At 68.4% G+C, this 54,149-nt stretch carries 55 protein-coding genes and 2 tRNA genes (1 of these 57 running past the window's edge); 28 read left to right on the top strand and 29 right to left on the bottom strand.

Annotated elements, in window-relative coordinates:
* Positions 1-2,265: the 3' portion of a DNA topoisomerase (ATP-hydrolyzing) subunit B gene (gene gyrB, locus I7S92_RS08695; protein WP_197643109.1), read on the top strand. 186 nt of this gene lie to the left of the window's left edge; the window shows 2,265 of its 2,451 coding nt (coding positions 187-2,451); its start codon lies beyond the left edge, outside the window; its stop codon occupies positions 2,263-2,265.
* A 69-nt stretch (positions 2,266-2,334) separates the two neighbouring features.
* Here the strand turns inward: gyrB and I7S92_RS08690 are convergent, their stop codons facing one another.
* The gene (locus I7S92_RS08690) at positions 2,335-2,907 is read right to left on the bottom strand and encodes a dimethylsulfonioproprionate lyase family protein (protein WP_197643108.1); all 573 of its coding nucleotides are present in this window, start codon (positions 2,905-2,907) and stop codon (positions 2,335-2,337) included.
* An 11-nt stretch (positions 2,908-2,918) separates the two neighbouring features.
* Positions 2,919-2,994: transfer RNA gene (locus I7S92_RS08685), tRNA-Arg, on the bottom strand.
* A gap of 239 nt (positions 2,995-3,233) precedes the next feature.
* Here I7S92_RS08685 and I7S92_RS08680 point away from each other — a divergent pair.
* A complete protein-coding gene (locus I7S92_RS08680; RefSeq protein ID WP_287863643.1) occupies positions 3,234-4,256 on the top strand; it encodes a LacI family DNA-binding transcriptional regulator in 1,023 nt (340 codons plus the stop codon).
* 30 nt (positions 4,257-4,286) lie between these two features.
* Here I7S92_RS08680 and I7S92_RS08675 read toward each other — a convergent pair whose 3' ends face one another.
* Both I7S92_RS08675 and I7S92_RS08670 read right to left on the bottom strand, forming a co-directional pair.
* Positions 4,287-4,568, bottom strand: coding sequence for an NfeD family protein (locus I7S92_RS08675; RefSeq protein ID WP_197643107.1), 282 nt, complete (start codon positions 4,566-4,568; stop codon positions 4,287-4,289).
* A gap of 1 nt (position 4,569) precedes the next feature.
* Complete coding sequence (locus I7S92_RS08670) at positions 4,570-5,448, bottom strand: SPFH domain-containing protein (RefSeq protein WP_197643106.1); 879 nt, start codon at positions 5,446-5,448, stop codon at positions 4,570-4,572.
* A 158-nt stretch (positions 5,449-5,606) separates the two neighbouring features.
* Between I7S92_RS08670 and I7S92_RS08665 the strand changes: the two genes are divergently transcribed.
* From I7S92_RS08665 to lpxK, 3 genes are read left to right on the top strand one after another with little or no spacing between them, the layout of a single operon-like run.
* A complete protein-coding gene (locus I7S92_RS08665) occupies positions 5,607-5,852 on the top strand; it encodes a DUF4170 domain-containing protein (protein ID WP_197643105.1) in 246 nt (81 codons plus the stop codon).
* A gap of 3 nt (positions 5,853-5,855) precedes the next feature.
* The gene (locus I7S92_RS08660; protein WP_197643104.1) at positions 5,856-7,049 is read left to right on the top strand and encodes a 3-deoxy-D-manno-octulosonic acid transferase; all 1,194 of its coding nucleotides are present in this window, start codon (positions 5,856-5,858) and stop codon (positions 7,047-7,049) included.
* Positions 7,049-8,035 carry a tetraacyldisaccharide 4'-kinase gene (gene lpxK / locus I7S92_RS08655; protein ID WP_197643103.1) on the top strand — a complete coding sequence of 329 codons (987 nt, stop codon included), beginning with the start codon at positions 7,049-7,051 and terminating at the stop codon, positions 8,033-8,035. Before I7S92_RS08660 ends, lpxK begins: the two co-directional genes overlap by 1 nt.
* A 25-nt stretch (positions 8,036-8,060) precedes the next feature.
* Here the strand turns inward: lpxK and I7S92_RS08650 are convergent, their stop codons facing one another.
* The 3 genes from I7S92_RS08650 to I7S92_RS08640 are packed head-to-tail and all read right to left on the bottom strand — an operon-like array spanning position 8,061 to position 10,362.
* A complete protein-coding gene (locus I7S92_RS08650) occupies positions 8,061-9,200 on the bottom strand; it encodes a CaiB/BaiF CoA transferase family protein (protein WP_197643102.1) in 1,140 nt (379 codons plus the stop codon).
* Positions 9,200-9,799, bottom strand: a complete 600-nt coding sequence (locus I7S92_RS08645; protein ID WP_242070134.1) for a DsbA family protein — start codon at positions 9,797-9,799, stop codon at positions 9,200-9,202. Before I7S92_RS08645 ends, I7S92_RS08650 begins: the two co-directional genes overlap by 1 nt.
* A 26-nt stretch (positions 9,800-9,825) precedes the next feature.
* Entirely contained in the window at positions 9,826-10,362 is a 537-nt protein-coding gene (locus I7S92_RS08640) for a DUF721 domain-containing protein (RefSeq protein WP_197643100.1), read from the bottom strand.
* Positions 10,363-10,483: 121 nt separating this feature from the next.
* Between I7S92_RS08640 and I7S92_RS08635 the strand changes: the two genes are divergently transcribed.
* Positions 10,484-11,521: an A/G-specific adenine glycosylase gene (locus tag I7S92_RS08635; RefSeq protein WP_197643099.1), complete on the top strand. Its 1,038-nt coding sequence runs from the start codon at positions 10,484-10,486 to the stop codon at positions 11,519-11,521.
* 90 nt (positions 11,522-11,611) lie between these two features.
* Positions 11,612-12,724, top strand: coding sequence for an alkane 1-monooxygenase (locus I7S92_RS08630; protein ID WP_197643098.1), 1,113 nt, complete (start codon positions 11,612-11,614; stop codon positions 12,722-12,724).
* A 313-nt stretch (positions 12,725-13,037) separates the two neighbouring features.
* On the opposite strand, the gene I7S92_RS08625 is transcribed toward I7S92_RS08630, so the two are convergent.
* Entirely contained in the window at positions 13,038-14,582 is a 1,545-nt protein-coding gene (locus I7S92_RS08625; protein ID WP_197643097.1) for an acetolactate synthase large subunit, read from the bottom strand.
* A 165-nt stretch (positions 14,583-14,747) separates the two neighbouring features.
* Between I7S92_RS08625 and I7S92_RS08620 the strand changes: the two genes are divergently transcribed.
* Genes I7S92_RS08620 through I7S92_RS08610 form a run of 3 tightly spaced genes read left to right on the top strand, consistent with a single transcriptional unit; the run spans position 14,748 to position 18,351 of the window.
* On the top strand, positions 14,748-15,752 hold the full coding sequence (locus I7S92_RS08620) for a glycosyltransferase family 2 protein (protein WP_197643096.1): 1,005 nt from the start codon (positions 14,748-14,750) through the stop codon (positions 15,750-15,752).
* Positions 15,753-16,478, top strand: a complete 726-nt coding sequence (locus I7S92_RS08615; protein ID WP_197643095.1) for a class I SAM-dependent methyltransferase — start codon at positions 15,753-15,755, stop codon at positions 16,476-16,478.
* 7 nt (positions 16,479-16,485) lie between these two features.
* On the top strand, positions 16,486-18,351 hold the full coding sequence (locus I7S92_RS08610; RefSeq protein WP_197643094.1) for a GtrA family protein: 1,866 nt from the start codon (positions 16,486-16,488) through the stop codon (positions 18,349-18,351).
* 61 nt (positions 18,352-18,412) lie between these two features.
* On the opposite strand, the gene I7S92_RS08605 is transcribed toward I7S92_RS08610, so the two are convergent.
* The 3 genes from I7S92_RS08605 to I7S92_RS08595 form a co-directional block, all read right to left on the bottom strand.
* Positions 18,413-19,531 (bottom strand): site-specific DNA-methyltransferase, encoded by a 1,119-nt coding sequence (locus I7S92_RS08605; protein ID WP_197643093.1) that lies wholly within the window; start codon positions 19,529-19,531, stop codon positions 18,413-18,415.
* A gap of 88 nt (positions 19,532-19,619) precedes the next feature.
* On the bottom strand, positions 19,620-20,252 hold the full coding sequence (gene rnhB, locus I7S92_RS08600) for a ribonuclease HII (RefSeq protein WP_197643092.1): 633 nt from the start codon (positions 20,250-20,252) through the stop codon (positions 19,620-19,622).
* A gap of 106 nt (positions 20,253-20,358) precedes the next feature.
* Complete coding sequence (locus I7S92_RS08595) at positions 20,359-20,826, bottom strand: hypothetical protein (protein ID WP_197643091.1); 468 nt, start codon at positions 20,824-20,826, stop codon at positions 20,359-20,361.
* 221 nt (positions 20,827-21,047) lie between these two features.
* Here I7S92_RS08595 and I7S92_RS08590 point away from each other — a divergent pair, with 221 nt between their 5' ends.
* Both I7S92_RS08590 and I7S92_RS08585 read left to right on the top strand, forming a co-directional pair.
* Complete coding sequence (locus I7S92_RS08590) at positions 21,048-21,332, top strand: hypothetical protein (protein WP_197643090.1); 285 nt, start codon at positions 21,048-21,050, stop codon at positions 21,330-21,332.
* The gene (locus I7S92_RS08585) at positions 21,304-22,008 is read left to right on the top strand and encodes a winged helix-turn-helix domain-containing protein (protein ID WP_197643089.1); all 705 of its coding nucleotides are present in this window, start codon (positions 21,304-21,306) and stop codon (positions 22,006-22,008) included. Before I7S92_RS08590 ends, I7S92_RS08585 begins: the two co-directional genes overlap by 29 nt.
* A gap of 53 nt (positions 22,009-22,061) precedes the next feature.
* Here I7S92_RS08585 and I7S92_RS08580 read toward each other — a convergent pair.
* A tRNA-Lys gene (locus I7S92_RS08580) sits at positions 22,062-22,137 on the bottom strand.
* Between the two features lie 95 nt (positions 22,138-22,232).
* Here I7S92_RS08580 and dapF point away from each other — a divergent pair.
* Positions 22,233-23,072, top strand: a complete 840-nt coding sequence (gene dapF / locus I7S92_RS08575; protein WP_197643088.1) for a diaminopimelate epimerase — start codon at positions 22,233-22,235, stop codon at positions 23,070-23,072.
* Complete coding sequence (mtaB, locus tag I7S92_RS08570; RefSeq protein WP_197643087.1) at positions 23,069-24,331, top strand: tRNA (N(6)-L-threonylcarbamoyladenosine(37)-C(2))-methylthiotransferase MtaB; 1,263 nt, start codon at positions 23,069-23,071, stop codon at positions 24,329-24,331. Before dapF ends, mtaB begins: the two co-directional genes overlap by 4 nt.
* Before the next feature lie 329 nt (positions 24,332-24,660).
* Here the strand turns inward: mtaB and I7S92_RS08565 are convergent, their stop codons facing one another.
* From I7S92_RS08565 to pyrF, 7 genes are all read right to left on the bottom strand, one after another.
* Positions 24,661-25,710, bottom strand: a complete 1,050-nt coding sequence (locus I7S92_RS08565; protein WP_197643293.1) for a DUF1513 domain-containing protein — start codon at positions 25,708-25,710, stop codon at positions 24,661-24,663.
* Positions 25,707-26,735: an imelysin family protein gene (locus I7S92_RS08560; RefSeq protein ID WP_197643086.1), complete on the bottom strand. Its 1,029-nt coding sequence runs from the start codon at positions 26,733-26,735 to the stop codon at positions 25,707-25,709. The genes I7S92_RS08565 and I7S92_RS08560 overlap by 4 nt, the downstream gene beginning before the upstream one ends.
* Positions 26,735-28,240: a di-heme oxidoreductase family protein gene (locus I7S92_RS08555; RefSeq protein WP_197643085.1), complete on the bottom strand. Its 1,506-nt coding sequence runs from the start codon at positions 28,238-28,240 to the stop codon at positions 26,735-26,737. Before I7S92_RS08555 ends, I7S92_RS08560 begins: the two co-directional genes overlap by 1 nt.
* 245 nt (positions 28,241-28,485) lie before the next feature.
* Complete coding sequence (bfr, locus tag I7S92_RS08550; protein WP_197643084.1) at positions 28,486-28,971, bottom strand: bacterioferritin; 486 nt, start codon at positions 28,969-28,971, stop codon at positions 28,486-28,488.
* Positions 28,972-29,119: 148 nt separating this feature from the next.
* The gene (locus I7S92_RS08545) at positions 29,120-29,371 is read right to left on the bottom strand and encodes a (2Fe-2S)-binding protein (RefSeq protein ID WP_197643083.1); all 252 of its coding nucleotides are present in this window, start codon (positions 29,369-29,371) and stop codon (positions 29,120-29,122) included.
* Positions 29,368-30,615: an imelysin family protein gene (locus tag I7S92_RS08540; protein WP_197643082.1), complete on the bottom strand. Its 1,248-nt coding sequence runs from the start codon at positions 30,613-30,615 to the stop codon at positions 29,368-29,370. The genes I7S92_RS08545 and I7S92_RS08540 overlap by 4 nt, the downstream gene beginning before the upstream one ends.
* 66 nt (positions 30,616-30,681) lie before the next feature.
* The gene (gene pyrF / locus I7S92_RS08535) at positions 30,682-31,434 is read right to left on the bottom strand and encodes an orotidine-5'-phosphate decarboxylase (protein WP_197643081.1); all 753 of its coding nucleotides are present in this window, start codon (positions 31,432-31,434) and stop codon (positions 30,682-30,684) included.
* 74 nt (positions 31,435-31,508) lie between these two features.
* On the opposite strand from pyrF, the gene I7S92_RS08530 reads away from it, so the two are divergent.
* The 3 genes from I7S92_RS08530 to I7S92_RS08520 are packed head-to-tail and all read left to right on the top strand — an operon-like array spanning position 31,509 to position 34,014.
* Positions 31,509-32,369, top strand: coding sequence for an ROK family protein (locus tag I7S92_RS08530; protein ID WP_197643080.1), 861 nt, complete (start codon positions 31,509-31,511; stop codon positions 32,367-32,369).
* On the top strand, positions 32,360-33,163 hold the full coding sequence (locus I7S92_RS08525) for a copper homeostasis protein CutC (RefSeq protein ID WP_197643079.1): 804 nt from the start codon (positions 32,360-32,362) through the stop codon (positions 33,161-33,163). The genes I7S92_RS08530 and I7S92_RS08525 overlap by 10 nt, the downstream gene beginning before the upstream one ends.
* Positions 33,164-33,189: 26 nt before the next feature.
* Complete coding sequence (locus tag I7S92_RS08520; RefSeq protein ID WP_354001317.1) at positions 33,190-34,014, top strand: TolB family protein; 825 nt, start codon at positions 33,190-33,192, stop codon at positions 34,012-34,014.
* On the opposite strand, the gene I7S92_RS08515 is transcribed toward I7S92_RS08520, so the two are convergent.
* Positions 34,011-34,442 (bottom strand): hypothetical protein, encoded by a 432-nt coding sequence (locus I7S92_RS08515; protein ID WP_197643078.1) that lies wholly within the window; start codon positions 34,440-34,442, stop codon positions 34,011-34,013. The genes I7S92_RS08520 and I7S92_RS08515 overlap by 4 nt on opposite strands.
* A gap of 291 nt (positions 34,443-34,733) precedes the next feature.
* On the opposite strand from I7S92_RS08515, the gene clpB reads away from it, so the two are divergent.
* Both clpB and I7S92_RS08505 read left to right on the top strand, forming a co-directional pair.
* Positions 34,734-37,349 carry an ATP-dependent chaperone ClpB gene (clpB, locus tag I7S92_RS08510; RefSeq protein WP_197643077.1) on the top strand — a complete coding sequence of 872 codons (2,616 nt, stop codon included), beginning with the start codon at positions 34,734-34,736 and terminating at the stop codon, positions 37,347-37,349.
* Positions 37,350-37,496: 147 nt separating this feature from the next.
* Positions 37,497-38,006 (top strand): pyridoxamine 5'-phosphate oxidase family protein, encoded by a 510-nt coding sequence (locus I7S92_RS08505; RefSeq protein WP_197643076.1) that lies wholly within the window; start codon positions 37,497-37,499, stop codon positions 38,004-38,006.
* A gap of 42 nt (positions 38,007-38,048) precedes the next feature.
* Here I7S92_RS08505 and I7S92_RS08500 read toward each other — a convergent pair whose 3' ends face one another.
* Positions 38,049-39,917 (bottom strand): AI-2E family transporter, encoded by a 1,869-nt coding sequence (locus I7S92_RS08500; protein ID WP_197643075.1) that lies wholly within the window; start codon positions 39,915-39,917, stop codon positions 38,049-38,051.
* A gap of 139 nt (positions 39,918-40,056) precedes the next feature.
* On the opposite strand from I7S92_RS08500, the gene I7S92_RS08495 reads away from it, so the two are divergent.
* Positions 40,057-40,533 (top strand): hypothetical protein, encoded by a 477-nt coding sequence (locus I7S92_RS08495; protein WP_197643074.1) that lies wholly within the window; start codon positions 40,057-40,059, stop codon positions 40,531-40,533.
* A 135-nt stretch (positions 40,534-40,668) separates the two neighbouring features.
* Here the strand turns inward: I7S92_RS08495 and I7S92_RS08490 are convergent, their stop codons facing one another.
* A complete protein-coding gene (locus tag I7S92_RS08490; protein WP_103257696.1) occupies positions 40,669-40,830 on the bottom strand; it encodes a DUF1328 domain-containing protein in 162 nt (53 codons plus the stop codon).
* A gap of 255 nt (positions 40,831-41,085) precedes the next feature.
* Between I7S92_RS08490 and I7S92_RS08485 the strand changes: the two genes are divergently transcribed.
* The 3 genes from I7S92_RS08485 to I7S92_RS08475 are packed head-to-tail and all read left to right on the top strand — an operon-like array spanning position 41,086 to position 42,987.
* Positions 41,086-41,685 (top strand): hypothetical protein, encoded by a 600-nt coding sequence (locus tag I7S92_RS08485; RefSeq protein ID WP_197643073.1) that lies wholly within the window; start codon positions 41,086-41,088, stop codon positions 41,683-41,685.
* Positions 41,685-42,104, top strand: coding sequence for a phage holin family protein (locus I7S92_RS08480; RefSeq protein ID WP_197643072.1), 420 nt, complete (start codon positions 41,685-41,687; stop codon positions 42,102-42,104). The genes I7S92_RS08485 and I7S92_RS08480 overlap by 1 nt, the downstream gene beginning before the upstream one ends.
* Positions 42,097-42,987, top strand: coding sequence for a DUF3618 domain-containing protein (locus I7S92_RS08475; protein ID WP_197643071.1), 891 nt, complete (start codon positions 42,097-42,099; stop codon positions 42,985-42,987). Before I7S92_RS08480 ends, I7S92_RS08475 begins: the two co-directional genes overlap by 8 nt.
* A 57-nt stretch (positions 42,988-43,044) precedes the next feature.
* On the opposite strand, the gene I7S92_RS08470 is transcribed toward I7S92_RS08475, so the two are convergent.
* The 3 genes from I7S92_RS08470 to I7S92_RS08460 are packed head-to-tail and all read right to left on the bottom strand — an operon-like array spanning position 43,045 to position 45,499.
* Entirely contained in the window at positions 43,045-44,703 is a 1,659-nt protein-coding gene (locus I7S92_RS08470; protein WP_197643070.1) for a sensor histidine kinase, read from the bottom strand.
* 35 nt (positions 44,704-44,738) lie between these two features.
* On the bottom strand, positions 44,739-45,314 hold the full coding sequence (locus I7S92_RS08465) for an RNA polymerase sigma factor (protein ID WP_197643069.1): 576 nt from the start codon (positions 45,312-45,314) through the stop codon (positions 44,739-44,741).
* On the bottom strand, positions 45,311-45,499 hold the full coding sequence (locus I7S92_RS08460; RefSeq protein ID WP_197643068.1) for a NepR family anti-sigma factor: 189 nt from the start codon (positions 45,497-45,499) through the stop codon (positions 45,311-45,313). The genes I7S92_RS08465 and I7S92_RS08460 overlap by 4 nt, the downstream gene beginning before the upstream one ends.
* 165 nt (positions 45,500-45,664) lie before the next feature.
* On the opposite strand from I7S92_RS08460, the gene I7S92_RS08455 reads away from it, so the two are divergent.
* From I7S92_RS08455 to I7S92_RS08445, 3 genes are all read left to right on the top strand, one after another.
* Positions 45,665-46,474 carry a response regulator gene (locus I7S92_RS08455; protein ID WP_206761038.1) on the top strand — a complete coding sequence of 270 codons (810 nt, stop codon included), beginning with the start codon at positions 45,665-45,667 and terminating at the stop codon, positions 46,472-46,474.
* A 9-nt stretch (positions 46,475-46,483) separates the two neighbouring features.
* Positions 46,484-48,064, top strand: a complete 1,581-nt coding sequence (locus I7S92_RS08450; RefSeq protein WP_197643067.1) for a phospholipase D family protein — start codon at positions 46,484-46,486, stop codon at positions 48,062-48,064.
* A 129-nt stretch (positions 48,065-48,193) separates the two neighbouring features.
* Positions 48,194-49,135, top strand: a complete 942-nt coding sequence (locus I7S92_RS08445; protein ID WP_197643066.1) for a PRC-barrel domain-containing protein — start codon at positions 48,194-48,196, stop codon at positions 49,133-49,135.
* A 51-nt stretch (positions 49,136-49,186) separates the two neighbouring features.
* Here I7S92_RS08445 and I7S92_RS08440 read toward each other — a convergent pair whose 3' ends face one another.
* The 3 genes from I7S92_RS08440 to I7S92_RS08430 form a co-directional block, all read right to left on the bottom strand.
* The gene (locus I7S92_RS08440; RefSeq protein ID WP_197643065.1) at positions 49,187-50,827 is read right to left on the bottom strand and encodes a CHASE domain-containing protein; all 1,641 of its coding nucleotides are present in this window, start codon (positions 50,825-50,827) and stop codon (positions 49,187-49,189) included.
* Positions 50,828-50,994: 167 nt separating this feature from the next.
* Positions 50,995-51,480 carry a hypothetical protein gene (locus tag I7S92_RS08435; protein WP_197643064.1) on the bottom strand — a complete coding sequence of 162 codons (486 nt, stop codon included), beginning with the start codon at positions 51,478-51,480 and terminating at the stop codon, positions 50,995-50,997.
* A gap of 88 nt (positions 51,481-51,568) precedes the next feature.
* A complete protein-coding gene (locus I7S92_RS08430) occupies positions 51,569-52,051 on the bottom strand; it encodes a fasciclin domain-containing protein (RefSeq protein ID WP_197643063.1) in 483 nt (160 codons plus the stop codon).
* Between the two features lie 261 nt (positions 52,052-52,312).
* Between I7S92_RS08430 and msrP the strand changes: the two genes are divergently transcribed.
* Both msrP and msrQ read left to right on the top strand, forming a co-directional pair.
* The gene (gene msrP, locus I7S92_RS08425; protein ID WP_197643062.1) at positions 52,313-53,218 is read left to right on the top strand and encodes a protein-methionine-sulfoxide reductase catalytic subunit MsrP; all 906 of its coding nucleotides are present in this window, start codon (positions 52,313-52,315) and stop codon (positions 53,216-53,218) included.
* Positions 53,218-53,826 (top strand): protein-methionine-sulfoxide reductase heme-binding subunit MsrQ, encoded by a 609-nt coding sequence (gene msrQ / locus I7S92_RS08420; RefSeq protein WP_197643061.1) that lies wholly within the window; start codon positions 53,218-53,220, stop codon positions 53,824-53,826. The genes msrP and msrQ overlap by 1 nt, the downstream gene beginning before the upstream one ends.
* A gap of 20 nt (positions 53,827-53,846) precedes the next feature.
* Here msrQ and I7S92_RS23040 read toward each other — a convergent pair.
* A partial coding sequence (locus I7S92_RS23040) for a hypothetical protein (protein WP_206761037.1) occupies positions 53,847-54,149 on the bottom strand: 303 nt, incomplete at its 5' end.

Raw genomic sequence — 54,149 nt, 5'->3', positions numbered from 1 at the left:
ACCGAGGTGGTGGTGAAGATCCATGCCGACGACAGCGTTTCGGTGCGTGACAACGGTCGCGGCATCCCGGTGGACCTGCACCCCGAGGAGGGCGTCAGCGCGGCCGAAGTCATCATGACCCAGCTGCACGCCGGCGGAAAGTTCAACAACACCGATGACGGCGGCAACGCCTACAAGGTCTCGGGCGGGTTGCACGGCGTCGGTGTCTCGGTCGTCAACGCCCTGTCGGAATGGCTGGAGCTGACGGTCTGGCGCAACGACACCGAATACCGGGCGCGCTTCGAGGATGGCGAATGCGTGGTCCATGTGCATGAGGCCGGTCCTGCCCCCGGCCAGCGCGGGACCCAGGTCCGCTTCCTCGCCAGTTCCAAGCAGAACCGGCCGGACGGGACGTTCTCGAACCTCGATTACAGCTTCAAGACGCTGGAGACGCGGTTGCGCGAATTGGCCTTCCTGAACTCCGGTGTGCGGATCCTCCTGGAGGACGAACGCCACGCCGAACCGCAGAACGTCGAGCTGTTCTATGAGGGCGGCGTGCGGGAATTCGTGAAATACATCGACCGCTCCAAGACCTCGGTGATGCCCGAACCGATCTATATCGTCGGCGAGAAGAACGGCATCGGGGTCGAAGTGGCGATGTGGTGGAACGACAGCTACCACGAAACCGTATTACCGTTCACAAACAACATCCCGCAGCGCGACGGCGGCACTCACCTTGCCGGATTCCGTGGCGCCCTGACGCGGACGATCACCGGCTACGCGCAATCCTCCGGCATCGCCAAGCGCGAGAAGGTGGATTTCACTGGCGACGACGCGCGCGAAGGGCTGACCTGTGTCCTTTCGGTCAAGGTGCCGGATCCGAAGTTCTCCAGCCAGACCAAGGACAAGCTGGTGTCCTCGGAGGTCCGCCCGGCGGTCGAGAATCTGGTGAATGAAAAGCTCGCGGAATGGTTCGAGGAGAACCCCGGCCCCGCGAAGATCATCGTCGGCAAGATCGTCGAGGCCGCGCTGGCACGCGAGGCTGCCCGCAAGGCGCGCGAGCTGACCCGCCGCAAGACCGCGCTGGATGTGGCCTCGCTGCCCGGGAAGCTCGCCGATTGCCAGGAACGCGACCCCGCCAAGTCCGAGCTTTTCCTCGTCGAGGGTGACTCTGCCGGCGGCTCGGCAAAGCAGGGCCGCAGCCGCGCCAACCAGGCCGTCCTTCCCCTCCGCGGCAAGATCCTGAACGTCGAACGCGCCCGCTTCGACCGGATGCTCTCCAGCCAGGAAATCGGGACGCTGATCACCGCCCTCGGCACCGGCATCGGCCGCGACGAATTCGACATCGGCAAGCTGCGCTACCACAAGGTGGTGATCATGACCGACGCCGATGTGGACGGCGCCCACATCCGCACCCTGCTCCTGACCTTCTTCTTCCGCCAGATGCCGCAACTGATCGAGGGCGGCTATCTCTACATCGCCCAGCCGCCGCTCTATAAGGTCTCGCGCGGCAAGTCCGAGGTCTACCTGAAGGACCAGGCCGCCCTTGACGACTACCTGGTCGAGATGGGCACCGAGGGCGCGGTCCTGCGTCTCACCGACGGGCAGGAGATCGCGGGCAACGACCTCTCCCGCGTCGTCGAAGGCGCGCGCCAGTTCCGCCGGGTGCTCGACGCCTTCCCGACCCACTATCCGCGCCCGATCCTGGAGCAGGCCGCCCTTGCCGGTGCCTTCGACCCTGGCCGCGCCGACGACGACCTGCAACTCGTCGCCGATACGGTGGCCCGCCGGCTGAACCTGATCGCACCCGAGTTCGAGCGTGGCTGGCACGGCCGCATCACCCAGGACCACGGCATCCGCCTGAGCCGCATCCTGCGCGGGGTGGAGGAGCTGCGGACGCTGGACGGCGCCGTCCTCCGCTCGGGCGAGGCGCGGAAACTTTCCCAGATCGCCGGGCAATACCGCGACGTCTACCGCGACCCCGCCCGCCTCGTCCGCAAGGACCGGGAACAGGCGATCCACGGTCCGATCGACCTGCTGAAATCCATCCTGGCCGAGGGCGAGAAGGGCCTGACCCTGCAACGCTACAAGGGCCTGGGCGAGATGAACCCCGACCAGCTTTGGGAAACCACCCTCGATCCCGAGGCGCGGACGCTCCTTCAGGTCAAGGTCGACGACCTGGCCGAGGCCGACGATATCTTCTCGAAGCTGATGGGCGATGTGGTGGAACCCCGGCGCGAGTTCATCCAGCAGAACGCCTTGTCGGTCGAAAACCTCGACTTCTGATCCGGGCGCAGCCGATTTCCGCAGGAAATCGTCACGGAAATCATCGATTTCCGGCGCCCGGCATCGGCGTCACAGCGGCAGGTACCAGATCGCCATGAACGGCCCCTCGCCCGAGCGCATCGCATGGGCGATGCCCGGCGGGTTGTAGATGCAGCCTGTCGGGCCGGGATCGGTCCAGTCCATCCGGGCATTCCACCATTCGCCGGGACTGAGCGACAGATAGACCTCTTCCGGCGGATGGTTGTGCGTGGCGTAATCCACCCCCGGCGCCATGACCGTGACCCCGATCCACAGATCCTCGCGCTCCTCAAGGCCTCCCGGCCCCAGGATCATCGCATTGGCATGGCCGCTCCAGAACTGCGGGTCGCTCTCTCTGGCCGAAGCGCGGCGCTTCCACTCCAGCTGTCCCTCCAGGGCCGCGAAGGTCCGTCCCAGCGCCGCCCGCTCGGGGGCCACGGCCGCCAGGGCGGGGACGATCCAGTCGCAGACCGGCAGCCGCGCCGCGTTCCCTCCGGCCGGGCCGACCGTGTTGAAGCGGCCGATCACCGTCTCCGCCGCCCGCAGCGCCTCGCCAGTGCAGGACATGCGCAGCGCCTTGGCGGAAACGGCAAGAAAGTCGCTGATTTCGGGGGATCGGGTCATGGCACCTCCGCTGGCGACCCCGGCAGGACTTGAACCTGCAACCTTCCCCTTAGGAGGGGGACGCTCTATCCGTTGAGCTACGGGGCCTTCCTGCCGTCATGCGATGAAATCGCCGCCATTTCAACCGTTGGAAAAGAAAAGGGGAGGCAAGTTTTGGCCCACTACCCCCCCTCCGTCCGTCGGGTTCCTGGTGAGAGCTTGCAGAACCCGGCGGATATGGCCAGCGCTGGCGGCTGTTAGCGCAAACAATAGCAGGCGAAAGCGGCTTGGACAAGCCTGGGTTTTGGCGCTAACAAAGAGTTATTCCACACGCTTGGACCCATGCCGTGATCAAACCCACGCCCGACCCACGCCATACGCTGACCCTGCGCGACGTCTCCGAAGCCTCGGGCGTTTCCGAGATGACGGTCAGCCGGGTCCTGCGCAACCGGGGCGACGTTTCGGCCGCGACCCGGGAAAAAGTGCTCGAGGCCGCGCGCACCCTTGGCTATGTCCCGAACAAGATCGCGGGGGCCCTCGCCTCGCAGCGGGTGAACCTGGTCGGGGTGGTGATTCCCTCGCTGTCGAACATGGTCTTCCCCGAGGTGATGACCGGCATCTCCGAAGTGCTGGAAGGCACCGGCCTGCAGCCTGTGGTAGGCGTCACCAACTATCTGCCCGATCGCGAGGAATCGGTGATCTACGAGATGCTCAGCTGGCGCCCCTCGGGCATGATCATCGCGGGGCTCGAACATTCCACCGCGTCGCACGCCATGCTTTCCCGCGCCGGGATTCCGATCGTCGAGATCATGGACATCGACGGCGCACCGATCAACCACGCCGTCGGTATCTCGCACCGCCGCGCCGGGCGGCAGATGGCCGAGGCGATCATCGCCGCCGGTTATCGCCGCATTGCCTTCCTGGGCACGCGGATGCCGAACGACTTCCGCGCCAAGAAGCGGCTGGAAGGGTTCGAGGAGGCGCTTTCCAAGGCGGGACTGACGCTCGTGGACCGCGAATTCTATTCGGGCGGATCGGCGCTGCTGAAGGGGCGCGAGATGACAGAGGCGGTACTGTCACGGTCGCCGGACGTTGATTTCCTTTATTTCTCCAACGACATGATCGGGGCGGGGGGGCTGCTCTGGTGCCTTGCCCAAGGCCTGGACGTCCCCGGCCGCATCGGGCTGGCCGGGTTCAACGGGGTCGAGCTTCTGGACGGCCTGCCGCGCAAGCTGGCGACGATGGACGCTTGCCGGCTGGAAATCGGCCGCAGGGCGGCAAGGATCATCGCCGATGTCCCGGGCGCGCCGCAGATCGAAGAACTGTTCCCCACACTGCAGCGCGGTGACACGATACGGTCAATCTCGTAGGGGGCGCTGTAGCGCACCCCACGGCATGCCTCAGGGATTGTCGTTGATATCCCGGTCCCAGATCTTCACCTGACCTTGCCGGACCCCCATGGTCCGGCGCAGGATCAGCCAGGCCGCGACCGAGGCCACCGCGAAGATCAGGATCAGCGCGGGCAACCCGGCCGGGATGCCGATGCCAACAAGAATCCCGGTGAGGACCGCCCCGATCGCGAAGCCCAGGAAGATATAGCCCGGCGCCAGGATCTCCAGTACGCCGAGGGCGAAGCCAAGGACGACCCAAGCCCACCAGGTTCCCGCCAGATCGTGCAGCATCCTACCGTCCTTTCAGCATCTTGAACGCATCCCCGAAGGCCTCCAGCAGGTTGGCCGGCACCAGGATAGTCTGCTTGCCCTGACCCGAGGCGATGGCCTGCATCGCCTCGACCTGCTTCAGCGCGACCTGGTATTGCGCCGCTTCCAGCCCGCTTTCCTTGATCGTCTCGGCGATCACGCCCGTCGCATAGGCCTCGGCGTCCGCCGTCACCCGCTTGGCCTTCGCCTGCTGCTCGGCGGCGTAAAGCTCGGCGTCGGCGGCCAGCTCCACCGCGCGCTTGCGGCCCTCGGCCTCCATGACCTGCGCCCGCCGCGCGCGTTCGGCGTTCAGCTGCTGCAACATCGCGGCCCGCGTCGCCTCATCGAGGTTGACGTCCAGGATCTCGGCCCGCGTCACCTCCACTCCCCAGTCGTCGACCATCACCGTCACCTGTTCGCGCACCCGCTCGATCAGCTGGGCGCGGTTCGACTGGACCTGGTCCAGCTCCAGCTTGCCGATCTCGCTCCGCACGATCCCCGCGACCGTGGTCGCAATCGCGCCATCCACGTCCCGGATGCGGTAAACGGTCTTTTCCGGCTCGGTCACGCGGTAGAAGACGCTGGTCTCGACCTTCACCAGCACGTTGTCGGCGGTGATCGCATCCTGGCTGGCATTCGGCAGCTGCCGTTCCAGGACCGAGACCTTGTGCGCCACCCGGTCCAGGAAGGGCACGACGAAGTTGATCCCCGGCCCCAGCACCGACCGCAGCCGGCCGAAGCGTTCCACGACGTGCTTTTCCGATTGCGGCACGATGCGGACCCCCAGGAAAATGCTGAGGATGATGAACAGGGCGATAAAGATATAGACCAGCGGCCAGCCGACCAGATCCTGGTAATCCATGAAAACCCCCTTCTTGAAATATCTGCGCGTCCTGCGCCTGCCTCAATCTCGCGCGACATCCCCATCAGCGCAAGTCCCGAGCGCCTTGTCTGCCCGGCATCTTCCCCCTGACCGGCGAAGCGGATAGGTTCGCCGCGATCCCTTGAACGGAGCCCGAAATGACCCAGCGCCTGCACCTTGTCTTCGGGGGCGAGCTTGTCGACCCGCAAGTCAATGTCTTCCGGGACGTGTCGAAGATCCATATCGTCGGCATGTTCCCGAACTACGAGACCGCCTTCAGCGCCTGGAAGGCCGAGGCGCAGCGCACCGTGGACAATGCCCACATGCGCTATTTCATCGCCCATATCCACCGCCTGCGGGATGAGGCCAGGTCGGGCTCCCCGACCGAGGAGCTGGGCGCCTGATCCATGCCCGCCTCGCTGGGTCTGACGCTGTACAACCTCGGCCAGCGCCGGGAACCGGGTGCCGAGGCCGCCCGGCCCAGGCGTCCGGCCGGGCGCCTGGTCTGGCTGCACGCGCCGGGCGAGGCGGCGGCTCCGGCGATGCTCGCGCTGGCCGGGCGGCTGGTCGAAGAGGACGGGGTTGCCGTGCTTCTGACCTGTCCGGCGGCGCTGCCGCAGCGCGCCGGGGTGATCCTGCAACCCCCGCCGCCCGACACGCCGTCCGAGGCGCGGGCCTTTCTTGACCACTGGCGACCCGAAGCCGCCGTCTTTTCGGAAGGCGAGTTGCGCCCCGCAATCCTGCACGAGGCCGCCGAGCGCGCCATTCCCATGCTTCTGGTCAATGCCCGCGCCCCCACCTTCCTGCGCGAACGGGACGGCTGGTATCCGGGGCTGATGCGCTCGGCCCTGTCGCGTTTCCAGCATGTCGCGGCGGTGGACGAAGCCGCGGCGCGCGCCTTCCGCAAGGCCGGGGCGGCGCTGTCCGCAGTGGCGGTGACGGGGCGGATGATGGAGGACAATCCCGTCCTGCCCTGCCTCGAGGCCGAACGCGCGGCGCTGGCGAAGATGGTCGCATCGCGCCCGGTCTGGTTCGCGGCGGGCATCCCCGAGGCCGAGGAGGCGGCGGTGATCCAGGCGCATCGCATGGCGCTGCAGCATTCGCACCGGCTGCTGATGATCCTGATGCCGGCCGACCCCTCGCGTTCCGCCACGCTGGCCGTGCAGATGGAGGCAGCCGAAGGTTGGGTGGTCGCCCAGCGGTCGCTGGACGAGGAGCCGGAGCCGGAAGTCGAGGTGTTCATCGTCGACAATGCGGCGGAGTACGGGTTGTGGTATCGGCTTGCCCCGGTCTGCTATCTGGGTGGCAGCCTCACGAGCAAAGGCCCGCTGCGCTCGCCGATGGAGCCGGCCGCGCTGGGATCGGCGATCCTGCACGGGCCGCGGATGGGGGGCTATGGGCCGCTCTTCGGCCGGCTGGGCGCGGTGCGGGGAACCCGGGCCGTGGCCTCGGCCAATGATCTGGGCGACGCGCTGGGCGATCTCCTGGCCCCCGACCGGGCGGCGCGGCTGGCGCATGCCGCCTGGGCCCTGGCCAGCGACGGCGCGGAAGTGACCGAGGGCGTGCTGAACCGCCTGCGCAACATCCTGGACGGCGGCTGATGCGCGCGCCCGGCTTCTGGTGGCGCAGGCCCGACCGGCCGGGGCTGCTGCCCCGCCTGCTGTCCCCTCTGGGCTGGCTATATGCGGCCGCGACGGCGCGGCGGCTGAAACAGTCGGGCTACCGGCCTGCGGTTCCGGTGCTCTGCGTCGGCAATCTGGTCGCGGGCGGCGCGGGCAAGACGCCCACGGTGATCGCCCTGGTCGAGCGGCTGGCGGCGCGCGGCCATGCGGCGCATGTGGTCAGCCGGGGCCATGGCGGGCGGCTGGAGGGGCCGGTGCAGGTCACGGCGACGCACCGGGCCGAGGAGGTAGGGGACGAGCCGTTGCTCCTTTCGGCCTTTGCGCCGGTCTGGGTTGCCAAGGACCGGGCGGCAGGTGTGCGGGCGGCCGAGGCGGCGGGGGCGCGGGTGATCCTGCTGGACGACGGGTTCCAGAACCCCTCGGTGGTGCCCTCGCTGGGGCTGGTGGTGGTGGATGCCGCCAAGGGCTTCGGCAACGACCGCTGCATTCCGGCCGGTCCGCTGCGCGAGCCGGTCGGGGTCGGGCTGGCCCGGGCGGATCTGGTGCTGACGATCGGGGACGAGGCGGCGCAGGCCCGTTTCGGCGCGATCTGGAGCGGGGCGGTCGCTGTGCCTCGGCTGGCCGGACGGCTGGAGCCTTTGCCGATGGGGATGGACTGGCAGGGGCAACGGGTGCTGGCCTTCGCCGGGATCGCCGATCCGTCGCGATTCTTCGCCACTCTGCGCGGCGAGGGGGCCGAACTGGTCCGTGGCGAGGCCCTGGCGGATCACGAGATGCTGTCGGAAACCCTGCTGCGCCGCCTGGAGGCCGAGGCGGTGGCGGCGGGCGCGCAACTGGTCACGACCGAGAAGGACGCGGCCCGACTGCCCCCGGCCTGGCGGCCGAAGGTGCTGACGCTGGTGGTGCGGCTGCGGGTCGCCGACTGGTCGGCGCTGGACGCCGCATTCGACCGGCTGGGATTGTAAGCCTAAAATTTTTCGACGAAAAATTTTAGGCTTGGAGCTTCCCCAACACCTCGTCCCGATGCTGGCCCAGCCGGGGCGCCGGGCGGTCCAGCGCCAGCTCCGCCCCCGAGAAGGACATCGGGCTGCGGACGCCGGGCAGCCCTTCCGGCGCGATCTGCATCCCCCGTGCCACGACCTGCGGATCGGCGAAGACCTCGGCCATGTCGTTGATCGGCCCGGCAGGAACGCCCTCGGCCTCGCAGGCGGCCAGGAGATCGGCCTTCGCCCAGGTCCGGGTCGCAGCGGTGATCCTTTCGGTCATCTCCTCCCGGTGGGCAATGCGGTCGGCGTTGGTCAGGAACCTGGCATCCGTCGCCATGTCCTGCAGCCCCAGGATACCGCACAGGCGCTGATACTGGCCGTCGTTCCCGGTCGCCAGGATCAGCCAGCCGTCCTTGCAGTCGAAGACCGCATAGGGGGCCAGGTTCGGATGCGCATTCCCCATCAAGCCGGGGGCCTTGCCCGAGGCGAGGTAGTTCATCGCCTGGTTCGCCATGATGCCGGTGGCCACGTCCAGCAGCGCCATGTCGATCTGCTGGCCCTCTCCGGTCGTGCCGCGCTGGACGAGTGCGGCCAGGATCGCGGTGGCGGCATAGACCCCGGTGAACACATCCGTCACCGCGACGCCCACCTTCTGCGGCTGGCCGTCGGCGGGGCCGGTGACGCTCATCAGCCCGGACATGCCCTGGATGATGAAATCATAGCCGGCGCGGTGGGCATAGGGGCCGGTCTGGCCGAAGCCGGTGATCGAGCAGTAGATCAGCCGGGGGTTCACCCGGCGCAGGCTCTCCCAGTCGAGACCGTATTTCGCCAACCCGCCGACCTTGAAGTTCTCGATCACCACATCCGCGTCGGCGACCAGCCGCCGGACGACCTCCTGCCCCTCGGGGGTGCGGAAATCGCAGGTGATCGACCGCTTGCCCCGGTTCGCGGCGTGGAAATAGGCGGCGGTCCTCTCGCCTTCCGCCTCGATGAAGGGGGGACCCCAGCGGCGGGTGTCGTCGCCCTCGGGCGCCTCGACCTTGATCACGTCCGCGCCCAGGTCGGCCAGCGTCTGCCCGGCCCAGGGTCCGGCCAGGATGCGCGCCAGTTCGATGACGCGGATCCCCTCCAGCGGCGCGGCCATTATTTCGCCAGCTCGGCGTCGATCAGCGCCTTCAGATCGGCATAGGCCATGTTCGAGTGCTTGGTGCCATTGACAAAGATCGTCGGCGTACCCGAGACCCCGTCGGCGGCCATGTTGGCCTCGAACTGCTTGATCAGCGCCTCGGCCTTGGCCTGGTCGTTCAGGCAGGCGTCCAGCGTCGCCTGGTCCAGCCCGGCCGAAAGTCCGATGGTCTTGAGCTTGTTCACCACCGCGGTCGGATCCGGCGCGGCCGCCCAGTCCTGCTGCTGGTCGAACAGCATGTCGTGGATGCCGAAATAGCGCATCTCCCCGCCACAGCGGGCGACCATGGCCGCCCACAGGCCGTAGCGGTCGAAATAGACCTCGCGCAGGGTGAAGTGGACCTTGCCGGTGTCGATGTACTCCGACTTCAGGTTCTTGAAGGCCGCCTTGTGGAAGTCGGCGCAATGCGGGCAGGTGTAGCTGGCATATTCGACGATCTTCACCGGCGCGTCGGGCGAGCCCAGCGAGAAGTCTCCGGGCGCCTCGGTCGCGGGGGCGGCCTCCTGCGCCAGCGCGGGCGTGAGGGCGGCCGTGGCGGCCGCAGCAAGGGCGATCATCGCGCGGCGGTTCAGTTTCAGCATCGTCAGGCGTCCTTCTTCATGCGCGGGCGAGTTAAGATGTTTTGCGCCAGCTGTTCAAGTGCGCCGCGCAATCCGGGATCGGCGATTCCCTCGGCCGTGCTGCGGGCGAGGGCTTGCGTGGCGGGGTCGGGTGTGGCCACCGCCTTCGGGGCGGGCGTGAACTCGGCCCGGCCCTCGGCAAAGCCGGTGGCGGCGGTTTGCGTCAGGTGGATATGGCTGATCGCGGCATAGCCGTAGACGGCGTTCACCCGCTCCTTCAGCACCGGCAGGGCCATCTGCACCATCGGCGCCTCGGCCGCCCGGACCAGGAGTGTCAGCGTGGCGCCCATGCCGCCCTTGCCGTAGCCGATCTTCACCGGCCGGGTCTTGCCGGCCATGTCCTCGCCCGCGACCTCGGTCCAGTGGGTGAGAAGGCGCGCGACGGCGAAGCCTCGCGATTCCCCGGCGGCGCGGACGGTGTCCCTCATCAGCCCGAAAGCAGGCTCGAACCCGCGCATGCGGTGTTCACTGGACGGAGAGGGGAGTGGTTTGCGCGCCATTTCCGACATTCTATCGCAGCCCGCGTCTCCCGCCAGAGAGCATTGCGTTTCAGCCCATAAAGATCGCGTGACGCCCGGAGGGGGCTGGTCGCGGGCCGGGGGATGGCTATGTTCAGGCGCGATGCAGACCGATCCCGACCTTACCACGCAGCTTCTGGCCTGGTACGACCGCCACGCAAGGGTGATGCCCTGGCGCGTGTCGCCTGCGGACCGGGCCGCGGGGCTGCGGCCGGACCCCTATCGCGTCTGGCTGTCCGAAGTGATGCTGCAACAGACCACGGTGGCGGCGGTGAAGGACTATTTCCACCGCTTCACCGCGCGCTGGCCGACGGTTACGGAGCTCGCGGCGGCCGAGGATGCGGCGGTGATGGGGGAATGGGCGGGTCTTGGCTATTATGCCCGCGCCCGGAACCTCTTGAAATGCGCCCGTGCCGTGGTCGCGGATCATGGCGGCCTCTTCCCGGACAGCCGCGCCGGGTTGCTGACCCTGCCGGGCATCGGCCCCTACACCGCCAGCGCCATCGCCGCGATCGCCTTCGACGAAGCGGCGACCGTGGTCGACGGCAATGTCGAGCGGGTGATGTCCCGCATGTTCCTGGTCGAAACGCCGCTGCCCGCCGCCAAGCCCGGACTGGTTGCGCTGGCCGGGCGGCTGACATCGCTCGACCGGCCGGGCGATCACGCGCAGGCGGTGATGGATCTTGGCGCGACGATCTGCACGCCGCGCAACCCGGCCTGCGGGATCTGCCCCTGGACCCACGCCTGCGCCGCCCGCGCGGCCGGGATGCAGGCCGAACTGCCGCGCAAGACGCCCAAAGCGGACAAGCCCCTGCGGCGGGGCAGGGTCTGGCTCGGACATCGCGACGGCGCCGTGCTGCTGGAACGGCGGGCCGAGCGCGGGCTGCTGGGCGGGATGCTGGGCCTGCCGGGCGATGGCTGGGATGGGTCCGGGGGCGAGGCGCCTGCCGCGGCCGACTGGCAGGAGGTGGGCGAGGTGCGCCATACCTTCACCCATTTCCACCTGATCCTTCGGGTCCTCGTGGGGCGGGTGGATGGGGCCGCGCAAAGGGGCGACTGGATCAGCCGCGCCGATTTTCGCCCGGCCGACCTGCCCACCGTGATGCGCAAGGCCTGGGATCTGGCTCGGTCCGGCATTTGATTGAAATCTTCAGTATATAGTTCCTCCTGTGGCCCTGTCTGCGGCGTCGTGGCCCTTCCGCGACAGGAGGCGGGCCGTTAGTGTACCCGCATGAGCCGTCTGCCCTCAGCCCTGCCGTTCTGGCTGTCGCTGTGCCTGCCGCCCCTGGCGGTGCTGGGCATGGTCTTCGGCGGCTGGACGATCGCGCTGCTGCCGCTCTCGACCTGGTGGCTCTTCACGCTTCTGGATGCGGTGACCACGCCGAATCGGGAAAATCCCGACCCGCAGACCGACGACTCCGCGCTGCTCTGGCACCGGGCGGTAACGCTGGTCTGGTTCCCGGTCCAGTTCACGCTCCTGCTCGCGATGCTGTGGTATGTCCCGCGCGCCGCGCATCTGGGAACGGGCGAGAGCATCGGGCTGTTCTTCGGCATGGGCGTCCTTTCAGGGACCATCGGCATCAATTACGCGCATGAGCTGATGCACCAGAAATCGCGGCTGGAGCGCCTGCTGGCCGACCTGCTGCTGGCCACGGTCCTCTACTCGCATTTCCGGTCCGAGCATCTTCGCGTCCACCATGTCCACGTCGGCACCCCGCGCGATCCGGTGACCGCACGCTATAACGAGGGGTTCCACCGCTTCTTTCCCCGCGTCCTGCGGCAATGCCCGCCCTCTGCCTGGCGGGCCGAGGCGGCGATGCTGGCGCGTCGGGGGCTGCCCTGGTGGCACCGGGCGAATCCCTTCTGGCGCTACGGCGCGCTGCAGGCGGCGATGCTGGCGCTGGCGCTGGCCCTTGGCGGCCGGTCGGGGCTGGGCCTGTTCCTGGTGCAGGCCTGCGCCGCGATCTGGCAGCTGGAGCTGGTGAATTATATCGAGCATTACGGCCTGACCCGCCGTCATCTCGGCGCCGCGAAATACGAACATGTCCTGCCGCACCACAGCTGGAACGCCGAGCATCGGGCCTCGAACTGGCTGCTGATCAACCTGCAGCGCCATTCGGATCACCACTACAAGCCGGATCGCCGTTTTCCGCTGTTGCAGACCTATCCCAAGGCCCAGGCGCCGCAGCTGCCCTTTGGCTATCCGCTGATGGCGATGGCCGCGATGGTGCCGCCCCTGTGGAAGCGGGTGATGAACCCCAGGGTAAAGGCCTGGCGCAAACGGCATTACCCCGACATCACCGACTGGCATCCCTACAACAAGGCGCTGAACCCGGTCGCCTAGCTGCGTCGCGCGGGGGCCGGCTGGGGTCCCGCCAAAGCGGGTCAACCGCCCACCGTGCCGGCCCCGGCGGAGCCTTTCGGCAGCGGGCCACCCAGAGCAGCGCGCGGTCGAAGCCATGTGCGCCGGGCGGCGTACGGTTCGTCCAGGGTGATCGGTGACCGAACCCAGCCGACTGGTGACAGAAAGGCCGGATTTCGAGCATATGACGACGCCAACATTGACGCAGGCCGCGCCGACCAGCCGTTGCGCAGGATGCCGGACCCGATTGGGTGTGCAGGGCATCGCCTGGAGGGCGCCCCGGTGCTGTCCGGTTTCAGCACAGGACCTCGATCAGGCGGGGGCCGCGCTGGCCCATCGCCTCGGCGAAGGCGGCGTTGAAGCCGGCCATGTCCTCCACCCGCACCGCCCGCACCCCGTGGCCCTGCGCCAGCGCCACCCAGTCCAGTCGGGGGCCCTCGACGTCGAACATCTGGCTGGCGTTGCGGCCGACCTCGTTCACTCCCATCGCCGCCAGCTCCTCGCGCAGGATCTGGTAGCCCCGGTTGGCGAAGATCACCGTGGTCACGTCCAGCCCCTCGCGTGCCATGGTCCACAGCGACTGCAGGGTGTACATCCCAGACCCGTCGCCCTCCAGCACCACGACCTTGCGCTCCGGGCAGGCCACGGCGGCACCCACGGCATTGGGCAGGCCAAAGCCGATCGACCCGCCGGTGATCGTCAGCACGTCATGCCCGCGCGCCTGCTTCAGGGCCGGGGCGAGGTGACCCGAGGCGGTGATCCCCTCGTCCACGATGATCGCCTCCTCGGGCAGCAGCGCGGCGATGGACTGGCCCAGTTTCTCCAGCGTCAGCAGGCCATCGGGCAGGGGTGGCAGCGAGAGGGCGGTGAAATCCCCCGGCCCGAGGTCCGCCTCGCCGATCTCCTCGGCCAGGGCGCGCAGGGTCCAGCCGATGTCCATGTCGCGGCCGCACAGGTCGATCAGGCGGGTATCCGGGTCATCGGGGGTCGAGGGGCGGCCGGGATAGGCGAAGAACCCGGCGGGCCGCGTGGTGCCGCACAGGACCAGCGCCGGGGCGCCGTGGAGCAGGGCAAGGTTGTCCTCGATCCGGTAGGCCATCCGCTCGACCGCCACCGACCCCGCCCCCCGGCGGAAGCGGGCGGCGAAGAAGGGCTGCATCAGCCGCGCGCCCGCCGCCTTGGTCAGCCGTTTCGCCAGCAGCCCAAGGTCCGACCACAGCGCGGGGCCATCCAGCAGCAGGATCGCGCCGGGTTGGCGCAGGGCGCGGGCGGCGGCCCCCACCTCTTCCCGTGACGGGCGGCGCAGCGGCACCGGCAGCGGCGCCACCGCATGTCCCTCGGCCCGGTCCCAGGCCATGTTGGCGGGCAGGATCAGCGTCGCGATCTGGCCATTCCCGCCGCGCGCCGCCTGGATCGCATCGGCCGCGTCCGTCGCCACTCGCCCCGGCTGCGAACAGACACGGGTCCAGTGCGAGACCGCCTGGCTGATCCCGGCCGTATCGCCCTTGAGCGGGGCCTCGAACCGCAGGTGATAGTCCGCGTGATCCCCCATCACGTTCAGCACCCCGCTTTGCGCCTTGCGCGCATTGTGGAGGTTGGCGACGGCATTGCCGAAGCCGGGCGCAAGGTGCAACAAGGTCGCCGCCACCTCTCCCGACATGCGGAAATAGCCGTCCGCCGCGCCCGAGACCCCGCCCTCGAACAGGCAGAGGATGCAGCGCAGGTCGGGATGGCGGTCGAGCGCGGCGACGAAATGCATCTCCGAGGTGCCGGGATTGGCGAAGCAGACCCGAACGCCACTGGCCAGCAGGGTCTTCACCAGGGTTTCCGCGCCGTTCATCCTTTGCCCCTCCGCTTCGTGATCGCCGCTCCCTCCTTGGCAGTCCGCGTCCCGTGGCGCAACCCCGGCCGCCTTGCGGCCCGATCACTCAATCTCCCCCGGTCCGCCATATTTTTGCCGTTCTGGAAACGCTTCCTTGGGGCAGGTGAATGGCAAGGCCGCGCAATGGGACCAAAGGTTATCCAGTTCGACACGGAACGGCGCGAGGCGACAGCCCCGGCCCTGCGCCGCGTGACGCTGATCGTGCCCGTCTACAACGAGGAGGCCAGCATCGCGCTGTTCCTCGCACGGCTCTCCCCGGTGATCGAGGAGGCAAGCCCCCTTGCCCGTATCGACATCCTCTTCGTCAACGACGGCAGCCGCGACAGGACCGAGCGGCTGATCCTGGCCGAGGCGGAAAGGCGGCCCGGCATCTCGCTTCTGAACCTGTCGCGCAACTTCGGGAAAGAGGCCGCGCTGACCGCCGGTCTCCACCATGCTGCGGGGGATGCGGTGATTCCGCTGGACGTCGACCTGCAGGACCCGCCCGAGGTCATCCTGCTGATGATCCGGCGCTGGCTGGACGGGGCGAAGATCGTCAACGCCCGGCGCAACCGGCGCGACGGGGACAGCTGGCTGAAGTCGCGCTCGGCCGGGGCCTTCTACCGCCTGTTCAACGCCATGGCCGAACGCCCGATCCCGCGCGACGTCGGCGACTTCCGCCTCATGGACCGCGAGGTGGTGCAGGCGATCCGCCAGCTCGGCGAACGCTCGCGCTGCAACAAGGCGCTGTTCTCCTGGGTCGGCTTCGAGACCGAGGAAGTCCTCTATGACCGCCCCGCCCGCGCCGCGGGCGAGACGCAATGGTCCTACTGGAAGCTCGCCAAACTGGCGCTCGATGCGATCTTCTCCTCGACCACGGTGCCGCTGCGGATCTGGACTTATGTCGGCATGCTGATGGCGCTGGTCTCGCTGGTCTACTCGCTGGCCCTCTTCGTCCGCACCCTGGTGTTCGGGATCGACGTGCCCGGCTATGCCTCGACCGTGATCCTGATCCTGGTCTTCGGCGGCATGAACATGTTCGCGCTGGGCATCATCGGCGAATATGTCGGCCGCATCTACACCGAGGTCCGCCAGCGCCCGCTTTACGTCGTGCGATCGCACCACATCGCCGAATCCGCCGAGGCCTGAATGGAACATGTCGTCTACGACCGCATGAACGAACTGGAATCGCGCCACTGGTGGTTCGTCGCCCGCCGCGCGATCATCGAAAGCCTGATCGACCGCACCTTGGGCAAGCGCCCGGCCCGCATCCTCGAGGCCGGCTGTGGCAGCGGCGGCAACCTGCAGATGCTGCGCCGGTTCGGACAGGTCGACGCGTTCGAATTCCATGAGCCCGCGCGCCAGAAGGCGGTCGAGAAATCCGGCCTGAACATCCCCTTCGGGGCCCTGCCCGACATCCTCCCCTTCGACGATCGGCGCTATGATCTGATCGGCCTTTTCGACGTGCTGGAGCATGTCGAGGACGACGTCGCTTCACTGGCCGCGCTTGGCGGCCGCCTGGGCGAGGGCGGCAAGCTTCTGGTGACGGTCCCGGCCTTCCCCTTCCTCTGGTCGGGCCATGACGTGAGGCACCACCATTTCCGGCGCTATACCAAGGCCAGCCTGGACGCAGCGGCGCAGAAGGCCGGGCTGAGGGTTTGCTATGCCAGCTATTTCAACTTCTTCCTCTTTCCGCTGGCCGTCGCGGCGCGGGCGGCAAAGCGGCTGACCGGCAGTGAGGTGCCGGACGACCAGATGCCCGCCGGTTGGGCCAACGCGGTCCTCGCCCGCATCTTCGGGGTCGAGCGTCACCTTCTCGGCCGGGTGCGCCTGCCGGTCGGCCTCTCACTCGCGGCCGTGCTGGAGAAGGCGTGAACGGGCAATGCTGGGCCAGCTGATCCGCTTCGGCGGGGTGGGCGGCCTCGCCACACTTGCGCATGTGCTGGTCGCGCTGGCCGCCGGGGCTGTGCTTGGGTTCCAGCCGCAGGGGGCCAATCTCGCAGGCTTCCTTGCCTCGGTCCTCCTGTCCTACTTCGGCCATGCCCGCTTCACCTTTTCGCGGCGGGCGGCCTCGATCCCGCAATTCCTGCGCTTCGCGGTGCAGGCCATTCTGGCGTTGGCCACCAGCAGCGCGACCGTCGCGCTGGGGACTACGGTCCTGGGTCTTGGCCTGCCGGTTGTCATGGCAGCCGTCGCGCTTGTGGTCCCGGCCGCAAGCTATCTGGCGATGCGGTTCTGGGTATTCGATGGGCACGGGGAGGCCGTGCCGCTCCCTCTGGGCGATCTGATGCTCTGCGCATTGCTGGCGCTGGCGGTTGCGGCGGTGTTCTGGGACCGGCCCGCGAACCATGATGTCGCCTGGTATCTGGTTGCCTCGCGGGCCTGGCAGGCGGGGGCGGAGCTCTATACCGACCTGGTGGAGGTCAATCCGCCGCTGAATTTCTATCTCACCTTGCCGACGCTGTGGATCGCCGATGCGCTTGGGGTGAGCGACACGAACGGGCATTACCTCGCCGTGGCGTTACTGCTTTTCGCCAGCCTGACCTGGTCCGCAGCACTGCTGCGCCGGGACGGCGGGCTGACGCAGGGCCAAAGGGCGCTGCTTCTTGTGGTCACTTTCCTTGCCGTCATGCTCCCCTCGCTGAACGGTTTGGGTCAGCGCGACCAGACCCTGGTCCTGAGCTTCCTGCCCTGGGCCCTGACCGAAGCCCTGCCGCGCGGCGCGACACGGGCGAGCACGCTGGCCAGCGCGCTGTTCGCCGCTGTGGGCATGTGCCTGAAGCCGCACTTCGTTCTGCTGCCTCTTGCTGTAACTGCACTGAACTGCATTGAACGCCGCTCGCTCCGCCCGGTTCTCGCGCCCGCCAATCTGGTTTTCCTGTTGGCGGGCCTCGCCTACATCGCCTTCGTCCGGGTGCAGCATCCGGCCTATTTCACCGATACCGTCGCCCTTGCGCTGCAGGTCTACGGTGCCTATGCCAAGTCACTGTTCACCGTCCTGTCCCGCATCGACATCCTGCTGGGTCTGGTGGTCCTGACGTTTGCAGTTGCATGGCGCCGTCAAGGCATGGATCGTCCGGCGCGGGTCTTTGCCGCCCTCGCCGCAGGCGGCCTGGCCTCGTACCTGTTGCAGGGCACCGGGTTCAGCTACCACAAGGTTCCGTTCCTGGCCTTTTCCTCCATCGCCTGCTGCTTGATTTTGCTGCGCTCACGCGTTGCAACGGCTCAGGCTGTCCTGTCACTCGTCACCGTGCTGGCGGTCTGGCTGGGTGGTGTGCAGAAAGGGTTCTACCGCTACCCGGCCGTAACCGAAATCGTCGCGGCTGTGGAGGGTCTCGGGCCCTTCGACGGCGTGATCACCCTCAGCAGCCATGTCTATACCGGCCCTCCAGTGGCGCTGGCGCTCGGGACCAGTTGGGCCAGCGGGTATTCTTCGCAATGGCTGGTGCCCGGCGCGATCAACCGGCTGGAGACGCCCGAGTGCCGGGTCGCGCCTGACCATTGCGAGCCCCTGCGCCGGATCGCGGCCCGCAATCGCAGCGACATCCTCCGCGACATGAAGCGCAACCGGCCCCAGCTGATGATCGTCGACCGCAGTTCGGGTTATTTCGACCGGCCCGGCTTCGACTGGCTCGCCTTCATGGCCGGGAATCCGGCCTGGCCCCCGATCCTGGCCGAATACAGGCAGGTCGCAGCCACCGGGCGTTTCCTGTATTTCCTGCGCCACACTGAAAAAACCCCGCCGTGACATCACGGCGGGGGTCAAGGTGTCCCCCAGGCGGTCCAGGGGACAGGCGTGTTCCGTATGTTCAATGCGGGCGGCTGACGTCGGCCTCCATCTCGGCGCGAATCTGCTGGCGCAAAAGGTCGATGGGCACCATCTTGCCGTCGCGCTTGAAGTGCCAGTAGGTCCAGCCGTTGCACGAAGGCGCCCCCTCCAGCGCCGCGCCGACCTGGTGGATCGAGCCCTTGACGTCGTTGCCGATCAGCGTGCCGTCGGCGCGAACCTTGGCCTTGAAGCGGTTGCCGATCGAGAACAGCTCCTCGCCCGGCCGCAGCATGCCGCGTTCGACCACCTGGCCGAAGGGCACGCGGGGTTCCGCGCGTTTCGAGCCGGTGACCTCCAGCGCCGAGGCGTCGAAGCGCCGCACGCGTTCGACCCGCTCCAGGGCGACCTTGCGATAGGCTTCCTCGCGCTCGATCCCGATGAAGTCGCGGCCCAGCATCTTGGCGACCGCGCCCGTCGTGCCGGTGCCGAAGAACGGGTCCAGGACCACGTCGCCCGGATTGGTCGTCGCCACGATCACCCGGTGCAGCAAGGCCTCGGGCTTCTGCGTCGGATGCGCCTTGTCGCCGTTCTCGTCCTTCAGCCGCTCGTGCCCGGTGCACAGCGGGATCACCCAGTCCGACCGCATCTGCACGCCTTCGTTCAGCGCCTTCAGCGCCTCGTAGTTGAAGGTGTACTTGGCCGACTCGTCGCGGCTGGCCCAGATCAGCGTCTCATGCGCGTTGGTCAGCCGCTTGCCCTTGAAGTTCGGCATCGGGTTCGACTTGCGCCAGACCACGTCGTTCAGCAGCCAGAAGCCCTGGTTCTGCAACTCGGCCCCCAGGCGGAAGACGTTGTGATAGCTGCCGATCACCCAGATCGCCCCGTTCGGCTTCAGCACCCGCTTCGCCGCCGCCAGCCAGTCGCGGGTGAAGGAGTCGTAGGCCGCGAAGCTGGAGAACTGGTCCCAATGATCGTCCACCGCGTCGACCTTGGAGTTGTCGGGCCGGTGCAGATCGCCGCGCAGCTGCAGATTGTAGGGCGGGTCGGCGAAGATCAGATCGACGGAGCCCGCCGGGAGGGAGTTCATCACCTCCACGCAGTCACCCGCAAGGATCTGGTTCAGCGGAAGCGTTTCCGCCGCGGTCGTTCTGGTCGTCATGTCTCTGCCTCTGCGCCCGGCATCTGGTGTGCCGATGTTGTGCCAAAGCATGAGTCAGAGCCGATTCGGCGTCAAATTCTTTTTTGAATCAAGAGGTTACAGAAACATCTTGATACAAGATATTGTGGACGGGCCTGAACGAACGCCTATGCCAAGGGGTCACGCCAAGATCTAGAAGCGCGGTCAGATGGTCGGGCGTCGGGTATCCGGCGTTGGTTTCCCAGCCATAGCCGGGGTGCTGTTGCGCCAAATCCACCATGATCCGGTCCCGCGTCACCTTGGCCACGATCGAGGCCGCCGCGATCGACAGGCACAGCGCGTCGCCCTTCACGATCGCGGTCGCCGCGCAGGCCAGTCCGCGCGGAATCATGTTGCCGTCGATCAGCGCATGGTCCGCCGAAAGTGCCGCCACCGCCCGCTCCATCGCCAGGTGGCTGGCGCGCAGGATGTTCAGCTGGTCGATCTCCTCGACCGTGGCATGGGCGACGCTGACCTCGGCCAGTTCCATGATCTCGACGAACAGGGCCTCGCGCCTTGCTGCGGGCAGGACCTTGGAATCGTCCAGCCCCTTCGGGATCCGCGCCGGGTCCAGCCGCACCGCCGCGGCCGTCACCGGCCCGGCCAGCGGGCCGCGACCGGCCTCGTCCACACCCACCACGCGGACAATGCCACGAGAGAGGATTTCGGTCTCATGCAGGAAGCTGGGAGGGATGCGCGCCATATGGCAGCACTAGCGTGGATGCGCGCGCGGAAAAAGGGGGACGAAGGCTGCTCACCCCTCCGTCCCCCAAAGCGGGCGGGGTCAAGGGCAACCCCGCCCTGTTCCCTCAGCGCCCCGTGACGCGGAAGCCCGCGTCGCGCAGGCATTCGGCGCTGTAGACCCGGTCGTCGCGGCCGAAGATCCGGGCCCGGTTGGCGCAGTCGCGCGGCAGGCGGTAATCGAATCCCTCGCGCCGCATGCAATGTTCGGAGAACAGGGTGACCGACCGCTGCGCCCCGTCGATCGAGATGGCGCAGACCGCCGGCACGCGCGGTCGCTTCACGGAATGCGCCTTGCCGGGCCTGTCGTCGTCTTTCAGCTCATGTGCGATGGCGCCCACCACCAGCGCCGCGATCAGCGCCTTGGTCAGGTCATCCTTCTTGTCGGCCTTCGCCGGGATCGCCGCCCCCAGGACCAGCGCCAGGGCAAGCGCCCCGGCGGTCAGGGCGCTGGCAAAGCGGCGGGGCTGGATGCCACGCTCGGCCACCCCATGCGAGGCGATGCGAACGGCGGCGCTGCGGAACATCGGGGTCATGGCGGCCTCCTTCTGGCTTGCGGTCCTGCGACCTGTCGATCAAGCCTCGCGCCGAGATCCCGACGTAAGCAATATCGCCCCGGCGCTAGGGCATAACACCCGCCCATGCTGCGACTGTTATCCCATAGCAGCGCCGGAAAAATCGCCATGATATTGAATATCAGCGAATCCGCGAGCATCTTCGCCGCATCGGGGCCAGCCGCCCCAACCCGGAGCCGAACATGACCCGACTGCTTCTTTCCGCCGCCCTTGCCCTGGTCCTCGCCGGCCCGGCTGCGGCGGAATGCTACGCCGATTACAAGGCCAAGCGTGACGAGCCCCTCAAGCTGCATTACGGTGTGGCGCAAGTGTCGGACGGCAATTGCAGCCCCGGCGCCGCCGAAGGCGAACTTGCGCCCAGGCTGGCCGCCGATGGCTGGACCTTGCTGACCGTTCTGTCCACATTCGGCCCCGAAGGGCTTGAGGAAAGGAAAGCGAGTGCCGGAGCCTACTTCCTCCGTTACTGACAGTCTCAAGGCCGGCAACCGCGTGGTTGCCTTCGGAATTGCCGCCATCGTCCTGATCCTGCTGGCCGCAGCTCTGTTCCTGTTCCTGAACCTGCCCGACGCCAACGCCTTCAACGCGCGCGTCGAACGGCTGTTCGTCGAGAACAATGACCTGACCACCGGCGCCGAGATCAAGCTGCTGGAGATCCTGGCCCAGTCCGGCACCGCCTTTTCCGAGGTGCTGACCAGCTACCGCATGGTGATCTTCGTGCTGTTGCTGTTTTCGACCGCCATGCTGATTGCCGCGCTCGTCTTCCTGGTGATGATCGTGGCCCTGAACCGCCGGATCTCGGCGATCCAGCGCGCGGGCATCCAGGTCGCCAGCCTGATGATCAGCCGCGAGGCGAGGGCGGTCTATATCAACGACATGGAGTTCCAGCTGACCGAGGCCGCGCTCGAGACGCTTTCCGTCCTGGCCGAGGCACGGATGGACGACGAGGTCCTGACCGGCGCCCAGATCGAGGCGGTGATTTCCGGTCGCAACGAATCCGACTGCGAAGAAGCCGCCGGCGCGACCCGGGTCAAGCGCCTGCGCGACGCGCTTGGCAACCAACTGGTGTCCGAGCTTCTGGTCAAGACCATCGCCCGCCGCGGCTATGTGCTGGCGGTGGGCAAGGATACGATCAAGATGATCTGACAGCCCCAAAATGCAAAAGGCCGGATCGCGAGACCCGGGCCTTTTGGCGTGGGTGGTGAGCCGGACAGGATTCGAACCTGTGACCCGCTGATTAAAAGTCAGCTGCTCTACCAACTGAGCTACCGGCCCCACGAGGCGGCTGATTAGTGACGCCCGTGGCGGGGGTCAAGGGCAAAAACGTGCGGCACTGGCAAAACTTGGAGCTTGGGCGTATATGCCGGGGCATGATGGATAGTCTCTCGCAATCCGGCCTGCCGTTCATGAAAATGCACGGTGCGGGCAACGACTTCGTGGTGATCGACTCGCGCGGGCGCGGGGCGGTGATGACGCCCGGCCTTGCCCGGGCCATCGGCGACCGGAATCGCGGCGTGGGCTTCGACCAGCTGGCCGAGATCACTACCTCGGACAGCGCCGATTTCGGGTTGGTGTTCTGGAACAGCGACGGCTCTCAGGCCGGGGCTTGCGGCAACGCGACGCGCTGCGTCTCCGACCATGTGATGCGCGGGCTGGGGGTGGACCGGGTGACGCTGGTCACCGCGCGCGGGACGTTGCGGGCCGAGCGGCTGGCGGATGGACGAGTCTCCGTGAACATGGGACCCCCCCAGCGCGATTGGCGCGAGGTGCCGCTGGCGCAGGCGGTCGATACCCTGCACCTGCCCCTTGCGGGCGATCCGGTGGCGATCGGCATGGGCAACCCGCATTGCATCCGCTTCGTCCCCGATGCCGAGGCGGTGGACCTTGCCGGTGTCGGGCCGGGGCATGAACGTGACCCCCTCTTCCCGCAGCGCACGAATGTCGAGTTCGCCTCGCTGATCGGCCCCGACCACCTGCGGATGCGGGTGTGGGAGCGGGGGACGGGAATCACGCTCGCCTGCGGCTCGGGGGCCTGTGCCACGGCCGTGGCGGCGCATCTGCGGGGCCTGACCGGGCGGCATGTGGTGCTGGAGGCGGATGGCGGCACGCTGGAGGTCGACTGGCGCGAGGATGGCGTCTGGCTGACCGGCCCGGTGGCGCGGGTGTTCGACGGGGTGCTTTCGCCCGGGTTCGTGGCGGCGCACCGATGAACGAGGCCACGAAACCCCCGGTCTTCGCGACCCTTGGCTGCCGGCTGAATGCCTATGAGACCGAGGCGATGAAGGAACTTGCGGCGGCCGCCGGCCTGGGCCAGGCCGTGATCGTCAACACCTGCGCGGTGACCGGCGAGGCGGTACGGAAGGCCAAGCAGGAGGTCCGGCGGCTGGCGCGCGAAAATCCCGGCGCGGCGATCATCGTGACCGGCTGTGCGGCCCAGACCGAGCCCGAGACCTTCGCCGCCATGCCCGAGGTGACGCGGGTCGTCGGCAACCACGAGAAGATGCAGGCCGAGACCTGGAAGGGCCTCGCCGCCCCCGACCTGATCGGCGAGACCGAGCGGGTGCAGGTCGACGACATCATGTCGGTCCGCGAGACGGCGGGGCATCTGATCGACGGTTTCGGGCGGCACCGGGCCTATGTCCAGGTCCAGAACGGCTGCGACCATCGCTGCACCTTCTGCATCATCCCCTTCGGGCGGGGAAATTCCCGCTCGGTTCCGGCGGGGGTGGTGGTGGAGCAGATCAACCGGCTGGTGGACCGCGGCTTCAACGAAGTGGTGCTGACGGGCGTGGACCTGACCTCCTGGGGGGCCGACCTGCCGGGAGAGCCGCGGCTGGGCGATCTGGTGCGGCGGATCCTGAAGCTGACCACGGTGCCTCGCTTGAGGATTTCGTCGATCGATTCCATCGAGGCGGACCCGGCGCTGATCGAGGCGATCGCGACCGAGCCGCGGCTGATGCCGCACCTGCACCTGTCGTTGCAGGCAGGGGACGATCTGATCCTGAAGCGGATGAAGCGGCGGCACCTCAGGGACGATGCGATCCGGTTCTGCCGGGAGGTGAAGGCCTCGCGTCCGGAGATGGTCTTCGGGGCGGACATCATTGCGGGGTTCCCGACCGAGACGGAGGCGATGTTCCAGCAAAGCCTGGATCTGGTCGAGGAGTGCGGGCTGACCTTCCTGCATGTCTTCCCCTTCTCGCCCCGTAAGGGCACCCCGGCGGCGCGGATGCCGCAGGTCCGGGGGCCGGAGATAAAGGAACGGGCGGCGCGGTTGCGCAGCTTGGGGGCCCGGGTGCTGGGGGAGCATCTGGCGGGGCAGGTCGGGCGGGTGCATCGGGTGCTGACCGAGGGGAGCCGGGTCGGGCGGACCGAGGGGTTCGCGGAGGTCGCCTTCGCGGCGGATCAGCCGGAGGGGGCGATCCTGGAGGTCCGGATTGCCGGGCATGACGGGGCGCGGTTGTCGGCCTGAGGCTGTCCACGCGTGGCGGGGTTTCGAGTTCAGCGAAATCAATAGGTTGTCGGCGAGCGTTAGGGGTTCCTTTACTCTTGCAGTACCTGCTTGCCCGTGACCTGACCCTGGGGAAAGGGGTGCGGGTCTTCGGCGGCGTGTGGGTAGGGGCGCTTCGGAAATCGAGTGCTGGCGCGCGAGCCATTTCTCTCGTCTCTGGCCTGCGGCCAACCGGCTCGGGCGTTGGGGGTGCTTCGCCCGCCAAACCCCCGGAGGATATTCGCACCAGTGTGAGGGGGGACCGGGGGGGGCGGCGTGGCACGGTGCGCTGTAGCGCACCCTACGAGGGGTCAGGTGAGGGCGACGAGGTGGTTGTCCCATTGCGTCGGGTTGGCGGTGAGGGGGGTGAGGGCATCGTCGCTGGCGGACCAGATCGCACCGTTGCCGTCGGTGACGGTGAAGGCATCGCCGCTGGCCGCCGCGCCGCAGAGATCGGGACGGTGGTGGGTGGCCCGGTGGCTGCCGCCCGTGTCGAAGAGCATCAGCGCGCCACCCCTGGGGGAGGTGATCAGGATGCGCTCTGCCGTGGTGGCGATGGAGCCGGCGTAGCCTTGCATCGTGAAGGCCTCGGCCTCGGGCGGGGCGCAGAGGACGGCGGCGCTGCCGGGGGTCCAGAGGCCGAGCTGCGGCACGGGTTCGGCGGGGTCGCCCTCCCATTGCATGGCGAAGGCGATGGTGTCGCCGTGCAGGGCGAGGTGGCGGATCGAGTTCTGGCGGAGGTCGGCAAGCTCGATCTGGTCGAGGAGAGCGCCCTCGGCGGACAGGAGCGTCAGGTTCGGCCGCATGTCGGGGATGTTCAGCTTGGCGCGGTCCACCGGATCGGTCTGGATCCCGCCATTGGCGACGGCAAGGCGGCCGTCGGCGAGGCGCTTGATCTCATGCGGACCGATGCCGTGGCTGGGCCAGTCGGTGAGGCGGCTGTAGCGCGCGGTGTCCCAGAGGCCGATCCGGCCCTCGGAGGTCTCGGCCACGACTTCGGAGGTCATCAGGAGCGTGCCGTCCAGCGTATAGGCGCCGTGGCCGTTGAACTGCATGCCGTCGGGCGGGGTCAGCCGGTGGCGGGTCTCGCCGGTGGCGCAGTCGATCACCAGGGCGAAGGTGCCGGGGCGGCGCGCGAAGGCCACGGCCTCGGCCATCTTGGGATGGGCGGCGGCGGCGTGGCCGCGGCCGGGGAGGGGAAGCTGGAAAAGCGATTCGCCGCGGGCGGTGAGGCCGTGCAGGAAGAAGTCCTCTCCCTGTTTGCCGGCGGCGAGGAAGGCGGGTGCGCCGACATCGGCCCAGGTGAGGCGCGGGGTCAGGCTGGCGGCCAGGGTGGCGAGAAAGGCGCGGCGTTGCATCAGTCACCATCCTGCGAGTTGAAGCCGAGTTCCACCCCAAGGGCGGGGCCGAGTTCCGCAACGGCGGTGTCGCGGGCGGCACGGACCGCCTGTTGCAGGATCTCCAGCTTCAGCCAGCCCTGCGGGTCGGCGATGCTGTCGATGCTCTCGATCCCCCGGGCGAGGGTGATGGCGCGGTCGAAGGCGGCGAGAGTCTTCGGGCTGTCGGGGTTCAGCTTCTGCGTCAGGTCGCGCAGGGCCTGGAGCGAAAGGGTGATGTTCTGCATCCCGCGCCCTGCGGCATGGCCCTGGGCCAAGTCGGGGCGGGGCTTGTCGAATGTGGCGAGCGGGCGGCCGATCTGGCGGTCGGCGATGAATTCGAGGCCGGTGGCCAGTTGGGTGAAGAGGGCCTGGGTGGCCTCTTCCGGTTTCAGGAATTTCTCGTTGCCGGGCTGGCCGGCGGTGAGGAGGAGATCGCCGAAGGGAAGCCAGTCGCGGGTAAGCTCGTCACCCATGCGGGCAAGGTCGTCGGCGGTGGCCTGGATCAGCGGACAGGGATCGGCGGGCAGGGTCCCGGTGGGGTAGAGCAGGCGCTCGAGCCCGGAGAGGCCGCGGGCGGCGACGGAGTGCTGGGCCATGGCCTCGGGTGTCAGGGGGGTGCCGGTGAGGAGGGCGGCCTGCGCCTTGGCGCCAAGGCCCTTGGGGTCGGGCCAGTAGAGGATGGCGAGGGAGCGGCCTTCCGCCTCGGCCGGGCCGAGATGCAGGTGGGCGACCTGCATCCAGGCGTCATAGGCGGCGTGGAAGGCGGGGCGCAGGGTGTCGGGGTTGCAACCGTCGATGGTGGCGAGGGTGGCGGCGGCCTTGGCGAAGGCGTCATAGCCGGGACGGGCGTGGTCCTGCACCACAGCGGAGGTATCGGCGGCGGCGGGGGCGGCGAGGAGGAGGGTGAGGGCCAGCGCGACGGGACCCCCCGCCCCGGCCCTCCCCCACGCGGGGGGAGAGAGGCGCGGGATGGCGGGCGGTGCGATCATCTGGTGGGCGTTGCGCATCAGAGGGACTCCAGGAAGGCGACGAGGGCTTGGCGGTCGGGGGTGGGCAGGGCGGCGACGGCGTCGCGCTGGGGCTGCGCCTCGCCGCCGTGCCAGAGGATGGCCTCGAGCAGCGAGCGGGCGCGCCCGTCGTGCAGGTATTCGGTATGGCCGGAGACCTGGGCAGTCAGGCCGATGCCCCAGAGCGGCGGGGTCTTCCACTCGGTCCCTGTGGCGCGGCCTTCGGGGCGGTGATCGGCGAGGCCCTCGCCCATGTCGTGCAGGAGAAGGTCGGTGTAGGGCCAGATCAGCTGGAAGCTTTGTTCGGGCTGGCCGTCGAGCCGGTGGGTGACATGCTTCGGCCTGTGGCAGCCCTGGCAGTTCAGGTTGTAGAATATTTCCTTGCCCCGCAGCACCTGCGGGTCGTCGACGTCGCGCCGTTCCGGCACGCCGAGGTTCCGGGCGTAGAAGGTGACGAGGTCGAGGGAGGGGCCGTCGACCTCGAGCCCGTCGCGGACCTGCGGCTCCTGGCCGTGCGGGGCGTCGATGCAGGCCTGTTCGGAGGCGGTGCAGTCGCCCCAGGGGTCGCGGTGGAGGGGGGTGGAGAGGCCCATATCGCCGGCGAAGGCCCCGGCGGATTGTTCCTTGACCGTGGGCGCGCCGCCCTTGAAGCCGAAGCGGCCGAGCATCGGGGTGCCGTCTTCGACGGAGGGAACGATCTGCGGGCGGCCGGAGATGCCGTCGCCGTTCCGGTCGCCCTCGTCGGCCAGGGCCAGGATGTCGGCGGCGGGGATGGCCTCCAGAAGGCCGAGGCCGATCATCTGCGGTGCGACGCGGGGGGAGATCAGGAGGCCTTCGGCCGGGGGGCCGTAGGCGGGGTCGGCGAAGGCGTAGCTGGGGGTGCGGAGCGGGACGGTGGTACCGTCGGCGAGGGCGACGGGGGTCTCGGTCCAGGTCACGTCCATCCGGCCCTCGGCGGCGTGGCCGGGGGCGGCGAGGTCCTGGAGCTGGCCGCCGTAGGTCGGATCGGGTTGGGTGGCGATCCAGTCGGCGATGCCTTCGGGCGTGGGGCCGCCGAGGGTGGAGAGGCGGAGGAACATCGAGACGCGGGAGGCCTCGGGCGTGGGGGGCGTGTGGCCGCGGCCGTCCTTCAGGTGGCAGTCCTGGCAGGCGCGGGCGTTGTAGAGCGGGCCGAGGCCGTCGGAGGCGAGGGTGGAGGAGGGCGCGGCGACCCAGGTCTTGCGGAAGAGCGCGTTGCCGAGCTTGAAGTCCATCTCGCGCTCGAACGGCATGTTGGCGGAGTGCTGGCCGAAGGCGTCGGCGGTGGCGATGGCGCGGACGGTGGCGGCGCCGGCGGGCTTGGCCTCGAAGGGCTCGGGCCGGGTGAAGTCGGCGGGGGGCGCGAGGACGGCGGCGATCTTCGCGGTTTCCTCGGCTGTGCGGGGGATGACGGGGAGGTGGCGGTCGTCCAGGCTTTGCGCGAGGGCGGGAGCGGCGGTCAGGCAGAGGAAAAGGGCGAGGCGCATGGAGGACTCCTTGGGGCGGAGTCATACTCCCGAGTTCTTGAGTGTTTCAATCGGAAAATGTGGGTGGGATTGTGCGCGTGCCGGACCCGTTCGACAGGGCCAAGCCGCCGAGTACCCGGCGACGGCGGGGGGCGGGACCGCAATGGGGCTTCTGGCCGTGGCGTGCCGGTAGCCGGACGGAAGCGGCGAAACGGCCGGGCTGCGCCTTGGAGAGGTGCGCTGTAGCGCACCCTGCGGCGGGTGGGCTATTCGGCCTTGCTGGCGGGTTTCGCGTTCAGGAGGCCGTAGCGTTCGGCGCCGAGTTTGTCGAAAAGGCCGAGCTGGGTCTCGAGATAGTCGATATGGCCCTCCTCATCCGCCAGCAGGTCGTCGAACAGCGCGCGGGAGACGTAGTCGCCGACCTGATCGCAGTGCTGCCGCGCCTCGATATAGAGGTTGCGGGCGTCGTGCTCGGCGGCGAGGTCGGCCTCCAGCGTCTCGCGGACGGTCTGGCCGATGCGCAGCGGGTCGAGCTTCTGCAGGTTGGGGTGGCCTTCGAGAAAGATGATCCGGGCGATGAAGCGGTCGGCGTGGTGCATTTCCTCGATCGATTCGGCGCGGGACTTGTCGGCGAGATGGCCGAAGCCCCAGTCCTCTTGCAGGCGGTAGTGCAGCCAGTACTGGCTGACGGCGGTCAGTTCGGACCGCAGGCCCGCGTTGAGGTACTCGATGACTTTCGCGTCGCCTTTCATGGTCAATCCTTTCGCTGTTTCGGGACCAGTGCCTGGCTTCGGCCGCGTGGGCCGTGACTTGAAGTTGTGCAGAAAGGCTATGGCCGCCGCCCGAGTCTGTCCAGTTCAATGCCCGAAGGGCAGGAAAGGTTCCGGGACGGGTGTGCGGCTATTCGGCGGCCAGCAGATGCAGGCGGTGGAGGGAAGGCGGCACCTCGTCCCTGCCGGGTACGCGGAAATTCTGGTTCGCCCGCATCGTGTCGAGGAACAGCGGCAGGCAGCCGCCGCAATCGGCGCGCTTGCCGAGGGCGCGGTAGATTCTGCCGGGGGTGATCACGGTGTCGGCGTCGGCGGCGCGCATCCAGTCCACCGCGGCGCGGATCTCGTGATCGGTGATCGACTGGCAGTGGCAGATCATCATTGGAAGACGGCCTCCGGGCTGTCCAGGCTGTCCGAGCCTTCGAAATCGACCTTGGAGAGGCCGAGTGCGGTGACGGCGCGGTCGATCGAGGCGGTCTGGGTGACAAGCGCGTTGACGGCCGCCATGATCAGCGCCTCGCCTTCCGCATTGCCGGGAGCGATGAGCGTGTCGAAGGTGCGGCCGGAGTCGCCTGCGTCCTTCAGGGCTTGCAGGGCGGCGACCGAGGCGTCGAGTTCGGCCTTCAGCTGCGTGTGCACGCCGGGCTCGGCGGCGGCGACCAGATCGGCCAGCGAGGGGCCCGCAAGGACCGAGCCGTCGGTCCGGGTGTAGCTGCCGAGATAGACGTTGCGGATGCCGAGACCGTCGTAGAAGTGGCTGTTGTGGGTGTTGTCCGAGAAGCAGTCATGCTCCTCCTCGGGGTCGTTCAGCATCAGGCCCAGCTTGGTCCGCTCGCCCGCGAGTTCGCCATAGGAGAGGCTGCCCATCCCGGTGAGCATCGCCAGAAGTCCGGCTTGCGGGTCGGTGGTGACGGCGGCGCGGGCCGGGCCGTCCGTGTCCCAGTTGTCCACCATCTCGGTCAGGTCGGCGACCAAGAGGTCGGTCGCGGCCTGCAGATAGGCGGCGCGACGGTCGCAGTTGCCGCCGGTGCAGGCGTCGCCCGTGGCGAAGTCGGTGAAGGGCCGCGCGCCCGCGCCGGGTTCGGTGCCGTTCAGGTCCTGTCCCCAGAGCAGGAATTCGATGGCGTGGTAGCCGGAGGCGACGTTCGCCTCGATCCCGTCGGCCTCGTGCAGGGTCTCGGCGATCAGCGCGGGGGTGATGGCGGTGGCGTCGATCTCGTTGCCGGACAGGGTGAACGTCGGCGTGGCGACGACGTTCAGCGTGGCGAGCTGGTTCTCCTCATTGCCGTAGCCGGCGCTGACATAGTCGATCAGCCCCTCGTCCAGCGGCCAGGCGTTCACGCGGCCTTCCCAGTCGTCGACGATCGGGTTGCCGAAGCGGAAGGCCTCGGTCTGCTGGTAGGGGACGCGGGCGGCGAGCCACGCCGTTTTCGCGGCGGCCAGGGTTTCGTCCGAAGGCGTGGCGATCAGCGCGGCGACGGCCCGTTGCAGGGCCTGCGCGGTGGTCAGGCTGTCCTGATAGCCGGCAAGGGCGAGGTCGGCATAGTGCGTCGTCACCTCCTCGGGCGTGGCGGCGAGGGCCGGCGCCGCGACGGCGGTCAGGAGGAGCGTGGAAAGCAGGCGCATGGGTCGTCCTTCGGCTGGGATGCCGAATATCTGACGAAAATGCTTTGGCTTGTAAACCCGATTCTTTTACTTTGGAATTCGCGATTGCGAGAGCCCAAGGTTTTCCGACGAGAAATCCCAGACTTGCGCCGGCAGCTCGGCGATCACAACGCGGGCGGCGGCGGCGGGGTCGGGGGCTTGCCAGATCGGGCGGCCGACGACGATGTGGTCGGCCCCATCGGAAATGGCCTGATGCGGCGTGGCGATGCGCTTCTGGTCGCCGGAGGCGGCGCCGGCGGGGCGGACGCCGGGGGTGACGATGAGCTTGCCCCGCGCCTCCGGCAGGGCGCGGATCATCGCGGCTTCCTGCGGGCTGGCGATGACACCGTCGGCCCCGGCGGCAAGCGCGCGCGCGGCGCGTTCCAGGGTGATCTCATGGATGTCGCCGGGCCTGATCAGGTTCGCGTCAAGGTCGGCGCGGTCGAGCGAGGTGAGGATGGTGACGGCGAGGATCTTGAGGCCGGTGCCGCCCTTGCCGGTGGCGGCGGCGCTGACCACCTGCGGGTCGCCGTGGACGGTGAGGAAATCGAGGTCGTATTGCGCGAGACCGCGGACGGCGGCCTCGATGGTCGCGCCGATGTCGAAGAGCTTCATGTCGAGGAAGACGCGCTTGCCCTGTTCGTGCTTCAGCTCGTTCGCGAGGGCGAGGCCACCGCCGGTCAGCATGCCGAGGCCGATCTTGTAGAAGCCGGCGGCTTCGCCGATGCGGGAGACGAGGTCGAGGCCCTGCACCACGTTCGGCACGTCGAGGGCGACGATCAGGCGGTCATCTGCGGGCATGGCGATCTCCGGAGTTTTGGGCGGTTTGACGGGGCGGGGTCGGGCTGTCAAGACTGGCGCAAAAGGGGGGCGGGATGATCCTTGTGTTCGACATCGGCGGCAGCCGGATCAAGGCTGCGGTCTGGGATGGCACGCTGCGGCCCCTGGGCGAGCTGCCGACGCCTGCGGGGGACAAGGCGGGGTTCACTTCGGCGATTGCGGGGTTCGTGACCGGGCGCGAGAGGGGCATCGCCATCTCCATCGCAGGGGTGGTGGACCCGGCGACGGGCGAGGGGACGGTGGCCAATATCCCGGCGATCGACGGGCTGCGGCTGGGGCCGGAGTTGCAGGCGGCGGTGGGCTTGCCGGTCAAGGTGCTGAACGACGCGGATTGCTTTGCCCTGGCCGAGGCCGCGCGGGGCGCGGGGCGGGGGCAGGGCACCGTCTTGGGCGTGATCCTGGGCACCGGCGTCGGCGGCGGGCTGGTGATCGGCGGCAGGCTGGTGACCGGGGCGGGCGGCTATGCGGGGGAATGGGGGCACGGGCCGGTGATCAGGGGCGAATACGCCTTTGCCTGCGGCTGCGGTCAGGTCGGATGCGTGGACACCATCGGCGGGGCGCGCGGGCTCGAGCGGCTGCACAGGGCGCGGACGGGCGAGGCGCTGGGCGCGGAGGCGATCGTGGATCGCTGGCGGGCGGGCGACGGCGCGACGATGGAGCTGTGGCGCGAGCTGGTCTCGGGGCCCCTGGCGATGGCGGTGAACCTGGTCGGCGCGGATGTGGTGCCGGTGGGCGGAGGCCTGAGCCGCGCGCCGGGGCTGGTGGGTTGGCTGGACGAGGCGGTGCGGGCGCGGATCCTGCGGCGGACGGTCGTCCCGCTGGTGGTGCCGGCGGAATGCGGGGCGGATGCGGGTCTTCTGGGCGCGGCGATGGCGGGGCAGGCGGAATGGGGCTGAAGCTGGAGGTCTGCGTCGAGACGCTGGCCGGTCTTGACGCGGCGGTGGCGGGCGGCGCGGACCGGATCGAGCTGTGCTCGGCGCTGGCGCTGGGCGGGCTGACGCCCTCGGTCGGGATGATGCGGGCGGCGGCGCGGTGCGGGGTGCCGGTTCTGGCGATGATCCGGCCGAGGATAGGGGATTTCGTCTGGTCCGGGGCGGAGGTCCAGGCGATGGAGGCCGAGATTTCCGCCGCAAGCGAGGCCGGATTGGCGGGGGTGGTGCTGGGGGCGAGCCTGCCGGACGGGCGGCTGGACCTGCCGGTGCTGCGGCGGCTGGTGGCGGCGGCGCGGGCGGCAGGCGGGGACCGATTTCTTGCAAGAAATCGGGTCGGAGCCTTTGAAGGCTCCGGTCCGGAATCTTCGAAGATTCCGGCGCCGCTGGACCTGACGTTGCACCGCTGCTTCGACCTTGTGCCGGATCAGGGCGAGGCCTTGGAGCAGGCGGTGGCGCTGGGGTTTCGGCGGGTGCTGACCTCGGGCGGAGAGGCGACGGCGATTGCGGGGGCGGCCCGGATCGGGGAGCTGGCGGCGCAGGCGTCGGGTCGAATCGTGATCATGCCGGGGGCGGGGGTCACGGCACAGACCGCCCCGGTGCTTCTGGCGCAGGGGGTGCGGGAGCTGCATGGCTCTTGCACCGAGGATTTCCCGCTGGATGGCAAGGTTGTTGCGATGGGGTTCGGGCCAGCGGTGGAGCGTCGGACCAGTGCCGCGCGGGTTCGGGCCTTGAGGCAGGTGATGGAAGCGGCGGGCTGAACGCTTGCGGACAATGGAGGTAGCCGGTGCGGAGCGTGATCGAGACCTTCGAGCTGGCGACGGGCAAGGTGCGCGAGGTGCTGGCTCTCGAGGGCCGGATCGAGGCGCCGAACTGGGCGCCCTCGGGCGACTGGCTGCTGGTCAACGGGGTCGGGCGACTGTTCCGGGTTCCGTTGGACGCGCCTGCCCTGATTCCGATGGAGACGGGTGCGGCGATCCGGTGCAACAACGACCATGGCTTCAGCCCGGATGGAGGGACGATCTTCCTCGGCTCGCATCACGAGGGGCAGGGGGCGCAGATCTATCGGATGCCGGCGAAGGGGGGCGATCTGGCACGGGCCTCGCTCGAGGCGCCGAGCTGGTGGCACGGGATTTCGCCGGATGGGAAAACCCTGACCTATGTTGCGGCGCGCGGCGGCAGGCGGGTGATTGACGTCTACACGCTGAGGTCCGGCGCTGAGGAACAGCGGTTGACCCATGGCGAAGGTCAATCCGACGGGCCGGAGTTCAGCGCGGATGGCCGCCGGATCTATTACAACTGCGACCGGACGGGACAGGCGCAGATCTGGGTGATGGCGGCGGATGGCCGGGGGCAGCGCCAACTGTTCCGGGACGACTGCGTCAACTGGTTCCCGCATCCCTCGCCCGACGGGCGGCACCTTCTGTATCTTGCCTATCCGCCGGGGACCGAAGGACATCCGGCCGACTTGCCGGTGGCGCTGGTCCTGTGCGACCCCGAGGGCGGCCAGCGGCGGCGGGTGCGAGAGATCACGGGCGGCCAGGGGACGCTCAACGTGCCGTGCTGGGCGCCGGATGCCAGCGCCTTTGCCTATGTGCGCTACGAGATCTAGGCGAGGCGTGGCGTCGGAACCGGGCCGCGCGGGGCGGGCTCGGGATCGGGCTCGGGGAGGACGGCCTGCAGGATCGGCTGCAGGTGGCGCGGATCGCCCCAGACCGAGATGTAGACCTCGGGCGGGAAGCCGTTCGACAGGTGCTCGGGCATCAGGTCGATGATGCGGACCCTGAGCGGGTCGCCATGGGCGAGAGAGGGGGAGACGATCTCTTCGGCCAAGGGGCCGAGATGGCCGAGCAGCGCGGGGCGCAGGCGCGGGATCAGGCCGAGGAAGGGCTGGCGCACCCGGGCATAGACCCCGATCCGGCCGTCGCTCAGCCGGTCGAGCCAGGCGGCGTCGCCGATCGAGATGCCGGTGCGCGCGACATGGACGGTAAGCCCCTCGACCGGGGCCTTGTGGATCAGGGGGAGCTTTGCATCGGACATCGCGGGGGCCTTCCGGGTTCGGAATGTCCAGATGGACGGCGGCCGGGGTGGAAGGCAAGGCATTGCGGCCATGCGCATTCGGGATGGGCCGGGGCCCGCGCAAGGGGCAGGTGGGGATCGGCGGGGAAAGGCCGATCCATGTTAACGGGGCGGGTTCCCGCCGAGAGGGATTTTCCGGATGCCGGGGATTGCAAAGCCGCGGGCGCGCGCCCAAGTCAGCGGCAAGGCCCCATGCACCGAGCCGGAAGTCCGGGCGGCGCGACGGGGGTGCTTCACCAGAGGAGATTGCCGATGAATTTGGAGAAATTCACGGAGCGGTCGCGCGGGTTCCTTCAGGCCGCGCAGACCATCGCGATGCGGGAAAGCCACCAGCGCGTGCTGCCCGACCATCTGCTGAAGGCACTCATGGATGACGACCAGGGGCTGGCGGCGAACCTGATCCGCAAGGCGGGCGGCAGCCCCGAGCGGGTGAACGAGGCGGTCAATGCCGCGATCGCCAAGCTGCCCAAGGTCACCGGCGGCGATGCGCAGACCTATGTCGACCCGCAGCTGGTCCGCGTTCTGGACGAGGCGGAGACGGTCGCGAAGAAGGCCGGGGATTCCTTCGTTCCGGTGGAGCGCCTGCTGACGGCGCTGGCGCTGGTGAACACGCGCGCCAAGGATGCGCTGACGGCGGGGGCGGTGACGGCCCAGGGGCTGAATGCGGCGATCAACGAGGTCCGCAAGGGGCGGACGGCGGATTCGGCCTCGTCGGAAGACACGATGGAGGCGTTGAAGAAATATGCGCGCGACCTGACGGAAAGCGCCCGTGAGGGGAAGATCGACCCGATCATCGGCCGCGACGAGGAGATTCGCCGCGCGATGCAGGTGCTGTCGCGGCGCACCAAGAACAACCCGGTGCTGATCGGCGAGCCGGGCGTCGGCAAGACCGCCATCGCCGAGGGGCTTGCGCTGCGCATCGTGAACGGCGACGTGCCGGAGAGCCTGAAGAACAAGAAGCTGATGGCGCTGGACATGGGCGCGCTGATCGCCGGGGCCAAGTATCGCGGCGAGTTCGAGGAGCGGCTGAAGGCCATTCTGAAGGAGATCGAGGCGGCGGCGGGGGAGATCATCCTCTTCATCGACGAGATGCACACGCTGGTCGGCGCCGGGAAATCCGAAGGCGCGATGGATGCGGCGAACCTGATCAAGCCGGCCCTGGCGCGGGGCGAGTTGCACTGCATCGGCGCCACCACGCTGGACGAATACCGCAAGCATGTGGAGAAGGACGCGGCGCTGGCCCGTCGCTTCCAGCCGGTCTTCGTCGAGGAGCCGACGGTGGAGGACACGATCTCCATCCTGCGCGGGATCAAGGAGAAGTACGAGCTGCACCACGGGGTGCGGATCGCGGACTCGGCGCTGGTCGCGGCGGCGACGCTTTCCCACCGCTATATCACCGACCGTTTCCTGCCGGACAAGGCCATCGACCTGGTGGACGAGGCGGCCTCGCGTCTGCGGATGGAGGTGGATTCCAAGCCCGAGGAGCTGGACGCGCTGGACCGGCAGATCCTGCAGTTCCAGATCGAGGCCGAGGCGCTGAAGAAGGAGGACGATGCGGCGTCGAAGGACCGGCTGGAGAAGCTGGAGAAGGAGCTGGCCGACCTGCAGGAGAAATCCTCGGAGCTGACGGCGAAATGGCAGAACGAGCGGGCTTCGCTTGAAGCGGCGCGGGGGCTGAAGGAACAGCTGGACGTGGCGCGCGCGGAGCTCGAGGGCGCCAAGCGCGAGGGCAATTTCGCCAAGGCGGGCGAGCTTCAGTATGGTCGTATCCCGGCGCTGGAGAAGGACCTGGCCGAGGCGGAAGCCAAGGAAGGCCAGGCGCTGGTGGCCGAGGCGGTGCGCCCCGAGCAGATCGCCGAGGTGGTGGAACGCTGGACCGGCATCCCGACCACCAAGATGCTGGAAGGCGAGAAGGAGAAGCTTCTCAAGATGGAGGAGGAGCTTGGCCGTCGCGTCGTGGGCCAGCGGGCCGCGGTGGAAGCCGTGTCGCGGGCGGTGCGCCGTTCGCGCGCCGGGCTGTCGGACGAGAACCGGCCGCTGGGGTCGTTCCTGTTCCTCGGCCCGACCGGCGTGGGCAAGACGGAACTGACCAAGGCGCTGGCGGAATACCTGTTCGACGACGACAGCGCGATGGTCCGCATCGACATGTCGGAGTTCATGGAGAAGCACTCCGTCTCGCGGCTGATCGGCGCGCCTCCGGGCTATGTCGGCTATGACGAGGGCGGGGTCTTGACCGAGGCTGTCCGCCGCCGTCCGTATCAGGTCGTGCTGTTCGACGAGGTCGAAAAGGCCCATCCGGACGTGTTCAACGTGCTCTTGCAGGTGCTGGACGACGGGCGGCTGACCGACGGGCAGGGCCGGACGGTGGACTTCAAGCAGACGCTGATCATCCTGACCTCGAACCTCGGGGCGCGGGCGTTGTCGGAACTGCCGGAAGGTGCGGATGCCAGCGCGGCGCGGGCCGAGGTGATGGAAGCGGTCCGGGCGCATTTCCGGCCGGAGTTCCTGAACCGGCTGGACGAGCAGATCATCTTCGACCGGCTGAACCGGGCGGATATGGGCGGCATCGTCGAGATCCAGCTGCGCCGACTGGAGCAGCGGCTGGAGCAGCGGAAGATCACCCTGGATCTGGATGCGACGGCCAAGGCCTGGCTGGCGGACGAGGGCTATGACCCGGTGTTCGGCGCGCGGCCCTTGAAGCGGGTGATCCAGCGACAGCTGCAGGACCCGCTGGCCGAGATGCTGCTGGCCGGGGAAATCCTGGACGGCAGCGTGATCCGCGTCACCGCCGGACCGGAAGGCCTGATCATTGGCGACCGGGTGGTCGAAAGCCGGCGCGAGCGGCCGGCTCAGGCGGTGGTGCACTGATCTTCAGGGCGGCCCGGGCAAACCCCGGGCCGTCTGCTTTCGGCCGGATGAAAATCTTTTGGATCTGACGGGAACCGATCCGGGATCCGGACGTTCTTGCGGGGAGTGGCGGCCATCGGCCGCCGGTTTTCAATCCGGACCCCGCCAATGACCCGTGACGGCGACAAGCAGACCGACCAGAAGCCCGAGGCGATCGAGCCTGCGCGGGTCTGGGAGATGATCGACAGGATCGACATCGCGATGCTGGTCACCTGTTCCGACCAGGGGATGCGCGGGCGGCCGATGTCCACCATCCCGAAGCCAGACCGGGGGCTGGTCTATGTGCTGACAGAAAGCACCTCGGATGCGGCCAAGGATGTCCGGGTGAATGGCTCGGTCTTCCTGTCGTTTCAGGGGCGGGGCGACCATGTGGCCCTGCACGGGCAGGCCACGGTGGATTCCGACAAGGAGCTGGTCAGGGAATTGTGGTCGCCGGGGGCCAAGGTCTTCTGGCCCGAGGGGCCGGAGGCGCATGACGTGGTCGCGCTGGTGATCGACCCGGACCATGCCGATGTCTGGGACGGACACGGGCTGTTGCGGGGAATTGCGAATATCGTTCGTGGCGCAGTGGAAGGACGCTCTCCCGATCTGGGGACGAGAGGGCGGGCCGACCTCTGATTGCCATGGAAGGGGCGGAACTTCGGTTCCGCCCCGACTTTCTCAGGCGGGCCGGGCGGGGGACTGTCCGGCCTTTTCCGTGGGCGAAGGTCGGTCGAAGGCGGCCGAAAGCACCGCCTCCATGCCCCGGACCACGAAATCGGCGCCGGCCGGCTCTGGCAGGGGGCCGTCCTCGGGCGGCCAGAGCGCCAGGCCGATGCGGATACCAGGCAGGCGGCGGCGGAGCTGGCGGAGCTGGAAATCCACCGAACGCGGCAGGCTGGCGTCCAGCGAGACGAGGACCAGCGTCTGGGGATCGAGGTCCCCGAGCGCGCGCGGCATCAGCGAGCGATGCGGCACCGCGCGCGACTCGGCTCCTTCGGCGCGCAGGGCTTGCGAGAGCATCTGTGCGGCCGCGTCGTCCAGCCCGGTGCGTGCCCCCATGACCGCGATGCGCTTGCCCAGCCCGTCAAGCACGCCATTCGACACCAGCGGCGCGGCCTCCGCCCCCTCGGCGGGAGCCTCGGCGGCCGAGGCGAGCTCGTCCTCGACCACGGCTTCAAGGTCCTCGGTCAGGCTCCAGGCGGAATGGGCGATGCGGTTGGTCTGGTAGTCGGAGAGAAGGCCCGCCTCATGGTCGGCCTGGGCCAGCGCCAGTGCCGGGATGGCACTGCGGTCGTAGTAGTCGGCCAGATAGTTCTGCGCGGTCGAGGCGGTCGCGGCCTCGGTGAAGGCGAAGGAATGGCCGGCGAGGAGGCGGTCGTAGAGGCGCGCGGATTCGGCCAGGACGGGCTGGTCGCCAAGCATGATCGGGAAGAGGCGCAGGCTGGGGACATGGTGGCCGACGACGACGAGGCAGACGGTCAGCGGTGTGGCCATGATCAGCCCGACCGGACCCCAGAGCCAGGTCCAGAACATCGCCGAGACGATGACGGCCAGCGGCGAGAGGCCGGTGCGCTGGCCGTAGAACCAGGGCTCGATGAAATTCGAGGTGGTGAACTCCACGACCAGGAACAGCGCCCCGGTCCAGAGCACCAGCGACCAGTCGGGCGAGACGGCGAAGGCCATGAGAAGCGGCAGAAGCGCCGAGATCGCCGAGCCGATATAGGGTACGAAGCGCATCACCAGCGTCACGAGACCGAAGAACAGCGCGTTGGGCACGCCGATCAGCCAGAGGCCGAGCCAGATCGGCACGGCATAGATCACGTTCACCACCAGCTGGGCGAAGAGATAGGTCGAGACCCGCGCCCCGGCCTCGGCCAGGAGGCGTGAGGTGGCGAGGATGTTGGTCCCTCCGATCAGCTGCACCAGCCGGTCGCGCAGCGCGCCGCGTTCGAGGAGGGCGAAGATGGCGACGACGAAGATCAGGCCGAAGATCCCCACCGGGGTCATGGCGGGCAGGATGACTCCGGTCAGCCAGTCCTTCAGGCCAGTGTGCTCGACCACCTCGACCTTCATCGCGGCGTCGTCGGTGACGGCGCTTTCGGCGGCGAGGCGGTCCGAGATCCGCTCGACCAAGCCCTGGAGGTGCGAGATGATGCGGCTGTCCTTGCCGGCGTCGAGCAGCGAATCGATCTTGGTCAGGACGTTGCCCTGATATTGCGGCAGATTAGAGCCGATCTGGCTGATCTGGAAGGCGAGGATCAGGACGAAGGCCCCGACCAGCGTGGCGGCGGAAAGCACGGTGAGCACGATCGCGACGGTGTCGCGCAGGCCGCGGTGGCGCAGGGCGTTGACCACGGGGGTCAGGATGAAGGCGATCAGCATGCCGAGCGCCAGGGGCAGGAACAGGTCCTTGGCGACGTAAAGGATGGCGCAGACCACGGTGATGGTGGCAAGCGTCCGCAGCGAGGCGACCGAGGTCGCGCCGGGCGGGGGATCGGGGGAAAAGGGAAGCGTGAGGTCGTTCGGCGCGGCCGGTTCTTCTGGCATCCTGATCCCCATGCGCTGGTCCCTGTCCGCCCGACAACGGCGCTGGCCCACCCCGGTTCCCGGCGTGGAACCTGTGGGCCCCGAGGGAACCGGGGGCCGTCCTTGGGGTTTGCCCCATGCCCGGACGGGAGGACGAGCCATGAGCCATGCAACGGTGACCCTGCTGAACGAGGCGGCGCTGGATTTGCCGCTGGACCAGTTGCGCCGTGCCGACGGCGCGGTGGTGATCGTGGCCGGAAGCTCTCTGGTGCGGATGACGCTGGCCGAGCTTTCCCTGCCCGGCGCGCAGATGATCTGGACCGATTTCCGGCAAAGCGCCTCGCTGCGGCATCTGCATGGCGTGATCCGCGATCTGGGCGGGCTCGATCGGCTGGTGCTGGCCGGAAACGCGCAGGATGGCGAGGCGATGTTCTCGCTGATGTGCGCGATCCTGACCTTCCTGCCGTCCTTGCGCCGCAAGCCGGGGTCGGAGGTGGTGCTGGCGATCCAGGAGGGGCCGGCGCTGGAATCGCTGCGGGCCTTCCTGCAACGGCTGGACGGGCGGATGGCGCAGGACCGGATCCGGGTGCTGTTGCAGATCCAGCCGCAGCGGCCGACCCAGCCGGTCGCCGCCTGATCCTATGAGACATGATCGCTCGTGAAAGAAGCGCGGCCGAAAGGATCGTGCATGAAAAAGGGGCTGCAACCGAAGCTGCAGCCCCAGATCGAGAGGTGACGGCAGGGAAGGACCGTCGCCCCTCGGGGGGTCGGCTCAGCGGCGGAGCGCGCCGCGGAACAGCGAGATGACGAACAGCACCAGGAAGATGAAGAACAGGATCTGCGCGATCCCGGCCGAGGTGCCCGCGATGCCGCCAAAGCCAAGGACGCCGGCGATGATCGCGATGATCAGGAATGTGACTGCCCAACTGAGCATGGGATTTCTCCTTTGGTCAGGGCGCGGGGAAGCCGCGCAGGATGACGTTTTGCGACTCAACACCCGCTCGGGGGCCAAGGTTCCGCCGGGGCAGGAAAAAGTTTGCGGCAGGCGGGGGCTGGCCGACCGGGTGCGGGGGTGGGGCAGCGGACGGGAACCGATCCGGCGGCTTTCGCATTGTCAGATCGTGACGCACAGCCGCCGGACCCTGGCGCCGTGCATGGACCTTACCCCGGAAATTTCAGGAGATCTGCCATGAACGGGACCTACAAGAAATCAGACGACCAGTCGGAAGGCTCGGGCAGCAACCTGGCCCAGTCGCTGGCCGAAACCGCGAGCGAGGGCGGCGCCGCCGCGATGGAGAAGGCGGGCGACGTCATGGACGCAGGCAAGCGCAAGCTGGACGGCCTGAAGGACAGCGCCTCGGAGGCGATGGACGAGGGCCGGTCGCGCCTGAAGGATGCCAAGGAGGCGATCGTCTCGGGTGCGGGATCGACCCTTGCGGCGGTCAAGGACGTCGCGGTGGAAAAGGCCGATACGGCGCGTGAGACGCTTTCGGACGTGGGCGAGCGGCTGGCGGCGACGCTGCAACGCTCGGCCGACGGCGAGGACGGCGATGCGCTGAAGTCGAAGGTGCTGAGCAGCGTGGCGCAGGGGCTGACGCAGGCCTCGGACGTGCTGCGGCAGCGGTCGGTCTCGGATCTGACGGCGGACGTGCGCGAGATGGCGCGGCGGCATCCGGGGGCCTTCATGGCGGCCGCGGCCGTAGTGGGTTTTGCGGCGGCGCGCTTCGTGCGGTCTTCGGCGCACCGCCGGATGGCCGAGCATGACCGTCACCAGGGGCCGCGAGTCTGATGCCGGGCCCGGCGGAAAGCACCGAGCCCACGGGCACGCTGTTGTCCGATGTGGTCACGGGTCTGGGGCGTCTGGTCAAGGGCGAGCTGATGCTGGCCAGGGCCGAGGCGGGCGCGGGTCTGCGGATGGCCGTGGGTGGGTTGGTCAAGATCGTGCTGGCGGCGATCCTGGCGCTGGTCGGGCTGAACGTCCTGGCCGGTGCCGCCGTCGCCGCTCTGGCCGAGGCCGGTCTTGGGGCGGGCTGGGCGGCGCTGATCGTGGGGCTGGCGCTGTGCGTGCTGGCCCTTGTGCTGGCGCTGGCCGGGCGCGCGGCGCTGCGGCTGCGGGGTCTATGGCCCGACCGGGCGCTGCGCGGGGTTCGGCGCGATGCCGAAGCGGTGCGCGCCGCCATAAGCGAGGAAGGAGTGCGACATGTCTGACGTGGATTGCCATGAGATCGAACGCGAACTGGAGCGCGACCGGATGCAACTGGCGAGGTCCCTGTCCGAGTTGCATGACCGGCTGACCCCTTCGGCGCTGGTCGAACAGGGCAAGGAGGCGCTGGCCGCGCAGGCCGCGCCTCTGCTGTCACGGCTGGACCATGCGATACGGGCGCAGCCCCTTGTCGCGGCGGTGGCGGGCGTGGCGCTGGCGGCGCTGATCCTGGGCCGGCATCGGCAGACGGCGGAGAGGCATCCCCGTCCGCCCGAGAAGTTCGAGGCCCTCACCCGCTGGGAGGACGAGGGCGGCCCGCCGCTGGCCGAGCCGGTCGATCCCGAGGAGGAGTGGCTGACCCGGGCCAAGGGGTTGCGCGCCCGCGCGGCCGATCTGCTGCGGCAGATCGACCATGCGGCGCGGCACGGCCTGACCCCGGCGGCGGAGCTGGCCAAGCATCGGGCCGCGGTGATGGGCGCCTTCGCGCGCGACACGGGCGCGGCGCTGGGGCACGGGCTGGAGGGGCTGACCGAAGCCGCCCGGGCCGAGGCGCTGGAGGCGCGGGAGCGGGTCTACACCGCCAGCGTGGCCGCGACCGCCAAGGGGCGCGAGGTTGTCGAGACCTACCCGCTTGCCGCAGGCATGGCCATGGCGGCGGCGGGGGCGGCGGTGGCCTGCATGTTCCCCCCGACCGAACTGGAGGACCGGCTGATGGGCGATGCCCGCGACCAGCTGGTCGATGACGCCAAGGCCGCCGCGCGGGCCGAGGTCACCAGGGCCAGCGACTTGGCGCAGGAGCTGAAGTCGGCGATGGGCCGCGACATCGAGCGCGCGCGGTTGGTGCTGCGTCCCGAACATGCCTGGCGCGGGACCGACGTCCGGCACTGATCCATCCGGCAAATTCATGCGGCCGGTCCCCGAAACAGGGGGCCGGCCGCAATCGTCTCAGACGGCGATATGGGGGAAGGTCACCTCGACCGCCGAGCGGTTGTCTGCGGAGCGGATCGCCACCTTGCCACGCAGTTGCGCGGCGAACTGAAGCAGCATCCGGCGCGGCAGGGCGGCGATCCCGCTCAGGGTCTCGGGCAGGAACTCGGGCACGATCGGGCCTTCGACCTTGAGGCAGATCTCCCCGTCCTTTTCCCGAAACGAGATGTCCACGCCTTCGCTGGCGACCGAGCGGGCGTGGAAATGGCAGCCGATGATCTCGGCAAGGGCCATGGCAAGGGGAACCGCGGCCTCGACCGGCATCCGGACGGGATCGAAATGCTTGCGCGCCACGCCAAGGGCGACGCCGTGGATTTCCTTGAGCCGCCGCACGACGCCGGCCAGGATCTCGTCCATCGGCACGTCGCGGCGGCCGGTCATGCTGTAAAGGCTGCTGTGGGTGGACGACAGCGCGATCACGCGGTTGATCAGGCCGTCGAGGATCGCCCGCACCTCGTCGTCCCGGCTTTCGCGGCGATACATCCGCATCACCGAGGCGATGATCTGCAGGCTGTTGCCGTTGCGGTGGTTCACCTCGCGCAGGAGGACGTCCTTGTCCACGATCAGGTTCTGAAGCTCGGCCTCCTCGTGCTCGATGGTGCGGATCAGCTGTTCGTAGACGGCGTGCAGGCGCTGGATTTCGGCAGGCGCGTCGGTGATGTCGGGCACCATGATGCGGCTGCGGGTCGCCATGTAGTCGGACATCGAGCGCGACAGGGCGCGGACATGGCGCACGACAAGGTGGCTGGAGGCGAAGCTGGCGGCGACAAGCGCGGCCAGCCAGGTGAGCACAGGCAGCAGATAGGGCGCCACCCAGCTGGCAGGGCTGAGAATACCGGCGCTTTCGCGCTGCCAGATCGAAAGCAGGTAAAGGTCGCGGGCGACGGAAGTGACGGAGAGGATGCGGCTGGCACCCTCGTCCTCAAGCAGGGCGGGCTTGCCGGCGCGTTCGGCAAGCGAGGCGGCGGTCACGCCGGGGGGAAGGGCGGAGGCCAGGTCGCGGCCGGGATCGGAGCCGATGAGAAGCGTGCCGTCGCCCCGGATCGTGGCAAGATAGACCGGCTGCCAGAGCGCGACGGGATCGGCATAGGCCTGCGGCGCGACCGAGAAATAGGGAAGCGAGATCGACACGATCCCGGTCTGGGCACCCTGCCGGTCGAAGACCGGATGCGTCACGGCGACGACGGCGGTGTCAGAGACCTCCCCATGCGGGTTGTACATGACCATCGGCTCGGGCCGGGAGATCGCGGTGCGGAAATGCGCGCTGGTGCCGAAGTCGTGGACAGCGCCGGTCGAGGAGCAGCTCATCAGGCCGGACATCGGCAGATAGGCGACCAGGGCCGCGCTGGGCAGACCGTCGTTCACGGCCTTTGCCCGGTCCGAGCAGGAGCCGTGTTCACTGAGCGTGATGGAGAGGGCGGCCGCCATTACCCGGGCCGAGATCCGGGCGTCGTTGATCAGGTCGATCTGCTCTTGCACCGCCTTGAGCGAGGCCCCGGCCACGCCTTCCAGGGTGGAGGCGACCATCTCGTTCTGGGCGGACTGGGTCTGGACGACGGAGAGAACGCCAAGCGGCATCAGCGCCAGGACCAGCGTGCTGCCCAAGCGGAAGCCCAAGGTGCTTTTCGCGAGTCTGCCCGCCCTTGCCAATGTCAACGCGCACCCGAAGCGGCGCGCAAGACGACCGCCTGGGTGGGCCCGTCGGTGCCCGAGAACAGATTCTCGCCTTCGGCCAGGTGCAGGATTTCGGCCAGGCGCTTGCGGGCGCGGCTGGCGCGGCTTTTCACCGTGCCGATGGCAACTCCCATCATCTCGGCCGCCTCCTCACAGGAAAAGCCCGAGGCCCCTACCAGGATGAGAACTTCGCGATGCTCGGGCGAGAGCATGTCGAAGGCGCGCTGGAAATCCTTGAACGCGAGGCGCGAGTCATGCGCGGGCTTCTCGGCCAGGGCGGCGGCGTGGACGCCGTCGGTGTCCTGCACCTCGCGCCGGGTCTTGCGCAGGGCGGAATAGAAGGTGTTGCGCAGGATGGTGAAAAGCCAGGCGTCCAGGTTGGTCCGGGGATCGAACTTGTCCATGTTCGACCATGCTTTCAGAATCGTGTCCTGCACAAGGTCGTCGGCCTGGGTCACGTCGCGGGCCAGGCTGATCGCGAAGGCGCGCAGCCGAGGGATCGCGCCCGCCAGCCGGTCGCGCGGGTCTTCGGGGACATCGGTGCTTCCGGTCATGACCTTCCGCCATCCTTCCCACCGTCCTTCGCGGCCTCGCGCGCCTTGAGCTGCAACAGAAGCTCTCGGAACCGCTCGGGAAGCTCTTCGTCCAGGGCCGAGGTATAGACACGCTTCAGATTCTCGTCGATCTGTGCCCGTATCGCCTGCCTTTTGGGGACATCTTCGTCCTTTTCTCTCGTCATATCGCTCTGCTTCCCACTCACTCGTGATGGACGAACGCCTTCAACATACACATGGTTCCAAGGCGGAGCCGAAATTTGCCGATCCATCCGCCCCTGTGGAACCGAAGCCACGGTGGAGCGTTGGCCCTGCGACGCATAGCGAAAATGACGAGGGAGAGTTTGTACATGCTCGCACAGGACACGGTGGATCTTTCGGCAACCGTTGCCCGCCATCTACCCTATCTGCGCCGCTATTCCCGTGCATTGACCGGAAACCAGACCAGCGGCGACCGCTATGCCGTGGCGGTGCTGGAGGCTGTCGTCGCCGAGCCGGCCCTTCTGGCGCAGCATGACGACCCCAGGGTCGCGCTGTTCGCCGTATTCCATTCGGTCTGGTCCAGTTCCGGCGCCCCGGTGGCCGAGGCCGAGGGCGGGCTGGCAAGCGCCGCCCAGGCGCATCTGGCGCGGCTGACCCACAATTCGCGCGAGGCGCTGCTTCTGAACACGATCGAGGGTTTCGATCTGGACCAGGTCGCGGCGATCATGGGGATCGACGAGGCCGAGGCGAAGCATCTGGTCGAGACCGCGATCCGCGAGATGGAAGACTCGGTCCGCGGCTCGGTGCTGGTGATCGAGGACGAGGCGATCATCGCCATGGACATCGCCGCGATCGTCGAGGGGATGGGGCACCGGGTCACCGACAATGCCCGCACCCATGCGGAGGCGGTGAAGATGGCGGCGGCCGAGCGGCCGGAGTTGATCCTGGCGGATATCCAGCTGGCCGACAATTCCTCGGGCGTCGAGGCGGTGAACGAGATCCTGGCCCAGTTCGGCGATATTCCGGTGATCTTCATCACCGCCTTCCCCGAACGGCTTCTGACAGGGGAAAGGCCCGAACCGGCCTTCCTGATCAACAAGCCCTATACCGAGGAGCAGGTCCGCTCGGCTGTCAGTCAGGCGATGTTCTTCTCGTCGACCGACAGTCTGCGCCCCTGACCCGATGGGATGGCGGAGCCGGACTCCGTCGCGCCCGTTGCAGGCCGGGTCGCGGTGCTGGTCACCGCGGCCGAAGCCTATCCCGCGCTGGAGCGGGCTTTCCTGAGCGCCGAAAGCGAGATCCTGGCCGGGTTCCGCGTCTTCGACCTGAAGACCCGGCTGCGCTCGGCCGAAGGGCTGGCGGTGGGACGGACCTGGTTCGAGCTGGTGATCCACACCCTGCGGCGGGGGGTGCGGGTGACGGTTATCCTGTCGGATTTCGATCCCGTCGCGCGGCCCCGGCTGCACCGGGCGACCTGGCGGACGGTCAGGATGTTCTGGGCGGCGGCCGAACTTGCCGGGCCGGGCGCGTGGCTGCAGGTGATCCCGGCGATGCATTCGGCGGTGGCGGGGATCGGGCCGCGGCTCTTGTTCTGGCCGCTGGTCCTGTCGCGGCTTGCGCGCCTGAGCCGCTGGCTGCGCCGGCAACTCCCGCCCCGCCGCCTGGCTGCGCTGCGCGAGATGCCGGGGGTGCGGCGCCTGCTGGCCGGGCCGCTGGAGCACAGGCCCCGGCCCAGGGTCCTGGCGGTGCCGGTGCTGCATCCCGCGACGCATCACCAGAAGCTGGCGGTCATCGACGGGCGGCGGCTTTACATCGGCGGGCTGGATCTGGACGAAAGGTTCTACGACACGCCCGAGCACGAACTGCCGGGACACGAGACCTGGCATGACGTGCAACTGATGATCGAGGGGCCGGTGGCCGGGGATGCGAAAGCACATCTGGAAGGTTTTCTCTCGACGGTGGCGGGGACGGCCGACCCGCTGCCCGCCCCGCCCTGGCGCGAGGGGGTACGCTTTGTCCGCACGCTCTCGCGCCGGCGCTTGCGCTGGGCGGGGCGGCAGATCGCGCCCGAGCCCCTGGTGGCCGAGATCGAGGCGGCGCATCACGAGGCCATCGGGCGGGCGCGGCGGCTGATCTATGTCGAGACGCAGTATTTCCGCGACCGCCGCCTTGCCCGCCACCTTGCCGGAGAGGCGCGGCGGAACCCGGAGCTGAGGATGATCCTGATCCTGCCCGCCGCGCCGGATGACGTGGCTTTCGATGGCTCGACCCGGCTGGACGCGCGGCTGGGCGAGTTCCTGCAGGCGCAGGCCTTGCGGATCCTGCGGAAGGGATTCGGTCGGCGGCTGTTCATCGGCGGGGCGGCGCAGCGCCGCAGGACCAGGGTAGGCGGCCGGGCGCAGCTGAAGGGCGCGCCGCTGGTCTATATCCATGCCAAGGTCAGCATCTTCGACGACTGGCGGGCGATCGTCTCCTCGGCCAACCTGAACGGGCGCTCGCTGCGCTGGGATACCGAGGCGGGGCTGGTGATCGACCGGCCGGAGGAAGTGGTCGCGCTGCGGCGGCGATTGATGGAGCACTGGCTGCCGTCGGGGGCGGGCGAGGATTTCTTCGATCCGGATAGGGCGCTGATGGCCTGGCGGGCGCTGGCGGCGCGGAACGCGAGACTGCCGCCCGCGCGGCGGCGGGGCTTCATCCTGCCTTATGACCCGAAATCGGCCGAGGATTTCGGCCGCGCTTTCCCTCTGGTTCCCGACGAGATGGTTTGAGCCTTGCGCGCTTTCCCGCCCAAGGGCGCCCGGACCGCGGAAACCGGCCGGAACCCGCCGGATGCGGGGACGTTGATCCCCGGTACAAGCGGCGAAAGACCTGCCGCATCACAGACACAGGAGAGTCCCGTGAAAACTCTGCTTCTTACAACCGCCATGGCGGCCGGCCTTGCCTATCCTGCGCTGGCCCAGACCTCTCAGTTCCAGACCGAGGCCGCAGGGCCCGCGGTTGCGGCTTCGGACATGATCGGCGCGCGGATCTATGCCAGCGAGGCCGCCGTTGACGCCGACGCCTATAACGGCGTGCAGGAGGGCTGGAACGACATCGGCGAAGTGAACGACATCATTCTGGGCCGTGACGGCAGCGTCGATGCGGTGCTGGTCGATATCGGCGGCTTCCTGGGAATCGGCGAGCGCCAGGTCGCGGTCGACATGGCGGCCCTGCGCTTTGTCCAGGACGACGCCACGGATGCGGACGACTGGTTCCTGGTGATGCAGGCCGACCGCGCCGCCCTGGACACCGCGCCGGAATGGGTTGTGCCGGGCGCTGCGGCCACGACTGACACCACGGCCGACACCACCGCCGCGACCGATGAGGCTGCCGCCGCTGACGCTGCGAACGCGGACGCCGCCAACGCCGATGCGACGGCCGACACCAATACCGACGCCAACGCCGGCGCCGAGCCTGCTCCCGACGCCGATGCGGCGGCTGCGGCCGATGCGACTGCGGCGGGTGACACCGCGACCACCCCGCCGGGGGCGGTCACCCTGCCCGAGGGCTATGTCGCCGTCGAGCGCGAGACGCTGACCGCCGAGATGCTGACCGGGGCGAATGTGCGCGACACCTCCGACAATTCGATTGCCGAGATCTCGGATCTGGTGCTGACGGGCGAAGGCCAGGTGACCGACGTGGTGCTGGACGTGGGCGGCTTCCTGGGGATCGGCGCCAAGGCCGTGGCCATCCCGCTGGATCGGCTGACCGTGGCCCAGGGCAGCGGCGGCGACCTGGCGATCTGGGTCGACATGACCAAGGAAGAACTTGAGGCGCTGCCCGAATTCAAGAAGGAGTGAGCGCGCCCCCGCGACCTAGGACGGCCCGCGCCGGGCGGCGCGGGCCGTCCTTCATTGTGCGGCCATCTGCTCGGGCGCGGCCGCGCCGACCGCAGGCTTGAGCGGAAAGCGCAACAGGATCCGCAATCCCGCAGCATGGAAGTCGCGGGTCAGTGTGCCGGAAAGCTCTCCCTTCAGGCTGGCGTCGATCAGGCGCGAGCCGAAGCCGGGGGGCGGGGCTCCGGCTTCGGGGGTCGCGGCGAAGCGTTCGCCCCAGTCCACCGTCACCTCTTCGGCCCCGTCCGGGCCGGGGCCCAGGGACCAGGCGATGCGCAGGCCCTTCCCCTCGGGCGTGAGGCCGCCGTATTTCATCGCATTCGTCACCAGCTCATGCGCGACCATGGCGAAGGCATGGGCCTGCCGCTCGTCCAGCCGCACGACCGGGCCTTCCATGAGATGCTCGACCTGGTCGGTGTCGAGGCCCTGACGGAGCTCCGTCCGCAGGATGGAGCGGACGTCGGCCTGGGGCACGGCGGTGCCGGCGAGGATCTCCTGCACGGCGGCCATGGCCTGAAGCCGGGCGTCGAAAGCATCGGTGAAAGCCTTCACGTCCGTGGCTCCGCGCGCGCTTTGCCGGGCGATGGACTGGATCCTTGCGATATGATTCTTGATCCGGTGCTTCATCTCGTTGAGGAGAAGCCCGCGGTATTCCGCCTCGCGCCGGGCGGCGGCGGCCAGGGCGCGGACCTGCTCGGCCTCGTTCTGGCGGGCGCTGACGGCGGCGGCGGCGGCCCCGGCAAAGAGGAACGAGATCACCCCGACCAGGAGGCTGCCGATGTTGCGGCGCCAGGGGGCGGGCGGATAAAGTTCCCGCACCGTGAAGGACCATTGCCGGCCCGCAAGCTCGACCGCGCGCTGCAGGACGAGGCCCTGGCCGAGCGGCTTGTCGGGGCTGGTATAGATCGGCCGGTCGGGCGCCTCGGTGTCGGTGACGGTGACGGCAACCGGAAGCGGCGGACCGGCCGCCAGAGCGGCGCGCACGAGATCGCCGCCGCGGAAGGGGGCATAGACGAAGCCGGAGGTGGGAGTATCCGGGCCGGTGCCGAAGGCGAGATAGATCAGGAAGCCGGTCTGCTTGTCCTGGGTGATTTCCTGCACGAGCTCGACCGGGCCGCTCATCTGCGGCAGGCCGCTGACGATGGCCCGGCCCATCGCGGCGCGACGGGTCGGATCGACATACATGTCATAGCCCAGTGCGACGAGATTGCGGTCCGTGACGGGGCCCAGCATCACGATCGGAGTGCGCCAGGGTTCGGTCGTGGGCGGGCGGACCTGGACGTCGACGCGGTAACGCGCCTCGATCTCTGCCTCGACGGCGGGGGAGTTGGCGGTCGGGATCAACCGGGCGAATCCGAGACCCTGCACGCCGCCCAGCTCGTTGATCGTGTCGATGGTCGCCATGAAACGGTCGAAGGCCAGGCGGTTCAGCTCGCCCTCCTGCGCCGCGATGAGGCCACGGGTGGCCTGCAGCAGGACGACGTGCTTTTCGATCCGCGTCACGACACGGTCGACGGCCAGGTCGGCGGAGGCTTCGAAATCGGTGCGGTCCCGCTGGCTTTCGACGACATGGACGGCCCAGACCAGCCCGGCGCCGACGGCCGTCGCGGCAAGGAACACGAACACGGGCAGCGGGCCGGGCCTGCGTCGCATCATGTCCTGCCCGGTGTCGCGGCGGGGGGGTCAGTAACGGGATACATTCTGTCTGCGACTCGTCTCAACAATGCCCGGAGGGAGCCGTTCCCCGATCGGTATCCTGCCTCCTAATGAATGCAGCTGCAACCCAGACGGGATGCAGCTGCGATCGGTTCGTGGATGAGGTGTCACTTCAGCCGGGACACGACGCCGTCGGCAAAGGTCTCGACCAGCCGGTTGTAGGCGCCGGTGGTGTCGGTGGACAGGAGAAGGAACGTGCCCTCGGGCAGGACGATCTGGGCGTTCTCCAACGAGACGCTGAGTTCGTAGGCGTCGAAGTTCGAGTTGTCGGTGTCGTCCTTGATGTTCACCTGACCCACCAGGACCGCATCGCCCAGGTTCAGCTCGCGGTCGAAGGCGCTGGCCAGTTCGACCTCGCGGATGTCGACCAGGATCTCGGCCCCGGTGTCGGCCACCCGGTCGGTGACGCGGGCGGCGATGGCGTTCTCGAGGTCGGTTTCCAGATTGGCCCAGAAGGCTGCGGCCTTCTCGTTTCCGATCGCGGTCAGGTCGGCGGTCACGTCGATCTTCGCGATCTGGTCGACGGCAGCGAAGGCAGAGGTCGAAAGGACGGCCACCACGGCGGTGGCGGCAAGGGTTTTCATGCGAAACATGGTCTGTCTCCCGAAATGGTGCCGGATCGGCAGTTCGGAGACACAACGCCGCCGGGAAACACGGGTTCCCGGCGGCGGAGGCAAGCGATCAGCCCTCGGGCGGCAGGATCACCGAGTCGATGACGTGGATGACGCCGTTCGACGCCTCGACATCCGGCGAGGAGATCACCGCGCCGTTGACCTTCGGGCCGCCTTCAAGGGTGACGGTGACATTGGCGCCCTGCACGGTGGCGGCGGTCATGCCTTCGGTCAGGTCGGTCGACATCACCTTGCCGGGGACGACATGGTAGGTCAGGACGGCAACGAGCTTGTCCTTGTTCTCGGGCTTCAGCAGATCCTCGACCGTGCCGGCCGGCAGGGCGGCAAAGGCCGCATCGGTGGGTGCGAAGACGGTGAACGGGCCTTCGCCCTTCAACGTCCCGACCAGGCCGGCGGCCTCCAGCGCGGTGGCCAGCGTGGTGAAGCTGCCGGCGGCGACGGCGGTGTCGACGATGTCCTTGGCGTGGTCGTCGGCGATGACGGGCATCGCGAAGGCGGAGGCGGTCAGGGCGAGAACGGTTCTGCGGATCATCTGGTCACTCCTGTCATGATCGGTTTGCCGTCATTGGCGCGGCAGATAGGGACGAGAGGCACCATCGGATCACCCGAAAATCCTTGTAAGCCGCCCTTGCCGGACGGGGTCGTCGCGCTAAGCCGCGGCCTTCCGGGACGGCAATTCAAATGGAAGTGAAGCCGGAGGGGGATGTTTCAGTCGATTGCCGAGGACGTGACCGGGATTGCTTTGCCTTTCCCGCCGACCGGCGCATCATTGTTCCCACGTTCAGGAGGTGCCATGACCCGCAAGCTTGCCTGGTCCGACGTGACCCCGAAACCGCTCTGGCTGAACCGCCGCCAGTTGATCGCCGGCACGGCCGCCCTGGCCGCGACGCCTGCGCTGGGGCGGATCGAGGCGGCGGCGAGCCGCTATTCCACCGACGCGGCCCCGAACACGCTGGAGGAGATCACCGGCTATAACAACTTCTACGAATTCGGCACCGGCAAGGAGGACCCCGCGCGCTACGCGGGTGGCCTGACCATCGATCCCTGGGCGGTGCAGATCGACGGCATGGTGGAGCGGCCCGGCAGCTATGATCTAGCCGACGTGGTGAAAGGCCAGCCGCTGGAGGAGCGCATCTACCGCTTCCGCTGCGTCGAGGCCTGGTCGATGGTCGTGCCCTGGATCGGGTTCCAGCTCTCGGGCCTTCTGGAGCGGGTGGGCGTGCAGCCCGGCGCGAAGTTCGTGGCCTTCGAGACCCTGCTCCGCCCCGAGGAGATGCCGGGCCAGTCCTCGCCCTTCATCGAATGGCCCTACCGCGAGGGGCTGCGTCTGGATGAGGCGATGCATCCGCTGACGATTCTTGCGACCGGGCTTTATGGCGAGGCGATGCCAAGGCAGAACGGCGCGCCGATCCGGCTGGTGGTTCCGTGGAAGTACGGATTCAAGTCGATCAAGTCGATCGTGCGGATCTCGCTGGTGGACCGGATGCCGCCGACGACCTGGAACATGCTTCAGCCGCAGGAATACGGCTTCTATGCCAATGTGAACCCGAAGGTGGATCACCCGCGCTGGAGCCAGGCCAGCGAGCGCCGGGTCGGCGCGGGAATTTTCGCGGGCCGCGAGGATACGCTGATGTTCAACGGCTATGAGGCCGAGGTCGCGAGCCTGTATTCCGGGCAGGACCTGGCGGTGGACTATTGATGGAGCGGCTGAACGGTCTGGCCCGGCGCCTGCCGACCTGGGTGGTCTATGGCTTGGGGCTGCTGCCGCTTTTGCTGCTGCTCTGGGGTGCGGTGGCCGGAGGCCTGGGGGTCGAGCCGGTGAAGGCGATCGAGCATCGACTGGGTGAGTTGGGGCTGCAGTTCCTCCTGGCCTCGCTGGCGATCACGCCATTGCGCCGGGCCGGGCTGAACCTGATCCGCTTCCGCCGGGCGCTGGGGCTGCTCGCCTTCTTCTACATCTCCCTGCATCTGGTGGCTTGGGTCTGGCTGGACATGGGCCTGCGCTGGACCGAGATGGCGGCGGATCTGGTGAAGCGGCCCTATGTGATTCTGGGCATGGCGGGTTTCGCGGCGCTGATTCCCCTGGCCCTGACCTCCAGCAATGCCGCGATCCGGCGGCTGGGACCGCAGGCCTGGGGGCGTCTGCACCGTCTGGCCTATGGCGCGATTCTGGCCGGGCTGCTGCATCTGGCACTGCTTTCCAAGGTCTGGACCGGGGAGATTCTCCTCTATTGGGCGCTTGGGACCCTGCTTTTGGGCCTGCGCCTTGTTCCCCGCCGCCGCTCTCGCCGCAGCGCAGCGGCCTGAGGGAAAGGAAGTTGCGCCGGTCAGGGCTCCATTGTGGCCTTTCTTGCGCCAACCCCAAGATTTTGCGGTCTTTTCCGGTCGTGAGAAGTTTTTTGCAGGATTCCGTTTTTTCCCTCTTGCGGGTTTTGGTTGGTATTCGTAAATACCGCCTCACCGAAGCGGAGACGCGGCGGCGACGGGCGGAAGCGGCGGGATACGGCGCTGAGGTTCGGAAAATCTGGAGGCAAGGCGCGAGGGATACGCCAGGTAGCTGGTGTATCGCAAGTTTTTTGTCTGCGGGTAGCTCTTTGAAAATTGGATGAATGAAGGGATATGCGGGCGGT

The organism is Tabrizicola soli, assembly GCF_015999335.1.
In the GTDB taxonomy this organism is placed as follows: Bacteria; Pseudomonadota; Alphaproteobacteria; order Rhodobacterales; family Rhodobacteraceae; genus Tabrizicola; species Tabrizicola soli.
The sequence above is the reverse complement of the archived record's forward strand: the minus strand, read 5'-3'. Positions and strand labels throughout refer to the sequence as shown.

Coding starts and splice junctions, on each gene's coding strand:
- I7S92_RS08690 (WP_197643108.1), bottom strand. CDS start 2,907: ATGACCCGATCCCCCGAAATCAGCGACTTTCTTGCCGTTTCCGCCAAG.
- I7S92_RS08675 (WP_197643107.1), bottom strand. CDS start 4,568: ATGCTGCACGATCTGGCGGGAACCTGGTGGGCTTGGGTCGTCCTTGGC.
- I7S92_RS08670 (WP_197643106.1), bottom strand. CDS start 5,448: ATGGATTACCAGGATCTGGTCGGCTGGCCGCTGGTCTATATCTTTATC.
- I7S92_RS08665 (WP_197643105.1), top strand. CDS start 5,607: ATGACCCAGCGCCTGCACCTTGTCTTCGGGGGCGAGCTTGTCGACCCG.
- I7S92_RS08660 (WP_197643104.1), top strand. CDS start 5,856: ATGCCCGCCTCGCTGGGTCTGACGCTGTACAACCTCGGCCAGCGCCGG.
- lpxK (WP_197643103.1), top strand. CDS start 7,049: ATGCGCGCGCCCGGCTTCTGGTGGCGCAGGCCCGACCGGCCGGGGCTG.
- I7S92_RS08650 (WP_197643102.1), bottom strand. CDS start 9,200: ATGGCCGCGCCGCTGGAGGGGATCCGCGTCATCGAACTGGCGCGCATC.
- I7S92_RS08645 (WP_242070134.1), bottom strand. CDS start 9,799: ATGATCGCCCTTGCTGCGGCCGCCACGGCCGCCCTCACGCCCGCGCTG.
- I7S92_RS08640 (WP_197643100.1), bottom strand. CDS start 10,362: ATGGCGCGCAAACCACTCCCCTCTCCGTCCAGTGAACACCGCATGCGC.
- I7S92_RS08635 (WP_197643099.1), top strand. CDS start 10,484: ATGCAGACCGATCCCGACCTTACCACGCAGCTTCTGGCCTGGTACGAC.
- I7S92_RS08630 (WP_197643098.1), top strand. CDS start 11,612: ATGAGCCGTCTGCCCTCAGCCCTGCCGTTCTGGCTGTCGCTGTGCCTG.
- I7S92_RS08625 (WP_197643097.1), bottom strand. CDS start 14,582: ATGAACGGCGCGGAAACCCTGGTGAAGACCCTGCTGGCCAGTGGCGTT.
- I7S92_RS08620 (WP_197643096.1), top strand. CDS start 14,748: ATGGGACCAAAGGTTATCCAGTTCGACACGGAACGGCGCGAGGCGACA.
- I7S92_RS08615 (WP_197643095.1), top strand. CDS start 15,753: ATGGAACATGTCGTCTACGACCGCATGAACGAACTGGAATCGCGCCAC.
- I7S92_RS08610 (WP_197643094.1), top strand. CDS start 16,486: ATGCTGGGCCAGCTGATCCGCTTCGGCGGGGTGGGCGGCCTCGCCACA.
- I7S92_RS08605 (WP_197643093.1), bottom strand. CDS start 19,531: ATGACGACCAGAACGACCGCGGCGGAAACGCTTCCGCTGAACCAGATC.
- rnhB (WP_197643092.1), bottom strand. CDS start 20,252: ATGGCGCGCATCCCTCCCAGCTTCCTGCATGAGACCGAAATCCTCTCT.
- I7S92_RS08595 (WP_197643091.1), bottom strand. CDS start 20,826: ATGACCCCGATGTTCCGCAGCGCCGCCGTTCGCATCGCCTCGCATGGG.
- I7S92_RS08590 (WP_197643090.1), top strand. CDS start 21,048: ATGACCCGACTGCTTCTTTCCGCCGCCCTTGCCCTGGTCCTCGCCGGC.
- dapF (WP_197643088.1), top strand. CDS start 22,233: ATGATGGATAGTCTCTCGCAATCCGGCCTGCCGTTCATGAAAATGCAC.
- mtaB (WP_197643087.1), top strand. CDS start 23,069: ATGAACGAGGCCACGAAACCCCCGGTCTTCGCGACCCTTGGCTGCCGG.
- I7S92_RS08560 (WP_197643086.1), bottom strand. CDS start 26,735: ATGCGCAACGCCCACCAGATGATCGCACCGCCCGCCATCCCGCGCCTC.
- I7S92_RS08555 (WP_197643085.1), bottom strand. CDS start 28,240: ATGCGCCTCGCCCTTTTCCTCTGCCTGACCGCCGCTCCCGCCCTCGCG.
- bfr (WP_197643084.1), bottom strand. CDS start 28,971: ATGAAAGGCGACGCGAAAGTCATCGAGTACCTCAACGCGGGCCTGCGG.
- I7S92_RS08545 (WP_197643083.1), bottom strand. CDS start 29,371: ATGATGATCTGCCACTGCCAGTCGATCACCGATCACGAGATCCGCGCC.
- I7S92_RS08540 (WP_197643082.1), bottom strand. CDS start 30,615: ATGCGCCTGCTTTCCACGCTCCTCCTGACCGCCGTCGCGGCGCCGGCC.
- pyrF (WP_197643081.1), bottom strand. CDS start 31,434: ATGCCCGCAGATGACCGCCTGATCGTCGCCCTCGACGTGCCGAACGTG.
- I7S92_RS08530 (WP_197643080.1), top strand. CDS start 31,509: ATGATCCTTGTGTTCGACATCGGCGGCAGCCGGATCAAGGCTGCGGTC.
- I7S92_RS08525 (WP_197643079.1), top strand. CDS start 32,360: ATGGGGCTGAAGCTGGAGGTCTGCGTCGAGACGCTGGCCGGTCTTGAC.
- I7S92_RS08515 (WP_197643078.1), bottom strand. CDS start 34,442: ATGTCCGATGCAAAGCTCCCCCTGATCCACAAGGCCCCGGTCGAGGGG.
- clpB (WP_197643077.1), top strand. CDS start 34,734: ATGAATTTGGAGAAATTCACGGAGCGGTCGCGCGGGTTCCTTCAGGCC.
- I7S92_RS08505 (WP_197643076.1), top strand. CDS start 37,497: ATGACCCGTGACGGCGACAAGCAGACCGACCAGAAGCCCGAGGCGATC.
- I7S92_RS08500 (WP_197643075.1), bottom strand. CDS start 39,917: ATGCCAGAAGAACCGGCCGCGCCGAACGACCTCACGCTTCCCTTTTCC.
- I7S92_RS08495 (WP_197643074.1), top strand. CDS start 40,057: ATGAGCCATGCAACGGTGACCCTGCTGAACGAGGCGGCGCTGGATTTG.
- I7S92_RS08490 (WP_103257696.1), bottom strand. CDS start 40,830: ATGCTCAGTTGGGCAGTCACATTCCTGATCATCGCGATCATCGCCGGC.
- I7S92_RS08485 (WP_197643073.1), top strand. CDS start 41,086: ATGAACGGGACCTACAAGAAATCAGACGACCAGTCGGAAGGCTCGGGC.
- I7S92_RS08480 (WP_197643072.1), top strand. CDS start 41,685: ATGCCGGGCCCGGCGGAAAGCACCGAGCCCACGGGCACGCTGTTGTCC.
- I7S92_RS08475 (WP_197643071.1), top strand. CDS start 42,097: ATGTCTGACGTGGATTGCCATGAGATCGAACGCGAACTGGAGCGCGAC.
- I7S92_RS08465 (WP_197643069.1), bottom strand. CDS start 45,314: ATGACCGGAAGCACCGATGTCCCCGAAGACCCGCGCGACCGGCTGGCG.
- I7S92_RS08460 (WP_197643068.1), bottom strand. CDS start 45,499: ATGACGAGAGAAAAGGACGAAGATGTCCCCAAAAGGCAGGCGATACGG.
- I7S92_RS08455 (WP_206761038.1), top strand. CDS start 45,665: ATGCTCGCACAGGACACGGTGGATCTTTCGGCAACCGTTGCCCGCCAT.
- I7S92_RS08450 (WP_197643067.1), top strand. CDS start 46,484: ATGGCGGAGCCGGACTCCGTCGCGCCCGTTGCAGGCCGGGTCGCGGTG.
- I7S92_RS08440 (WP_197643065.1), bottom strand. CDS start 50,827: ATGATGCGACGCAGGCCCGGCCCGCTGCCCGTGTTCGTGTTCCTTGCC.
- I7S92_RS08435 (WP_197643064.1), bottom strand. CDS start 51,480: ATGTTTCGCATGAAAACCCTTGCCGCCACCGCCGTGGTGGCCGTCCTT.
- I7S92_RS08430 (WP_197643063.1), bottom strand. CDS start 52,051: ATGATCCGCAGAACCGTTCTCGCCCTGACCGCCTCCGCCTTCGCGATG.
- msrP (WP_197643062.1), top strand. CDS start 52,313: ATGACCCGCAAGCTTGCCTGGTCCGACGTGACCCCGAAACCGCTCTGG.
- msrQ (WP_197643061.1), top strand. CDS start 53,218: ATGGAGCGGCTGAACGGTCTGGCCCGGCGCCTGCCGACCTGGGTGGTC.